The organism is Hymenobacter montanus (genome assembly GCF_014699115.1).
In the GTDB taxonomy this organism is placed as follows: Bacteria; Bacteroidota; Bacteroidia; order Cytophagales; family Hymenobacteraceae; genus Hymenobacter; species Hymenobacter montanus.
This window is the reverse complement of sequence record NZ_JACXAD010000001.1, coordinates 288,358-344,974: the sequence shown is the minus strand read 5'-3', so window position 1 is coordinate 344,974 and position 56,617 is coordinate 288,358. Positions and strand designations below refer to the sequence as shown.

Sequence of the window (56,617 nt, the reverse complement as noted above, 5' to 3'; positions counted from 1 at the left end):
TAAGCGCTACACAGTTACTGCCGCCTTGCCCTATGCTAATGGCCCGGTTCATATCGGACATCTGGCGGGCGTTTATTTACCCGCCGATATTTATGTACGTTACCTGCGTTCGGCGGGTCGTGACGTAAAATTCATCTGCGGGTCCGACGAACACGGCGTTCCGATTACCATTCGGGCCCAAAAAGAAGGCGTCAAGCCGCAGCAGGTAGTCGATAAATATCACGCCCTGATTCGCGATTCCTTCCGGGACTTCAACGTGTCGTTCGACGTGTATTCACGGACCTCTTCGGCCACCCACGCCGAGGTTTCCAGCGGTTTTTTCACCAAACTGAATAATGCCGGCCAGTTCGTCGAGCAAACCACCCAGCAGTACTTCGACGAGCAGGCCCAGCAGTTTCTGGCCGATCGGTACATTGTGGGCACTTGCCCGAATTGCGGCAACGAAAACGCGTATGGCGACCAGTGCGAGCGTTGCGGCACGTCTTTGAGCCCGACGGAGTTAATTAATCCGCGCAGCATGCTCAGCGGGGCCCACCCCGTGCTGCGCGACACCAAGCACTGGTTTCTGCCCCTCGACCAGTACGAGCCCTGGCTGCGCGAATGGATAGTGGAAGGCCATAAAAACGATTGGAAAACCAACGTGTACGGCCAGTGCAAATCCTGGATCGACCAGGGCCTGCACCCGCGGGCCGTGACGCGCGACCTCGATTGGGGAGTGCCCGTACCGGTGGCCGGCGCCGAGGGGAAAGTGTTGTACGTGTGGTTCGACGCGCCCATTGGCTACATCTCGGCCACCAAAGAAGCTTTTCCCGACGAGTGGGAACTGTATTGGAAAGATGCCGGCTCCAAGCTGGTGCATTTCATCGGCAAGGATAACATCGTTTTTCATTGCATTATCTTCCCGGTGATGCTGAAGGCGCACGGCGAATTTATTCTGCCGGATAACGTGCCCGCCAATGAGTTTCTTAACCTGGAAGGTGATAAAATCAGCACCTCGCGCAACTGGGCCGTGTGGCTGCACGAATACCTGGCCGATTTCCCCGGCCAGGCCGACGTCCTGCGCTACGTCTTGTGCGCCAATGCTCCCGAGACGAAGGATAACGACTTCACCTGGAAAGATTTTCAGGCCCGTAATAACAACGAGCTGGTAGCTACCCTCGGCAATTTCGTAAACCGGGCCGCGGTGCTCACGCATAAGTTCTTTGCGGGCAAGGTGCCGGCAGTGGGTGAATTAACTACGATTGACCGCGATGCCCTCGGGCAGTTGGCGGAGTTTCCCACCAAAATCGGGGAGTTAATCGAAAATTACCGCTTTCGCGATGCGCTGGCGGAAGTGTTAAATCTGGCGCGCCTGGGCAATAAATACCTGGCCGAAACCCAGCCCTGGCACCTCATCAAAACCGATGCGGCCCGTACCGGCACCGTGCTGCACGTGGCTTTGCAGATAGCCGCGGCCCTGGCCCCGCTCCTGGAGCCTTTCCTGCCCGAGTCGGCCCAGAAGCTGGCGACAATGCTCAACCTGACGCTGGGCAACTGGGCGAGTGCCGGCCGCTCCGATGCCTTGCCCATCGGCCACGATCTGCGCGAGCCCGCCCTGCTATTCGCCAAAATTGAAGATGCCGTTGTGGAGGCGCAGGTGCAGAAGCTACTCGATACCAAAAAGGAAAATCAGCTGGCCAGCACGCCCGTAACACCGGCCAAAGCCAACGTCTCGTTCGATGACTTCGGGCAGATGGATTTGCGCGTGGGCACCATCGTGGCGGCCGAAAAAGTAGCGAAAACCAAAAAGCTCCTCAAGCTCACCGTCGATTTAGGGCTTGAGCAACGCACCATTGTCAGTGGCATTGCCGAATATTTTATTCCTGAAGCGTTAATTGGTCAGCAAGTGCAAGTACTACTGAACCTGGCTCCCCGGGAAATCAAGGGTATTCAAAGCCGAGGCATGCTGCTCATGGCTGAAAACGCCGACGGCAGCCTGGCTCTAATGCAGCCAAGCACCCCGGTCCGCAATGGCAGCAGCATCGCGTAACAGGCTTGCTTACAGCTTGCCGACATGGCAAGTTGACCTGTGCAGTCGGCCCTCGGCAGAGTACGGTGAAGAGTTGTTAGCGCACTTCTTCACTGTAATCTGCCCACGTCTCCGATGCAAAACCAGTCGGCTACGCGTCACCGACGCGCGCCGGTACTATTTCCATCACCACTTTCCCGACCTGCTTTAAAAGTAAAAAGCCCCGGTTCTGCTCAGAGCCGGGGCTTTCGATGGTTGCAGTAAAAACTGCCAAGCTGCTATCTCACATTTACTATGTTCATCGCGCGGGCCAACCCCAGCGCCCCGAACGCCAAAACAGCGTCGGCGGCTTTTTCGATGCGGGTAGGCAGCTCAATTAATTCATCCGCCGAAAACGGGTTGAGCACGTAATCTACCTGCCGCCCTTTCGGGAAATTCGCATCCACCCCAAACCGCAGCCGGGCGTAAACATCAGTGCCCAGGGTAGCCTGAATATCTTTCAGCCCGTTATGCCCCCCCGCCGAGCCCTTGCCTTTCAAACGCAATTTGCCGAAGGGAAGCGCCAGGTCATCGGTTACCACCACCATATTTTCCACGGGCACTTTGAGCGTCGCCAGCCAGTGCGCCGCCGCTTTGCCACTCAGGTTCATGTAGGTGGTGGGCTTCACCAGGGTGTAGGAGTGGCCTTTATGCTTGATTTCGGTCGTGAAGGCGTGGCGACCAATTTCGAAGCGGGGCGCGTCGAATTTAGCCGCCAGGTAATCGCCCACCATAAAGCCGATGTTGTGGCGGGTGTCGGCGTATTCGGGGCCGATATTGCCCAAGCAAAGAACCAGAAACTTCATATCACGGATTTAATTCGGATTAGCCGGATTGCACGAACTATTTTGGGCGGCGTGCCTTCGTGGCAGCAATCCTTAGAAAAACTTTTCATTCATTAAAAAAGCCGCCCCAAAATTGGAGCGGCTTTTCTTAATATGCCGGGTCCTAACCAGAAAAAATCCGTGAAATCCGAATAATCCGGCTAAATCCGTGCTATTACTTGCCAGCGGCCATTTCGCCCTTCAGCGCCCGTGGGATGGTGATGGTCGCAATCGGTGCGTCGGCGTTGGTCAGGATGGTGTAGTTGGTCGTCTGCACACTGCCTACTTTAATAGACTTACCGAGCTCCATGCTGCTGATGTTTACTTCCACGTAGTCGGGGAGGTTTTCCATGGTGGCGCGCACGCGCACTTTACGCAGCTTGCTTACCAATTTACCACCCGCCAACACGCCGGGCGATACGCCCACGTACTTCACAGGGATATCCATTTTCACCTCTTTGCCTTCTTCCAACTCCAGGAAGTCCACGTGGAGGAGCATTTCATTCACGGGGTGGAACTGGGCGTCCTGCACAATGGCGCGGTACAGGGTGCCTTCCACGTTCAGGTCCACGATGTGAGCCTCCGGCGTGTACAACAATTCGCGGAACAGGATCGCGGGCACCGAGAAGTGCACAGTGTCCTTGCCGCCATATAACACGCACGGTACTTGAGCGTCGAGGCGCAATGCCTTGGCGTCCGTTTTACCGAGATTCGCTCTTTTAAACCCTACAATCTCGAGGCTTTTCATAAAAGTGGTTTTTGGAATGAAAAATAACCCAATTACCACTGGTTTCGAGGCAATCGGGCCGCAAAGGTACGGCCCAAGGCTGCTAAAACCAACCGTTTACCAAACCATCCAATCAATTATTGATTGGCAAGCTCTTCAGCTGCTCGCGAATCAGCTCCTGCTCCCGCATTCGGTTATTCAGCACCATTAGGTACCCCCGGGCCTGGCGGTTGTTGCAGGTGTAAGCTGATTTCTTGGCCCATTCCACCGCGCTGGGCAAGTCGCCGCGTACTTCGCTGGCCACGGCCAGGTTATAGAAGGCCCGGCCCGCGATGGTGGGGTTCAGGTTGCGAGCGGCCTGCTTCCAGAGGTCTTCGGCCCCCTTCCAATCCCGGGTATCAGCCCGCAGGGCAGCCTGCTTCATCAGCGGATCGCCCTTAGCCGAGGAGAAGTAAGTACGGGCTATGTTGACGTAAGACGGCGCGATGCGGCGGGCGTATCGGTCGCCGGCCACCTGGGCCACGCGCCGAATGCATTCCTCGGGAGGGGGCAGGCGGCGCAGCGCGTCCTGATAGGTGTCGCCTTCGGCTGAGAAAGCTAGGCGGTCTTCCAGCTTGGCTTGGTCGAGGATGAAGCCCTCGGCGCCGCCGTAGGTGCGGAAGCCGGTGACCACTTTCATAATCATCTCGACGTACACCGTCGGTATCTGGCGCTCCCGGCCTTCTTTGTCCTTGACGGTGCGTGAGCCGTTGGTGTGGCTCAGGGCCATGTCCGAGTCGAACGCTTCGAGCACCACGAGGCCATCCACGTTGTTCTGGCGGCAGAGGTTTTTGATGTAGCGGGGCTCCAGGGGCGGCAGGAAGAACTCGCGGGAGCGGCCCAGCAATTGGAGTTGCGCCTGCTTTACTTTAAAGCGGTAGCTGTTGTTGGCTAGCGCCTGGCCCACCACGTTCACGCACTCGTCGGCCCCCGCCCGGTCTACGCCGATACCTTCGCCGGTGAACACGCCCTCCAGCACATCGAAGAACTTGTTGCGGCTCGAAGTGGGAATAATGCGGTTGGCCGTGGCCACGCTTTGCAGGTTGTCGGGCATTTGCACCGCTGCCGGAGCCAGGGCCTGAATTTGAATAGTGGAGGCGCAGGCGCTCAGAAGCAGGGCCACCAGGGCACTTAGGGATATGTAAAGGATTTTAATCATGACTTTTGCAGGTATAAGGTAGCCAGGTATTCTGAAAAACCGTGCCAAACCAACTCTGCCAAGGCTGTCTGGAGGCATCTGCTCTTCAATCCGCCGCTCAGGAGTGGTAAAGCAACCGTTGGTGCCGGGCGCCCGCATCCGGCAGCGGGCAAAAAAGCAAGCTGCCAACCGAGGTCGACAGCTTGTTAATAGGGTAGGCGTCGCCGCGAATGCTTACACGAACAGCGAGCTGATGCTCTCGTGCGTGACCACGTTGCGAATGGCCGCGGCAAATAGCGGGGCCAGCGAAATTACGCGGATTTTGTCGTTTTCCTGTTGCAGCGGTATGGTATCAGTCGTAATTATTTCGGTGAGGGCCGAAGCCCGGATGCGGTCGTGGGCCGGGCCGCTGAGCAGGGGGTGGGTAACCACGGCGCGCACCGATTTAGCTCCGCGCTCCATGACCAGCTCGGCAGCTTTGCAAATGGTGCCGGCCGTGTCCACCATATCGTCCACGAACACCACATCCATGCCTTTCACGTCGCCAATGACCTGCATGGAGGCAATTTCATTGGCCCGCACGCGCATCTTGTCGCACACCACAATCTCGGCCCCAAACTTCTTGGCGAAGGCGCGGGTGCGCACCACGCCGCCCACGTCCGGGGAGGCGAAAATCAGGTTTTCGAGGTTGAGCGACCGAATGTAGGGGGCCAGCACGGTAGCGCCGTCGAGGTGGTCGACGGGAATGTCGAAGAAGCCCTGAATCTGGCCGGCGTGCAGGTCGCAGGTCATCAGCCGGTCAGTGCCCACGCTCTGGATGATGTTGGCTACCACCTTGGCCCCGATGCTCACCCGGGGCTTGTCCTTACGGTCTTGCCGGGCGTAGCCCATGTAGGGCATCACGATAACCACTTTGTGGGCCGAGGCGCGCTTGGCGGCGTCTACCATCAGCATCAGCTCCATGAGGTGCTCGGCGGGGGGGCAGGTACTCTGCACCAGAAATACCTCGCAGCCCCGTACGCTCTCGTCGAAGCTCGGGCCCATTTCGGTGTCGGCGAAGCGCTGCAGGGTAAGCTCGCCGAGCGTGGTGCCGTAGGCGGCGGCAATACTTTCGGCGAGGGCTCGGGAAGCGCTCCCAGCGAATATTTTGACCTGTTTCATTGGGGAAGGTGCTGAATAATTAGTTGATGCGCGGGCGGCTGAATGGTTGAGGTTACCGGGAGGCTAAATGGAAAAAGCGGAAGGCGCTGACCTCTCCGAAACTTGGAGAAGCCAGCGCCTTGCGTTTACTCGAGCTTTGTCGTTGTCCGACCAGGGCTCGAACCTGGACTTTCTTGAATCAAAATCAAGCGTGTTGCCAGTTACACCATCGGACAGTTTCCCAGCGGGCGACGTGCCGTTTGGGAGTGCAAATGTACTACCGGAAAAATTCGAGGCAAGGTTTTGCCGAAAAAAATCTGAAGAAAATGTGAAGAAAATTGCAGCGGCCGCAACAGCGAAAGCGCTCAACCCCGCCTTCAGCTTGGTTTTCAGCCCCTGAAGCGGCCCACGGCCCGCAACCGCCCCGCGCCGGCTCTTATGCTCCGTGGGGTTGGAAAAGCGGTGCTTCTGCCGTAATTTTGCGGCCTGAAAACGCATCATCTTCATCATAAATACAACGCAATGGCGAATACCGGCAAAATCACCCAGGTCATCGGGCCCGTCGTGGACGTGAGCTTCACGGGTGAAAACATGAAGCTGCCCAACATCCTCGACGCCCTCGAAGTCACGAAAGACAATGGCCAGGTGGTGGTGTTGGAATGCCAGCAGCACTTGGGCGAGGACCGGGTTCGGACCATTGCCATGGACTCGACCGAAGGCCTGACCCGGGGGGCCGAAGTACGCGACCTGGGCTCGCCCATGTCGATGCCAACCGGCGACGCCATCAAAGGCCGTCTGTTTAACGTAATTGGTGAGGCCATTGACGGCATTCCCCAGCCCAAGAGCGACGGCCCACTGCCTATTCACCGCCTGGCGCCGCCCTTCGAGGACTTGGCTACCTCGTCGGAGATTCTCTACACTGGCATCAAAGTAATCGACTTGCTCGCTCCTTATGTAAAGGGGGGTAAGATTGGCTTGTTCGGTGGCGCCGGCGTCGGCAAAACCGTACTCATCATGGAGCTGGTAAACAACATCGCCAAGGCCTACGCGGGTCTGTCGGTGTTTGCCGGCGTGGGCGAGCGGACCCGCGAGGGCAACGACCTGCTGCGCGAATTCATTGAGTCGGACATCATCAAGTACGGCGAGGCCTTCAAGCACTCGATGGAAGAGGGCGGCTGGGACTTGTCGAAAGTCGACGAGTCGGAGCTACTCAAGTCGCAGGCTACCCTGGTGTTCGGCCAAATGAACGAGCCCCCCGGAGCCCGGGCCCGCGTAGCCCTCTCGGGCCTCACGGTGGCCGAGAACTTCCGCGACGGCGACGGCACCGGTGCTGGCCGCGACATCCTGTTCTTCATCGACAACATCTTCCGCTTCACGCAGGCGGGTTCGGAAGTATCGGCACTCTTGGGCCGGATGCCCTCGGCCGTGGGTTACCAGCCCACGCTGGCTACCGAGATGGGCGCCATGCAGGAGCGCATCACCTCGACCAAGCGCGGCTCTATCACGTCGGTGCAGGCCGTGTACGTGCCGGCCGATGACTTGACCGACCCGGCCCCGTCGACCACCTTCGCGCACTTGGACGCCACTACGGTACTGAGCCGCAAAATCTCCGAGCTGGGCATTTACCCCGCCGTGGACCCGCTGGACTCGACCTCGCGCATCTTGTCGGCCGACGTAATCGGCACCGAGCACTACAACACGGCCCAGCGCGTGAAAGAAATTCTTCAGCGCTACAAGGAATTGCAGGACATCATCGCCATCCTGGGCATGGACGAGCTCTCCGAGGAAGACAAGCAGGTCGTGAACCGCGCCCGTCGTGTGCAGCGCTTCCTGTCGCAGCCCTTCTTCGTGGCTGAGCAGTTCACCGGCCTGCAAGGCGTGCTCGTCGACATCAAGGACACCATCCGGGGCTTCAACGAAATCATCGACGGCAAGCACGACCACCTGCCCGAAGCGGCCTTCAACCTGGTGGGCACCATCGACGATGCCGTAGCCAAAGGCGAGAAGCTGATTGCCGAAGCCAAATAGATTCTTAAATGTGGAAAATGTGCTGATGTGGGAGATTAGGGAACAACCAACCCACAGCAACTCATCGGCACATTTTCACATCATCCACATTTCCACATTTAAAGAACATGCATTTAGAAATCATCACCCCCGACCGCAAGGTATTCGAAGGCGAAGTGACGTCGGCCCAGTTTCCGGGGGCCGATGGCTCGTTTGAAGTGCTGAACAACCACGCCCCGCTGATTGCCGCCCTGCGCGCCGGCGAGGTCATGCTGACCAGCGCCACTGGCCGCGAAGCCGTCCGCATCGAAGGCGGCGTGGTGGAAGTGCTGCGCAACAACGTGATTGTGCTGGCCGAAGGGGCCATGGCCTAAGCCGCCGCTCACTGCCGCGTTAGGCGGTTAAGAAGCCGCTCCTGTTAGGCAGGAGCGGCTTTTTTGTGCTTTCGTCGGCAAAACGGCGGCACCAACGTATAGGAGAGCAGCTCTCCTTACTTGCTTACGATTGCTCTATGTCCGACGACCTCAAACCCATCGAATCTATTGAAAACATCTACACGCCCCAGCAGCGGCACGTGCTGCTGATTGCCGCGCTCCTTGGGTTGGCGGGGCTGATTGTGGTGGGGCTGGCGCAGTACCTGACCGCTTTTTTGGCGGCGGGAATTCTGTTTGTGGTGTTTCGGCCGTGGTGGGTGGCGCTGGTGCACAAAAGGCAGTGGAACCGGCGGCTGGTAACCATTATGCTGCTGCTGGTAACGCTGGTAACGCTCGTTATCCCATTCTATGCGCTGAGCTCGCTGCTCATTGATCGGTTGGTGGCCTTCGCGCGCCATCCCGAGCAGATTCTGAATGTATTGCACCGTCTGGAGCGGGCCACCGGCTTCCAGATTACCCAGCAGCAGAACGTGCGGCAACTGCTGCAGCAAGGAGCCGTGCAGGTGAGCCGCTGGCTGCCCACGCTGGCGGGGAGCGCCCTCAACTTCCTGGTGATTGTGGGCCTGATGCTGTTCACGATGTACTACATGTTCATGCAGGAAGACGGCTTTCTGCGGGGCCTGCACCGGTACCTGCCGTTCCGCAACCAAACCCTGGAAGAGCTGGGTGACTCCTTGAAAAACAACGTGAACGCCAACGTGCTGGGCCAGGTACTAGTCGCCCTGGTACAGGCCTTGCTCACGGGCGTGACGCTGTGGATTTTTGGCGTGCCCGATGCCTTGTTCTGGACCGTCGTGGCCTTCTTTATGGCATTTCTGCCGGTGCTCGGCACGCCCTTAGTCTGGGGGCCGGCGGCGCTGTACCAGTTCTCGCAGGGAGCCAACACGCAGGGTATAGGTATTCTGCTGGTGGGGTTTATCGTGATTATCAACGTTGATAACCTGCTGCGCATCGTGCTGGCCAAGCGCATGGGCGACATTCACCCGTTGGTGACGCTGGTGGGGCTGGTGCTGGGGGTAGAGATTTTTGGCATTATCGGGCTGGTGGTGGGGCCGCTGCTAGTATCGTATCTGCTGGTGCTGATGCAGGTATTTCGCCGGGAAAACCGGCTCGGCCGCCCCGGCTCGGTGTAGGGAAGAAGCCCGGCAATGCCGACCTTTGCCGGACTTTGCCCACTTGTTGCCCGTATGAACCCACCGGCCATCCACCCCAAAATCACGCCCATCTATCAAACGTCGGTCTTCAAGTTCGAGGACCTCGACGCGGTGCAGCAGTACTTCGACGAGCCCGGTAGCCGCTACCTGTACTCGCGCAACGGCAATCCCAACTCCGATGAGCTGGCCGAAGCCGTGAGCCGTTGGGAGGGCGGGGCCGGGGCCGTGGCCACGGGCTCGGGCATGGCTGCCATTTTTGCCGCCCTGCTAACCTACTGCCAGGCCGGCGACCACGTGCTGTGCGCGGCCGATATCTACGGGGGCTCGGCGGCCCTGCTGAACCTGGAGCTGTCGCGGCTGGGCATCGCGGTGAGCTACGTGCCGTTTGAGGAGCTGTACGACCTCGCGCCCTACGTGCAAGCCAGCACCCGGCTGCTGCTTTGCGAAACGATGAGCAACCCGTTGCTGCGCGTGGTTGACCTGCGCCGTCTGGCCGACGAGTGTCGGCAGCGAGGCTTGAAACTGGTGGTAGACAATACATTTGCCACTCCAGTACTCACCCGGCCGCTGGCCCTGGGGGCCGACCTGGTGCTGCACAGCGTAACCAAGTACCTCGCCGGTCACTCCGATGTTACGGCCGGGGCCGTGGTGGCCCGCACCGCCGAAGATGCCGGCCGCCTGCGGCAAATTGGTACCGTGTTCGGCCTTACGCTCAGCCCGATGGAAAGCTGGCTGAGCGTGCGCGGCCTGAAAACCCTGCGGCTGCGCGTGGCCGCGCACAGCGAAAATGCCGGGCTCGTGGCGGAATTTCTGGAAGCGCATCCCGCCGTGCGGGCAGTGTATTACCCCGGCCGGCCGACGCACCCGCAGCACGCACTGGCGGCCGCGCAGGGCGGGGGCCGCTTCGGCGGGATGCTCTCGTTCCGGCTGCCCGATGAGGTGGCGGTGGTAAACGCTTTCATGCAGCGCAGCCGCCGCTTCCCGTTCGCGCCCTCGCTGGCCGGAGTGGATTCGTCGTGCTCACAGCCGCTCTCCACCTCGCACCGGGCCCTGACTGATGCCCAGCGAGCCGAGCTAGGCATTACCGTAGGCCTGATTCGGCTGAGCGTGGGCATCGAGCCCGTGGAAGAATTGCTGTCGGACCTGGCGCAGGCTTTGAAATAGGATATAACCCGGACGTAAAAGTAGGTATCAGTGATAGTTAGCGGAGCATGCCGTATTTTGCGGTGGTTCCGACTGATTGCCGGTTGGCTTTACGACGGACTTCTTCTTTTTCCTTCCCAGCCCGTACCCGCATGGCCCCTGCTGCTCCGTCCCGCTTACCACTTGCCCTCAAATCGCTCGTTACGGCCTTTCTGGCTGTGATGGTGCCGGTGTATTACGTTAACTACGGGCCCACCAACTTCCTGTACTTCTGCGATATTTCGCTGTTGCTGTGCTTTATCGCGCTGTGGACCGAGCGAGCTCTGCCCGCCTCGATGGCGGCGGTAGGCATTTTGCTGCCCCAGGCGCTGTGGTGCCTCGACTTTCTGGGCGAGCTGTTCGGGGTGCATTTGGTGGGGCTGACGGCGTATATGTTCGACCCCAACCGCTCGCTGTTTCTGCGGGGGCTGTCGTTCTTCCACGGCTGGCTGCCGTTTCTGCTGGTGTTTCTGGTGAAGCGGCTGGGCTACGACCGTCGGGCCTTGTTGGCCTGGACGGCCGTGGGCTGGAGCCTGTGCCTGATCGCCTACTTTCTATTGCCACCCGCCGGCGCGGTGATGGCCGACCCCAAAATTCCCGTGAACATCAACTACGTGTTTGGCTTCGACGACGCCAAGGCCCAAACGTGGCTACCCGGCCCGGTGTACCTGCTGGCCTGGATGGCGGTGCTGTTCATTGTGTGCTACCTGCCTACCCACTTGCTGCTGCGCAAGCTGTTTCGCCGTCCGGCCGCCGCGTCGCCGGCTCATGGCATCGACTCCGGCCCCGTTGCGGGGCTGGGCCCGGCCTAGGGTGTTAGCTCACTGGCGCGGCAGCCAGAAGCATCGAAGGGGGCTGATGCCCCAGCTTGCTCAGAGCTTGTCCGATACTTGGTCCGACAGTTGGCGAGCCGTGCGAAGGGTCTGGAATTCAGCCTGTTGGGAGCGAATGCTCAGCTTGTCGTCGAAGCTGAGGTTAGCGCGCAACTGGTCGTAACGGCTGTTGAGGCTGCTGAGCACGGCCGCCGCCGCAGTCCAGTCGCTGCTTTTCCAGTTGTGGCGGTCGGCCCGCACTCGCTCAATGAAGCGGGTGTAGGCATCGACCAGACTGGCGGCGGTAAGGGTGGCCACGCTCGTTTTTTTCCGCAGGAATGCCGTTATCTGGGCGTCGGTGGCAGCACTGGGAGCAAGTTCGGCCGTGGCGGCACTGGCCGTGGCGTTGGCACTGGCCGTAGTGGTGCTGGGAGTTGTTGCACTGGCACTGGCTGTGCCGGCGGGCACCGTAAAGGTGCGGGTGGTGCGCCGAATGACTTTGCCCGTAGCCGGATCCAGGTCTTCGGTTACTTCGGTTACCTGTTGGGTGCCGGGTGCCGCGGCCGTGGTAGCCGTCGATGTTTTAGAAGGTGCGGAGGCTGGAGTCGTCTTGGTTTGAGCAGTAGCAGCCAAGGGCACTACCAGCAGTAAGGCGGCGAGGAAAGGGGAGTTGGTCATGATTAAAAGAGATGAATGTGCCTTTAACGGCAAACTCCGTGCTACAGTGTCAACCAGCCCGATTCAGGCAAAGTGTGCGCCTACGGTGTGGCCCCTTATGGCCCAAGGCCACGTAGTCCCGGCGGGGCTTCCGAGGCGTAACGCGGACTCTGCGAGTCCGTGCGTTTTCCGGTCAGGCACATGTGCCGCGCCGTGATCTCTAAGCAGGGCTCTCTATCAGGCAGTTGAATTTCTGCCCCCGCCATATAGCTGGGACACGCGCGGACTCGCAGAGTCCGCGTTACGCCTTTCTGTTCTGTCGACCGAAATGCTCCCTTTTAGGCGAAGGAATAGATTAATCACTCAACGAGGCAAGCAACTTGGCTCAGTCGACCGCCGATACCTGGCTTGCTGGTGCGCATATTACAGCGCCTCCCGTACGGCCTCGGCTACGCGGTGCAGGTCAGCCTCCGTCAGAGCAGTGCCGCTGGGCAGGCAGAGGCCGCGGGCGAATAAGTCAGCGCATATTTCGCCGCCGTACATCGGCGCCGTGGCGAATAGCGGCTGCAAGTGCAGCGGTTTCCAGAGCGGGCGGCTCTCAATGTTGCGCGTTTCGAGGTGTTGGCGCAAGGTTTCGGGTGTGGCGGCCGTCGCGGCGGGGTCGAGCAGGAGGGTAGTGAGCCAGCGGTTGGCGCGGCTGCCGAGGAGCTCGGGGTCCAAGGCGACGGTGAGGCCGGGCAGGTTGGCGAGGTGTTCCTGGTACCAGGCAAAGATTTCGCGGCGGCGCTTCACGCGCTCGTCGAGCAGCTCCATCTGACCGCGACCAATGCCGGCCAGGATATTGCTCAGGCGGTAGTTGTAGCCTACTTCAGAGTGTTGGTAGTGGGGGGCCTCGTCTTTCGCCTGGGTGGCCAGGAAGCGGGCCCGCTGGGCCAGCGCGGCATCGTTGGTAACCAACGCGCCGCCGCCGCTGGTGGTCAGGATCTTGTTGCCATTAAAGGAAAACACCCCCACCGTGCCGAAGCTGCCCAACGGCTGCCCGTTAAAGCGCGAGCCCAGGGCCTCAGCCGCATCTTCGAGAACGGGTAGGTTGTACTCGGCCGCGATGGCTAGCAGCTCTGGCAGCCGGGCGGGCATGCCGTAGAGGTGTACCAGCAGCAGGGCCTTGGGCTTTTTGCCTCGGCTAATGCGGTCAGTAATGGCTTCGCGCAGGCGATGGGGGCACATATTCCAGGTGTCGGCTTCGCTGTCGACGAACACGGGCGTAGCCCCCAGATACCGAATCGGATTAGCCGTGGCCACGAAGGTGAACGAAGGGCACAGCACCTCATCGCCGGGCTCCACGCCCAGTAAAATCAGCCCCAGGTGAATAGCCGCCGTGCCCGAGGTCAGGGCCACGCAGTGCGCTACGCCCGTCGCCTGGCAGATATCGGCCTCGAAGCCCGCGATGTTCGGCCCCGCCGGTGCTACCCAATTGTCCTCAATGGCCTTATGCACGTAGTTTAACTCGTGCCGGCCGAGGTGAGGAGGAGAGAGGAACAAACGGTCGTGGTCTTGGCTACGCATCTAGTAAATTCAAAAAATAAGCATCAAAACAGGCGGTAGACTAAGAAGAGAAAGGATGCAGAAAAGTTGAGGCAGAAGCCAGGTGTGGTGCCACGAATTGCCCAAAGAGCTTCGTGGTACCACTACACCACTAACCACAGAACAAGGCCGCCGGTAACGGGTAGCGTCCAATAAACACAGCTCCTACGAAGCCCCGCAGGCCACATTAGCTCCGCCAACCTCCAGTTTATGGCCCCACCAGAATTCACCAGTAATCCTGGGTCGTCGTCATTTGTTATATTTTATGACCCTTGCCGGCACCCCAACGGCGGTGACATTGGCCGGTAGGTCGCGCACAGCCACCGCCCCGGCCCCCAGCAGCGCGTTTTCGCCGATGCACACGCCCTGAATAACGGTGGCATTGGTGCCCAGGTACACCCCCGTTCCCAGCTGCGCTGCCCCGCCCACGTTGGCGTGCGGCATCAGCGAACAGAATTCGCCCAAGGTAGCATCGTGCCCCACGGTGCAGCCCAGGTTGAGGAAAACAAAGCTGCCCAGCACGATGTCGCAAGTCAGGATGCAGCCTTGCTGAATGATGCAGCCTTCGCCCAGCTCAACGCGCTGGTGCGCGGCCAGTGCTACGCCGGGGTGCACCAGCACGGGAAAAGAAAGCTGCGGCGCGGTAAGCCGGCGCACCACCCCCGCGCGGCCACTCGGGCTGCCCACCGCCACAACCACGGCCAGGGGCTCAGTAGTGGCATTGAGGTCGGCACTGGTACCCAGGTAGGGGAGGCCCGCTACGGTGGGCGACGACGGCGGCTGGTCGTCGTAGAACCCCCCAATGGTCCAGGTAGGCTGGGCTTCGTTGAGCTGCTGCAATAGTAGCAGCACCTCGCGGCCCAGGCCGCCCGCCCCGAAAATAACCAGCGGGGGGGCCGCCTCCATTATGCTGTGGTCGGAAAAGAAGAGCTGAGTCATGCAAGAATGGTAATAGTAGGAGCGGCCGACCCCGTGAAGCGCGGGGCGGGGGCATCAGCTCCCGGCGGGCGGCGGCCCAACAGCTGGGCCAGCGTGAGAAGGAGAATGCGTAGGTCCAGCGCCCAGCCCCGGTGCGCGACGTACCAGGTGTCGAGCGCGAATTTCTCGTCCCAGCTGCGGGCGTTGCCGCCGTGCACCTGGGCCCATCCGGTGATGCCTGGCCGGACCCGAAACCGCTGCTTCTGGGCCGCCGAGTACAGCGGCAAATACTCGTGCAGGAACGGCCGCGGGCCCACCAGGCTCAGCTCACCGCGCAGCACGTTCCACAGCTGGGGCAGCTCGTCGAGACCACGGCGGCGCAGCCAGCGGCCGAGGCCAGTCAGACGCTCGGCATCCGGCAATAGCTGGCCGGTGGCGTCGGTGCGCTGGGTCATGGTCCGGAACTTCAGCACGGAAAAGGGCTGCTCGCCGTAGCCGGTGCGCTGCTGCCGAAACAGCACCGGGCGCAGCCCCCCCAGCCAGGCCAGCCCCGCCACCGCGGCCAGCAGCGGCGCCAGCAGCACCAGCCCCAGGGACGCCGCCGTTAGGTCGAACAGGCGCTTGCTGGCCTCATACATCGGCCGTCAGCCGGAAGCCGCTTTTGAGGAGGAACCGGTCATTAGTAGCCGTGGCACGGAAGGCCCGGCGGCCGTGCAGCACCTGGTCGTCCCACCAGGCCACGGCTTCGCCGGGAGCTAGCAGGATGGCCGTTTCGGCGGGCGTATTCGTGATGTGGTCGAGCAGAAACTGGCGAAACTCCTGGGCTAAGGCCTGGTTTTCGGCGCTTTCGTTGGGGTCCACGCAGTGGTAATTCCAGTTCAGGCGCCAGCCGGCCGGAGTTTGGGCGATGATGGGCTGGTGGCGTGAGTCGCCGGCCTTGGCAAAGCGTACGGGGTGGTCGAGCAGGCGAGTTGCCAGGGCCGGGTTGCGAGCTTGCAACTCCTGCCACAGCTTATCGGCGTCGACAAACGTAGTTTCGCCGCCGTTCGGGGCCTGCACCAGGCAGTGCATGAACATTACCTCCGCGGGCTCGCTCAAGTACGACTCGTCGGTATGCAGCGGTTGGGCGTTTTTGCTGAAGCGGTAGGCCGCATCATCGGGGATGTCGGCATCGTAGCGCACCTCTATCCACTTGTGGCCGGTGCGGGCGCTGCCCTGGGCAAAATCCTCGTCGAGGTGTAGGCAGTGCCCGGTAGCTTCGGTTAGCGCCTCATAGAACGGGGGCCATTCCGGAGCCGGCAGCCACTCGGCCAGCCCCCGCAGGTGCACTACTTTTGCCGAGCCCAGCGCCGCCCGCAGCTCCCCGGCCAGCTGGCTGGGAGAGCGGTGGGGTGGTACAACGAGGGTAGTTAAAAAAGACATAACAGGGGCTAAGGGCTCAACAGCAATAGGTGAAAGCAACACAGAAATTTAGTAAATGCTATAATATGCGGGCCAGGACGCGCTTTTAAACTCCCGGAACCCGTCGCGGCCGGAACCTGGGTCGCGGCCGCCCTCAAATTTACGCCCCGTTATGCTCGTTTTCCCCAACGCCAAGCTCAATCTTGGTCTTTACGTCACCGAACGCCGCCCCGATGGGTTCCACTGGCTCGAGTCGGTGTTCTTGCCTTTGCCCTGGACGGATGCCCTGGAAATAGTGCCCGCCCCGGCGGGCCAGGCTACCAGCATCACCCTCAGCGGGCGCCCCATTCCCGGTGACCCGGCTACCAACCTGTGCCTGAAAGCCTACGAGCTGCTGCGGGCCGACTACCCGTCGTTGCCAGATGCCCAGCTTTACCTACACAAGATGGTGCCCATCGGGGCGGGCCTGGGCGGGGGCTCGGCCGATGCGGCCTTTGCGCTGAAGGCCGTCAACGACTTGTTTAGCCTGGGGCTTTCGCTTGAAAAGCTGGAAAGCTACGCCCGCCGCCTGGGCTCCGATTGCGCATTTTTCATCCGCAACCAGCCCGTCCTGGCGGTGGAAAGGGGCGACGTGTTCGAGGAAATCGAGCTACTGGTAGCCGGGATTCCCTGCGTGGTGGTTTATCCTAACTTGCACATTAGCACGGCCGAAGCGTACGGGCGCATCGTGCCCGGGCCGCCCACGCACCCCTTGCGCGAAGCCCTGGCCCAGCCCCTGGAAACCTGGCGCGACACCGTCAGCAACGACTTTGAGCAGGCCCTGACGCCGGCCTTTCCGGTGCTGGCCGACATCAAGCGGCAGCTTTACACCGCGGGGGCGGCTTACGCCAGTCTGTCGGGCTCGGGCTCGGCGGTGTACGGCCTGTGGCCTCCTGGGTCAGAGCCGGCGCCCCTACAGTGGCCGGTTGAGTTCACGGTGTGGCAGGGGCGGCTTTAAATCGGTGTGGGCGTGGGCGGCCGGTCCTTCAGCCGCCGTGCTACCAGGGGGTGAATCAGCACGCTGAATACGATGAGCAGCGTGCCCAGGTAGAAGCCCGTGGCCATGCGCTCCTCACGGCCAAATACGAGCACCGCCAGCCCAATGCCGTACACCGGCTCCAGGTTAATGGTCAGGTTCACGGCGAAGGGCGAAATACGCTTCATCAATTCAACCGAGGTCGAAAACGCGTACACCGTGCACGCCCCAGCCAACAAGCTCAGCCACAGCCAGTCGTAGCCATGCCAGCCCAGCTGCAGCCCCTGGCCCCGGGTAAAGTAGTGGCTATAGAGCGGGAAAAACAGCGCAATGCTCATGCAGGCCCCGCCCATCTCATAAAACGTAAGCCGTAGTGGCGGGTGCTGCTTCACCAGCTGAGCATTCAGCACGCTGAACAGCGCCGAGATACCGGCCGACACTACCGCCACGCCCAGGCCCAGGAGCTGGTCGAATTCGGCCTGGCTTACCAGGTACAGCCCCACCATGGTAATCAGGCCCAGGCCCACTTCGTAGCCCCGTACCCGCCGCCGTAGTAGCAGGGGCTCCAGCAGCGACGTCCACAATGCCAGCGTGGCCAGCCCCGCCAGGCACACGCTCACCGACGACAGGCGGGCGGCCAGAAAAAAGGTAATCCAATGCGCCGCCACCAGCGTGCCCACCGCCAGCAATTGAACGGCCTGCCTGGCCGGAATCCGCCACGGCTGCCTGCGTGCCAATAGCAGCACGGCCAGGCCAACCGCGGCCAGCAGCGTACGCCAAAACACCAGCTCTACCGGCGGCACCGTCAGCAGCTTGCCCAGAATAGCCGTGAAGCCCCACAGGAGCACGATGAAATGAAGCTTGAGGTAGTCGCGAAGCATGGTAGCGCCGCGAGGCGGCAAATAGAAATTAAAGAAAAGATAGCGCTGGCGGTGCGGTCCGGGGCAGCAGTTGCCCTTGCTTAACGGTGTGCCCGGCCAAAGGGGCGGGCTACTTTGGCACGAAGCGATACAGCGCCAGCCCGATCACCGAGAATACGATGCTTGGCACCCACGCCGCCAGCAGTGGCTGCAGGCTGCCGACCTGCGCCAGGTTGCGACTCAGCATCACGAAAATGATAAATACAAAGGCCAGCACAAAGCCCAGCGCGATTTGACCGCCCACCCCGGCCCGCGATTTCCGGGCACTGAGAATCACGCCAATCAGCGTAAGAATAACGATGGCAAACGGATAGGAATACCGTTCGTATTTCTCACTTAAATAAATCTGCGTGTCGTCCGCGCCGCGTTCAATCTTCTTCTTGATGTAGGCGTTCAACTGCGGCATGGTAAGGGTTTCGGCCAGCCGATAATTGCTGGCGAAGTCCTCGGTGCGTAGGTTCAGGACGGTGTCGCGGGCCGGTACGGTCTCGAGCTTCTCGTCCTGCGAACCGATGAAGGTGCGGATGAGCTGCGGCGACAAATGCCACATGTGCTTGGTCGAATCCCAGTTGATGGCATCGGCCGTAAGCCGGCGGCGCAGCACGGTGCCGTCCACGGTTTCGAGGGCGAAATGAAAGCCGGTATTGTTGACGTTGTCGTAGCTCTCCATGTACACGTAGCTCCGCGGCCCGATCTTGATGTGTACGTTCCGCCCCTGAAACCGGTAAGGCAGTTTGATGTAGGCACGCTCAAAAGCCACCCGGGCCTTGTTGCCAATCGGCAGCACCCAGCCAATGAGCCCGAATATCAGCAGGCCCACTACCGTGCCCCCCATGGCGTAGGGCAGTAACAGGCGCCGGAAACTCACGCCACTGGCTAAAATCGCCACTATCTCGGTGCGGGCCGCCAACTGGGCCGTCACAAAAACGACGGCGATGAAAATAGTAATCGGCGAAAGCAGATTAGCGAAATAGGGAAACAAGTAAATGTAATAGCCGAAAAGAATTTTCGACATCGACAGCTTATGCTGAATAAAGTCATCGTTTTTCTCCGTGAAGTCGATGACGCAGATAACCGACACGAGAATAACCACCGAGAAGAAAAACGCGGCGAGAAATTTCTTGATGATGTACTTGTCGAGGATGTTCATTTTCAGTTAGTGGCAATGAATCGAGGCGGTTGTGGTATTTTAGCTATTGATTCATCCTTCTCGTAAATATCAAGCTTACGCACTTCTGTGCTTAACTTGGTTGAGAATACTTTCAGCAAACTGCCGAACCCCTTCGTCATGATCTTCCTGCACCACCTTCTCGAGCAGCTTGGTGCTTTCAGGCCACATTCGATAAGCAATTGCCTGAACAGTAGCCTTACGTAATAATGGAGTAGGGGCTGTCAAGTAGGCTTCAAACACGCGAAATGCTTTCGAATCGAAGTTGGGGAAACCCACACCAATTCGAAATAAAGCGCTGACCATTTCGTCATGTTCACTCGCTGCACTTGCCATCTCAATTAATTCTTCAGGTTCATAGGCTGGCAGCCGTCTAACAATCTCAAACAAAAGCTCATTTATTTTTGGGCCACGCACCCACAAAAAGCAAGTGCCGCTTATCGAATCGTCTATGTAGTGAATAGCGTTTGCTTTATCTTCTGTCGCCCATACTTCCTCGAAACGTCGACTATTCTCATCTGGAAAGTATGTTTTGTGCTTGATCCAGCCTTGGCCCTGTGCTACCTTAATGAAGTCTTCATAGCCAATGTCTTCCTCCAAGACAAGGATTTCTCCGCTAGCTTTACTAGTTTTTGGATTTGGCTGGAAATGAGCAGTATTGACGCCCCAGTCCTTGAATACTTGCAAGGCATTTTGGAGCTTCTCCTGCACGGCAAGTGCGTCTGAGCCAAGGAGAGAAGCTTGCTCTGAAGGATTATCTTGGTCGGGAGTCATAATAATTATGGTATTGGTGTTAATGAGCTAACATGTTTGATTTTAATATCAATTTGAGAATTATATAATTTTATGAAAAACTCAGATAAAATTGAAACAGTTTGTCTTGTCGGGAATAGTTTAAAAGTTAGGAAAATAAATGTAATCCAGTAGATAGCTCCGCTAGCCTATGGTTCAACGAGGCGAGCGAGCTGCCCCGGCTGCGCTCGGCAGAACGGTCTCTGGACTCATTACTTCTACTTTACATCGGCATCGGCTCTGGTCTACAACGCTACAACCGGGTCATCACCTGTTTCACCATTCGGGTTTTCCAGGGGGCAAACGTGCCGGCCACGATTTGCTTGCGGGCTTCTGTCACCAGCCACAGGTAAAAGGCCAGGTTGTGGGCCGAAGCAATTTGCGGGCCGAGCATTTCCTGGCACTGAAACAGATGGCGCAGGTAGGCCCGGGTGTAAAACGTGCTAGCGTGCCCGCCTAGTTCAGGGTCGAGGGGCGTGAAATCGGTCGCCCACTTCTTGTTCGTCACGTTGATAATGCCCTGCGTGGTGAACAGCATGCCGTTACGCGCATTCCGGGTCGGCATCACGCAGTCGAACATGTCCACGCCCAGGGCAATGTTCTCCAGGATGTTGGCGGGGGTGCCCACACCCATCAGGTAGCGGGGCTTGTCCGGGGGCAGAATGTCGCAAACCAGCTCGGTCATTTCGTACATCAGCTCGGCCGGCTCGCCCACGCTCAGGCCCCCGATGGCGTTGCCCGCGCGGCCCTGCGCCGCCACGAACTCGGCCGACTTAACGCGCAGATCCCGGAACGTGCTGCCCTGCACGATGGGGAAAAGGGCCTGCTCATACCCATAATGCCCTTCCGTACGGTCGAATTGCTGAATGCAGCGCCGCAGCCAGCGGTGCGTCATGTCGAGCGAGCGGGCCGCGTAGTCGTACTCGCAGGGCCAGGGCGTGCACTCGTCAAACGCCATGATGATGTCGGCCCCGATAACCCGCTGAATGTCCATCACCCCCTCGGGCGAGAACAAGTGCGCGCTGCCATCGATGTGGGACCGGAATTTAACGCCTTCCTCCTTGATTTTGCGGGTGTTGCTTAAGGAGTACACCTGGTAGCCGCCGCTGTCCGTGAGAATGGGCCGGTCCCAGCCATTGAATTGGTGCAGGCCCCCGGCGGCGCGCAGCACCTCGAGGCCGGGCCGCAAGTAGAGGTGGTAGGTGTTGCCGAGGATAATCTGCGCTTTGACATCCTCCTTGAGGGTACTTTGCGGCACCGCTTTCACGGTGCCGGCCGTGCCCACGGGCATGAAGATGGGCGTCTCAATGGCCCCGTGGGCCGTTTGGAGGCGACCAGCGCGGGCTTTACTCGCGGGGTCGTGGGCAAGAAGGTCGAAGGTCATAGGTACAAAAGGGCCGGCCGCTCCACCTGGCAGCAGGATGTTATCCGGACTGCCCGGGAGCGTTTACCCACTCCCCAAACCAGAGGCGAAGCGGAAGCTGGCAGCCGCAAAGATACCGGCCGGCCCCGGCCCCCGTACTTTTGCCCGTTCATTCGCCCCGCCGTCTTGCTGCTTTCCCCCGTCATTTCTTCCCCGTTCTTCTGGCTGCTGCTGGCGTGCGTACTGGTCCAGGGATTTTACGCGGCGTATTTTTTCTGGTCCTTTGCCCGGCGGGCACCCGAGCCTCTGGCGAGTGCGCCCGGCCCCGACACCGAGCCGGTTTCCATTGTCGTCTGCGCCCGCAACGAGCTCGAGAACCTACGCCGTTTGCTGCCGCTGCTGCTCGAGCAAGACTACCCCCCCGGCTTTGAAATCATACTCATCGACGACCGCAGCGCCGACGATACCTACCTCTACGCCCAGCAGCTCGTGCAGTATTACGCCCCTCGGTTGCGCCTGGTCACCATCAGCAGCACCCCGGAGGGCTTCGCGCCCAAGAAATACGCCCTCACGCTGGGCATCAAAGCCACCCGTTACCAGCGGCTGCTGTTTACCGATGCCGACTGCATCCCCGCCACCAACCAGTGGCTGCGCCTGATGCAGCGGGGCTTCGCCAACTACGGCCGCCAACCGGCCGATTTGGTGGTGGGCTACTCGGCTTACACCGAAGCCCCCGGCTTTCTGAACCAGCTAATTCGCTACGAAACTCTGGTCACGGCCGCTCAGTATCTGAGCTTTGCCTGGCGGGGCTGGCCCTACATGGGCGTGGGCCGCAACCTGGCCTACACCCGCGGTTGCTTTACGGCCACCAAGGGGTTTGCCTCGCACATCCGCCAGCTTAGCGGCGACGACGACCTGCTGGTGCAGGATGCAGTGCGCCAGGGCCAGCGCGTGGCGGTGGTGGCTGACCCCTCGGCCCATACGCTCAGCGAACCCGCCCCCACGTGGGGCGGATGGTGGCACCAGAAAAGGCGGCATTTATCGGCGGGGCGAGCGTACCGCCTGGCCGACCGTCTGCGAATTGGTATTTTTATGACAGCCAATGGGTTGTTCTACGGTAGTGCGATTGCGCTAGTATTTTCCCCAAACAATTGGGTACCTTTGGCAGTGGTATGTACGCTGCGAACTTTGTTTGTCGGCGGCGTGTATGCTCGTCTTAGCCGCCGCCTGCACCAGCCCGTAACCGTCGGACTACTGCCCGTACTCGACGCAGTTTATTTTTTTCAGTATCTGGCGCTGGGCGTTTCGCTATTCCTTAATCGCACTCTTCGATGGAAGTAAATAACCAAGATATTCAAAAGCAGTTTTCGGCGAAAGCCAAGCACGACTTCAAGCTGATTCGCGCGGCCGTCGATAATGGCGACGAGAAAGCTTATGCCGAGCTGATGCACATCTATAAAAAGCCGGTGTACCACGTGGTGCTCAAAATGGTGCGCAATCAGGACGACGCTGAGGACCTGACCATTGAGGCGTTCGCGAAGGCTTTTCGGAACCTGCACAAATTCAACCCTGAGTACGCTTTCAGCACCTGGCTATTTCGCATCGCAACGAACAACTGCATCGATTTTATTCGCAAGAATAAAATCAAAACCATGTCGATAGATTCCGCTATTAAGGTGGACAATGGCGACGAAATCACCATCGATTTCCGCGACAACGACCTGAACCCGGCCGAGCACGCCGTACGCAATCAGAAAATCGAGATTATGCGCCACGTGGTGTCGCGCCTGCCCGAAAAATACCAGCGCCTGGTGTCGCTGCGCTATTTCGACGAGCTCAGCTACGAAGAAATTGCCACCGAGCTCAAGGCCCCGCTTGGCACCGTGAAAGCCCAGCTTCACCGCGCCCGCGAATTGCTCTACGACATGGTAAAGAACACCAAGCAAATTATTTAGAGCGGTTCTCAGTTCAGTGTCCGGGGCGCAGCCGGTGCAACCTCACGTGACCCCTACGGGGCAAGCCTCTCTCCACAGGAAAGGGGAGCCAGGCGAAATAATGGTGCTGCCGTAAGCGTTGAATAGCTGTAAGTTACTAAAAGAGCCTCGGCCCGTACCGGGGCTTTTTTATGCCGGGGGCTAGGGCGCTAAAAAGAGTTCCGTTCTGCTGGCATTCGCATGCCAGAGCCGTTTCCTCGTCCGTGTACACGAGGTCTGGCTCCCCTCTTCTGGGGCTTCGCGCCTCCCGCGAACCGGGGTCGTACCCGGGAGGGTTAGCCCCGTAGGGGTCCCGTGAGGTTTTCCCGCCTGCGCTCGATACACTGAGCTGGCATCCGCATGCTAATAACCCGCACCTTTGCACCCATGAACCTTTTGCAGCACTATTTCCCCGAGCTCACGCCCGAGCAGCTCCGGCTGTTTCAGCACCTGGAAACCGAGTTTCGGGCTACCAACGAAGCCATCAACCTAGTGTCCCGGACCGACATGGATAACTTCGTCGAGCGCCATCTGTTGCACTCGCTGGGCATTGCTAAAGTCGTTCGGTTCCCTCAGGGCAGCACCGTGCTCGACGTGGGCACCGGTGGTGGCCTGCCGGGGCTGCCCCTGGCCATTCTGTTTCCCGAAGTGCGGTTTCACCTAGTCGACAGCATTGGCAAGAAAATCCGGGCTGTGCAGTTCATGGCCGGTGCCCTGGGCCTGGAGAACGTCACGGCCGAGCAAACCCGGGCCGAGCAGGTACGCAGCAAGTACGATTTCGTGGTGAGCCGCGCCGTGGCGCGCCTCGCCACCTTCCACCCGTGGATAGCAAATCGGTTCAAGCCCGCCGGGGTTGCCGGAGCCGGGCTTTACTATCTGAAGGGGGGCAACTTAACCGAAGAAATTGCCGAATCCGGCCTGAAGGCGAAGGTGACGAATTTGCGCGATTATTTCAGCGAGGAGTTTTACGAGACCAAGAAGGTTGTTTTTGTGGCCGCGAAGTAGCGTCCCGCCCTACGCGGGCACTTCGGCGGTGAGGAACTCCACGGCGCGGCGCTCCGAATAATACTCGCCATCGGGCGGGCCTTCGGCAAAGCCCACGTGCCCACCCGCCGGCGGAATTTCCAGAAAGACGAACGGAGAGTTGGCGGCCACGTCGCGGGGGAAGCAGGATGCCGGCAGGAAAGGGTCATTTTCCGCGTTCACCAACAGCGTGGGCACCTGGATAGCGCTCAGGTAGCGCCCGGAGCTGGCGTATTCGTAGTAGGCATCGGCCGAGTCGAAGCCGTGCATGGGTGCGGTGTAGCGCTCGTCGAACTCCTGGAAGTTGCGTAAGTCTTCGATGCCGGATAAGTCTATCTGGCCCGGCAGCAGCTCGGCCTTGGCGCGCACTTTCAGGCGCAGCGACTTCAGAAAACGCCGCAGGTACACCTGGTTCTGAATCCGCGCGATGTGAACCGAACTGGCCTGCAAGTCGGTGGGCACTGAAAACACGGCCGCCCGCCGCACCTCCGTTGGCACGCGGCCGGGGTCCTCGCCCAGGTATTTCAGCGTTACATTGCCTCCCGCGCTGAAACCGACCAGGTACACGCGCTGGTAGCGGCCGGTGGCGAGCGCGTGGCGCAGCACCGCATCCAGGTCGTCGGTGTCGCCGAGGTGATAGGAGCGGAGCAGGCGGTTCATTTCGCCGCAACTACGGTAGTTCCAAGCCAGGGCGTCGAGGCCGGCGCGGTTGAGGGCCCGCACCATGCCCCGCACGTACGGACGCGAGGCGTCGCCCTCAAGGCCATGCGACACAATGGCGAGGCCATCCGTGGGCTGCATGGCGGGCCGGCGGCTCCAGTCCAGGTTCAGAAAGTCGCCATCGGGCAGCTCCAGCCGCTCGCGCTGGTAGGCCACCCCGGGCACGGTGCGCCACAGGCTGGGGACAATGGTTTGCAAATGGCCGTTAAACAAGTAGAACGGCGGCTGATAACGGGATTCGGCTACTAAAGGCATGACGCAGGGATAACGGATATAATGAACGAAGGATAGCAATAACGAGTGCCGGGCGCGCCGGACGGAAATTGGGTTGTAGTAAAGTTCGTAAATAACCGGCATGCATACTACTGTTTTGCCTGAAGGAGTGGAATTCGAAGCATAATCAGCGTGAATTGACCTTCCAAAAGGCTTGGCCCACTATATTTTGCCGAAGGGGTTTGAAAATACCGCGCGGGTTTGTACCTTTGCCCTCCCAAACTCAGAACTCAAGCATAACGCTCCTCTATATTCCTACTCATGGCAAACCATAAGTCGGCCCTCAAACGCATCCGCAGCAACGAAGCCAAGCGCGTGTTGAACCGTTACCAGCACAAATCCACTCGCACCGCCATTAAGCGCCTGCGCGCCGCCACCGACAAAACGGCCGCTCAGGAGTTGTTGAAGAAAGTGTCGTCGATGTTGGACCGGTTGGCCAAGAAGAACATCATCCACAAAAACAAAGCTGCTAACAACAAAAGCAAGCTGACAAAACTCGTCAATGCGCTTTAGCGCGTAGCGAGTTTAGTAGGGCCAGACTGCGCCGCCCCAAGGTCTGGTTCTACGCTCTACACAGAAGCCCTGCTTGGCAACAAGCAGGGCTTCTTGCGTTTGGCTCGTCTGATTCGTGATAAACTATGATTTGTGATAAATTATTCCAATAACGTACCTTGCGGGCATCATTCGCACTTTACTATTGCCGAGCATGAGACATACTTACCGTTGGGTGCGGCCGCTCCTGGCAGCTCTGTTAATTTTTATGGGCTTTACCGTCCAGGCGCAGCAGGTATGGCGTCCGTTTCGGTTGGGGCTGATTTATGCTTACAAAGAGGCTTCGGGCTCCAATACCAACCTCATTCATACGCTCCGGGCCGACTCGGCCTATGCCACGCCAACTGGCGATTCGGTTTATGCGTTCAACCGAAGGCTGCGCAGCTCCGCGGGCACTACTTTTCCCCAGGGCTCAGTGAAAAGCCGCAACAACCTGTTTGGCGCGCTGCTGCGCTGGCGGCCGGGCCAAAAGAGCTACACGCTGGAGGCCCTGGCGCAAGCTGACGTGCAAGCGCCCGTCAGCCTGGAGCTGTTTCCACAGGCGCCCGTGGGCAGCACCTGGAACGCCAGCACCCAGCCGTTGCGAACCGCCACCTTGCTAAGCCGGAATTGGGAAACCATCAGCCCCGGCGTGGAGGATAGCGTAGCCGTCATCAATGTTACCGCCTCCGGAACCACCACCGCGATTCGCCTCAGCCGGCGCTACGGCTTGCTGGCTGGCCCGCAGTGGCTGGGTGGCGCTACCGGCCTCCCGTTGGTGCAGGCGGCGCTGCCGGCCACCTTCGAGCAGTCGCTGTATAATCCGCTCCGGCTGTTTGACGTGCGGCCCGGCGACGAGTTTGGCTACCAGGAAGTTGATGTTGTGAGTCCAGTCCAGTGCTCCGATAAGAAGAAGCTGCGTCGTATCGTTTCGCGGCGCCTGACGGCTGATAGTTTAGTTATCACCTACCAGGAGCAGCTGCGGGACGAAGAATTCGGTTACGCCGGAGTCTGCTCTTTACCCGCCCGAGTAACTTATGGTCCGATTACCATAAAGCGGTGGGCTATGGCGCGCGTGGGCAACCAGTGGGAGGCGTCGGGCGCGACGCTCCAGCTAGGGGCACTGCGCCTGCTAACGGGTGAGTACGTTCCCGGACCCGCCAATTCTTATTTGTTAGTGGGGCTGCCCATTGGCAGTGGCGGCGCTGCTGGCTGTGCCCCAGCGGCGGGCCGTATTAGCTATACCCCCTACTACTGGCGGAACCGCCCGCAGAGTGGGGCCACACCCATTTACGGCGCGGGGCTTGATTATGATGCGTGGCAGTACAGTTTCGCCCCCGGCTTCACAACCAGCTTTGAAGGCTGGGATAACTTAATCTACTCCCGTAAGTCAGTGAACGGGGTTACTCAAGTCTGCGGCAGTCCCCAGGGTTTTGTCAACCTCTTACCCACCCGCGCCGCTCAAGCCGCGGCTCTGGCCACGCTGCACCCCAACCCGGCCACCGAAAGTGCCACCCTCACCCTGGCCCAACCCGCCCGCGTGGGCCAGGTACTAACCCTGACTGATGTGCTGGGCCGCAACGTGTGGAGCGCGCCCGTGCCGGCGGGCCAGACAACCGTAGCCGTACCGCTGGCCGGGCAGCCAGCGGGCCTCTACCTGCTCACGCTCAGCGGGCCCGCTGGCCACACGGGTACCTGGAAGCTGCACCACGAATAAAAGAAGCGTCTTCCGCAAAAAAAAGAGCCTGTTACTCACGTAGCAGGCTCTTTTCTGTTTTAGCGGCGGTTTACGTTACCTGCTTCGACGGTTACTGCGTTAGAACTTAGAACCTAGAGCTCAGAACTTAGAAGCAAGAACATCGCCTTTTTGTAGCTCCAAGCTGGCTCTTTACTGCGGTCTAAGCTCTAGGTTCTAAGTTCTAAAAGCGAACGCAAACTGCTTCTTAGTGTTGAGCAGGCCCGTTTACGCCACGCTCACTTTCACCATGTTAGCTTTGCCACGTTCCTGAATAGGCATCGAGCCGGTGTTGATGAATACGTCGCCGGCTTCAAGGTGGCCGGTGGTAGTGAGGACGTAGCGAAGGTCGGTAATGGTGCTGTCGGTGCTGATGAGGCGGTCGTAGTAGAAGCTGCGCACGCCCCACACCAGGCTCAGGGCCGTGAGCAGGTTGCGGTTATCGGTAAAGATGAAGATGTCGGCCTTGGGGCGGTACTTGGCCAACTGAAATGCCGTATAGCCATGGTGGGTCATGCCGGTCAGCGCTTTGGCACCCGTGTTTTTGGCCAGGTGGCAGGCCGCCGAGAGCACGCTATCGGCCATGAAGTTCCGCCCGGCCGGGTCGATGGGCCACCACCGGTGAAAGAGCTGGGGGCTCCGGGTTTCCACGCTCAGGATGGTGTTGACCATGGAGCGAATAACCTCGGCGGGGTAGGCTCCCACGGCCGTTTCGGCCGAGAGCATCACGGCATCAGCTCCGTCGAGCACGGCATTGGCTACGTCGCTGGTTTCGGCGCGGGTGGGGCGGGGGGCCGTAATCATGCTCTCCATCATCTGGGTGGCCACGATGACGGGCTTGGCGGCCGCGTTGCACTTGGCGATAATCATCTTCTGGGCCATGGGCACCTCTTCCATCTTCACTTCCACGCCCAGGTCGCCGCGGGCTACCATCACCGCGTCGGCAATGGCAATGATTTCGTCGATGTTGCGCAGGCCGTCGGGGGTTTCGATTTTAGCTACCACGCGGGTAGTTTTACCGGCGTCGGCAATGAGCTTTTTGATGAAGCGAATGTCTTCGGCCTTGCGGGCAAAGCTCAGGGCCACCCAGTCGATGTCGTGCTCCAGGCCAAACTGCAGGTCTTCGATGTCCTTTTCGGTCATGGACGGGGCCGAAACTTCGGAATCGGGCAGGTTGATGCCCTTGCGGGGCTTCACCAGGCCGCCGTACACCACTTCCACCTCTACTTCCTGGTCGCGGTCGGTGGCCAGCACCTTGAGTTCGATTTTGCCATCATCAATCAGAATCATATCCCCGGGCTTCACGTCGCGGGCCAGGCCCAGGTAGATGGTGCTCAGCCGCGTGGCCGTGCTGATTTCCTTCTCGCCGCACACCATCTTGAGTTTGTCGCCCGCCTTGATCTCGACGCCGCCGCCTTCTACTTCACCCAGGCGAATTTTGGGGCCCTGCAAATCCTGGAGCAAGCCCACGGAGGTGCGCATGTCCTTGTTCAGCCGGCGCACGGTGCTGATAACCGCCAGGTGGTCGTCGTAGGAGCCGTGCGAGAAGTTAAGTCGAAACACGTCGACGCCCTCCCGGATGAGGACTCCCAGACGCTCGTACGTATTAGAGGCGGGGCCAACGGTGGCTACAATTTTGGTTTTGTTGAACGCAGGACGTTTTTCCATGTAGAGTTGGGATATAAGCGCAAAAAACTCCCCTCTTAATAAGGAGGAGGGATTTCAGCGCAGCTGAAATGGGGTAATTCATTTGTTGAACGGGACTCGCCCGAAGTGGGTGGGAGTGGTTCACCGGCCGCCACTTCCACACGAGCCATTGGCCGGGGCCTTCGGCACCGAGAAGGTTATTAGATCAGGCTAGAGAATAAGATTTTCCTTGTACTTCAGGGTGTTGGGGTCGAACTGACATACGTATTGCACGGCATCAAGGGCGGCGAGCTGCTCCACCAGCTCTTCGTCGGCCAGCACTCCGGTGCCGTTCGTTACGGCCAGCAGGTAGTCGTATTCTTTGATATCAGGGGCTAAGAACGGCTTTTTTAAGTTGGAGGGTACCACGGAACGGTTGCGCAGCAGCCGAAAAGTGACGGTTTCGGTGGCGTGCAAGTAGTGCGTGAACACCAGCCGGCCGCGGCTGAGCAGGTTCAGCAGCAGCTCGGGCTGCTTGATCAGGCGCAGGCGCAAAGCCCGGTTTAAGGTCCAGGCCAGGGTGTAGTCGCGGGTACTGCTCACCAGCCCGAACAGGGAGAAGTCGCACTCATAGTCAACGTCTAACGTGAAATTCTTCATAACGACCGCCTGGGGGCACCCGGCGAGCGGGCGGAGGCAAAGCTACGGCCTGCGGCGGGCCACTGCCAGGGCTGCCGCCATAATCTTGTACCGGCAATTGAAAACCGCGGCGGTGGGTTAGTTGGAAAATCTCTCGTTACTTTGTGCCGTAGTTTTCCTTTAAACCCCACGGAAATGTCTGAAATCGCAGAAAAAGTAAAGGCCATTATTATTGATAAACTGGGCGTCGAAGCCTCCGAAGTTACCCCCGAAGCCAGCTTCACCAATGATTTGGGTGCCGACTCACTGGATACTGTCGAGCTGATTATGGAGTTCGAAAAGGAGTTCAACGTGAGCATTCCCGACGACCAGGCCGAAAACATCGGCACCGTGGGCCAAGCCATCAGCTACCTCGAAGAACACGCGAAATAATTACTCGTCATTCTGGGCAAAACGCACCCATTGAGCCCCGCCAGGGGCGCTGTTGTTTGGCCTTGTCCGGAGGAACCACCCCTGTTCTGCGCATACCGGCCGGCCCGCCGCCGGCCGGTTTTGCCGTTTTATCCTGCTTCATCTTTCGCGCCATTGGCGTTTGCTTATGTCGTCCATCCGACGGGTTGTCGTTACCGGCCTCGGGGCCATTACACCGCTGGGCAACACTGCCCCGGCTTATTGGGAAGGTTTGCGAGCGGGCATTAGCGGTGCCGCCACCATCACCCGCTTCGACGCCACCAAGTTCAAAACTCGCTTCGCCTGCGAAGTGAAAGGGTACCAGCCTGATGATTTTTTCGATCGCAAAGAGGGTCGTAAAATGGACCTGTTCACGCAGTTCGGGGTGATAGCGGCCGACGAGGCCATTGCCGACTCGGGCCTGCTGCAGAGCAGCGTGAACAAGGACCGGGTGGGCGTGATCTGGGGCTCGGGCATCGGCGGCCTGAAGTCGCTGCAGGAAGAGTGCTTTCAGTTCGAGCGCGGCGACGGCACCCCCCGCTACTCGCCCTTCTTCATCCCGCGCATGATTGCCGACTCGGCATCGGGCAACATCTCCATTAAGAACGGGTTCCGCGGCCCCAATTTCGTCACGACCTCGGCCTGCGCCTCGTCGAACGACTCCATCATCGCCGCTTTCAACAACATTCGCCTCGGCCTGGCCGACGTGATGATAACGGGCGGCTCCGAAGCAGCCATCACCGAGTCAGGCGTGGGGGGCTTCAACGCCCTCAAGGCCATGAGCGAGCGTAACGACGACCCGGCCTCGGCGTCGCGGCCGTACGACAAGGACCGCGACGGCTTCGTGCTGGGCGAAGGTGCCGGCGCGCTGGTGCTGGAAGAATACGAGCACGCCAAGGCCCGGGGCGCCAAGATATACGCCGAACTGATTGGCGGCGGCATGTCGTCGGACGCCTACCACATCACGGCCCCCGACCCGAGCGGCAGCGGCGTGGTGCTCGTGATGCAAAATGCCCTGCGCGACGCCGGCATTGCCGTAACCGAGGTAGACTACATCAATACCCACGGCACCAGCACGCCCCTGGGCGACGGAGCCGAAATCAAAGCCATTGAGCAGGTATTCGGCGAGCACACGCCCACGCTCAACATCTCTTCGACCAAGAGCATGACCGGGCACCTGCTCGGCGGCGCCGGGGGCGTGGAGGCCGTGGCCTGCCTGATGGCCATGCAGCACGGCCAGGTGCCGCCCACCATCAACCTGCACACCCCCGACCCGGAAATCAACCAGAACCTGAACTTCACGCCCAACGTGGCCCAGGTCCGCGACGTGCGGGTGGCCATGAGCAATACCTTCGGGTTCGGCGGCCATAACACGTCGGTGATATTTCGCAAGCTGTAGAATTAAAAATTAAAAATGAAGAATTAAAAAAAGGACCAGATGATTTTTAATTCTTCATTTTTAATTTTTAATTCCTAGAAAACGGTACTCTTACGGGAGAACCGCTCTATTTTATATCTACCCCTGCTTTGTTCGGTTTCGTTTCCCGGTTTTTTGGCGCTGATAAGGCTTTCCGACAGGCCGTGGCCACGGTTACGGGCCTCACGCCAGTGAACGCGAAGCTTTATCGGCTGGCGTTTACCCACTCCTCGGTGGTGCGGCAGCAGCCGGGCCTGAGCCGGCACCAAAGCAACGAGCGGCTGGAGTTTCTGGGCGATGCCGTGCTGGGTACGGTGGTGGCCGAGTATCTCTTCCGAAAGTACCCGTACGAGCAGGAGGGCTTCCTGACCGAAGTGCGCTCGCGCATCGTGAACCGGGAAAGCCTGAACACCATTGCCCTGAAGCTGGGGCTCGATAAGCTCGTGCAGCTGGATGTGGCCCACGGCCGGGCGGCCCGCTCGCGCTCAGTAAATGGCAACGCCCTGGAGGCCCTCGTGGGCGCCGTGTACCTGGACCTGGGCTACCAGGCGGCCCGCAAGTTTGTATTGAGCCGCTTGGTGAAGGGTTTTGTCGACGTGCACACGTTGACTACCACCACGGCCAATTTCAAGAGCAAGCTGGTGGAGTGGGCTCAACGCCAGGGTAAAGTTCTTCGCTACGACATCACCGGCGAGGCCCGGCCGGGCGGCATGATGGAGTTTACGGCCACGGTGCTGTTGGATGAGGAAGTAGTAGCCACCGGCATGGGCCTGAGCAAGAAGCAGGCCGAGCAGCTAGCCGCCGACCGGGCGCTGACGGCCCTAGGAGTGGCTTGAGAAGCATGTCTCCCTCGCTACCTGCCCGTAGTAGGCTATTGAAAACAGATTCCTGATGAAACTATGACAGAAATACGTACTTGGCGGCGTGCGGGATGCGATATAAGTTGGATGTATCATCTATGGAAATCCAGCGAGGAGGAGCGGATGAAAAAGCTGCTGGCGGATGCTGGGTATCGCAGGAACTGGATTGCCGAGAGAATAGAACGTCTGCTGGATGCGCTTGGGAACTTTGCCGCAGTTCAGAGTCTGTCTATTAATGCCTGCCGAGGTGGGGAAAATACCTTTGTGATAGATGATTGGCAGGGAGCAGCGTCGCGGGCAGAGCTTTTGGGCTTTTTGCAAAAAACCGATGACGTGTACCTCATCTACATCCATCTGATCCTTCATTGTGAGGAATTGGGCCCTGATGGGGAGCGAAAAAAGCTGGAGATTAAATGTGGTGGAAGCATTCAATTCGGAATTGATTTAGATAATAATGGCAGCCTTAATACTGATGATGAGACTCCAATGTATTTTGCTCTTGGTCTTGAGGTGGATATATATGCTCCCCTTTCTTGGGCGGAATGTCGAGATAACACGGAGCTTGCTACCTTGAATGGTCCACGCTTATCAGCATTTCTCCAACGTCTCGAACACCAAATACCAGTAGAGTTTATAGAGGTTGAAGCCTCTGGTTATACGGCAGGGCGTTATGGATTTCTAGCAGTCGATGAGTCTGAGAGAAGTTAAAGGACGATGGGCTAATCAGGTAATTTCTGTGCAAAGTCTGCTGCAAGTCAAGTAGGTTCCGACATGGCAATAGCAAGTGTTTTAATCTGTAGCCCGTAAGTAAATGATAGAAAGCTTCAATGTTCCCAGATGAGTTGTAATACTCCCTAGCGCTATTGGTCGATTGTATCCTACTCGCTGGTCCTTACTTACTCTATGCCTTCAGCTTAGAGAAGCCAAAGCTGCTGGGACAGTGGGCTCGTTCGCACACGTTCGAGGTTTTAATAAAAGGTTGCCAACAACATCTAATTATTTCAGGTATCAACTAAATGATTGGGAGAGGGCGAATACAGGTCAGGCTATCCGAATTCAAAAACAATTTCCCAGCCTTGAGGCGCTCTCGGGGCTACACCCTACCTATACGCTTATGCTGACCCTGCCTCAAGACCCATTCCATCCTTATCTCAACCGCGATTTGGCCGACCTTCCGGGGGAAGAATGGCGGGGTATTGCCGGCTTTGAGCCCAACTACGAAGTATCGAACCTGGGCCGGGTGCGCTCGGTGGGGCGGTTTTATCCGCATCGGCAAGGCAAGCCGGTTTGGCTGGAAAGCCGCATCTTGTCGCAAACGTACCGCCTGGATAAGAACGAGCGTACTGGTGAACCCACGGTAGCGCTGCGCGTGGCGCTGAGCCGCGACGGGACCCGGCACGACTTAACGGTACGCCGCCTGGTGTACGCGGCCTTCGTGAGCGCGGAGCTGGGCGCGGAAGTTGTAATCAATCGGGACGGCGACGGCTGGAACAACCGGGTTGAAAACCTCCAGCTCGTTACCAAGAGCGAGAAAGGCAAGCGGGTTATCGCTCGGGGGCGGGACACGAACACGCTGGCTACTATCGACCGCAGTAATTGGCCCAAAACGTACGGGGGGTACAGCCGGCGAAAGCCCATCGCCCGGTGCGACCTGAACAGCGGCGAGGTGCTGGAAGAATATCCGAGCATTGCCGAGGCAGTGCGCCGCACCGGCTGGGATGAGAAAAGCATCATTCTGGCGGCGAAAGGCCGCTGGCGACACTATCATGGCTTTGCGTGGAAATACCTGCAAGTGCCGGCTGCGGCCGGTTAGCAAGGATTTTTCCTTCACATATACTCCCGGTTGGCTATCTGTCCCGTTTAAGAAGCGAAGTGGCAGAAATTAGGGCAGCGCGAGCGTTGGAAGTAATCAGCAGCTCCTGCTCAGCCTACTTGTTGGCTTATTGAGAAAAACCAGCTGATTTTTGGTAGTAAAACGGGCTTAGTATCGTTTTCCGTTTCAACTTTAGGACTAGCTCAACTGCCCGCCCCAGTACGAATCCACCGGGAAACTAACCATTGTGCCGTACCACTTCGCTGGTACATAATAACCTAGAAACATGAAAATTGCCGGCGCTGCTCTGAATCAAATTCCTATTGATTGGGAGCACAACCTTCGTAACATCCGCACGGCCATTGAGATGGCGAAGGCCAGCGGCGTGGAACTGCTTTGCCTGCCCGAGCTCTGCCTCAGCGGGTACGGCTGCGAAGACCTGTTTTTGAGCGACTGGATGCCGCAGGCCGCGCTGGCCCACCTGCAGCAGGTGCGGCAATGGACGGACGGCATTTGCGTTGTGGTGGGCCTGCCCGTGCGGCTGAATAAGCGCACGTACAACACGGCGTCCGTGCTGCGCGACGGCCAGATAATTGGCTTCGCTGCCAAGCAGTTCCTGGCCAACGACGGCGTGCATTACGAAACCCGGTTTTTTACGCCCTGGCGGGCGGGCGAAACCACGACCGTAAGCTGGGAAGGGGAGAGCTGGCCGCTGGGTGACCTGGTTTTTGAGCACCGTGGCGTGCGCTTTGGCTTCGAGATTTGCGAAGACGCCTGGCGCCCGGACGACGTGCGGCCGGCCTGCCGGCTGATGGGCAAGGTCGACTTGATCGTGAACCCGTCGGCCAGCCATTTTGCCATGAGCAAGACCGACGTCCGCTACCAGTTGGTAATGAAGGCTTCGCGCACCTTCAACTGCACGTACCTGTATGCTAACCTGCTCGGCAATGAGGCCGGCCGGGTTATTTACGATGGCGAAATCCTGGTGGCGCGCAACGGCCACCTGCTCCTGCGCAACCAGCTGCTGAGCTTCAAGGAGGTGGATTTGGAGTGGCTGGACGTAGATTTTACGACTGAGCCGGCGCCCGCGGCCGAAATCGTGCCTTTGCCGGCGCCCGACGAATACCGCGAGCTCAACCAGGCCATGAGCCTGGGCTTGTTCGACTACCTGCGCAAGGCGCGCAGCCGCGGGTTTGTGCTGAGCCTGAGTGGCGGGGCCGATTCCTGCTTTTGCGCCGTGGGCGTGGCCGAAATGGTGCGGCTGGGGGTGGAGGAGCTAGGCGTTGAAGCGTTCAAGCAGCGGAGTGGCTGCTTCCCGACCGCAGCCGAAACGGTGCAGCAGGAAGGCGCGGGCGGCAAAGCACCCCAAACCGTGGAAAACGCCGCCCCCGCGGATCCGGCAGCCCTCAGCAGCAATCAGCAGCTGGTGCGCCACCTGCTGACTTGCGCTTACCAGGGCACGGTGAACTCTTCGGACGATACCTTCAACTCGGCCAAAGAGCTGGCCGATAGCATTGGGGCCCGCTTCTACCACTGGGGCATCGATGAGGAAGTAAGTGGTTACGTGGGCAAAGTTCAGCAGGTGCTGGAGCGGGAGCTCACCTGGCAAACCGACGACCTGGCCCTGCAGAACATCCAGGCCCGGGTGCGGGCTCCCGCCATCTGGCTGCTGGCCAACGTGCAGAATTGCCTGCTCATCACCACTTCCAACCGCTCGGAGGCCAGCGTGGGCTATTGCACGATGGATGGCGACACGGCTGGCAGTATTTCGCCCATCGCGGGCGTCGACAAAGACTTCGTGAAGCAGTGGCTGCGCTGGGCCGAAACCGAGCTGGGCTACTCGGCCCTGCGCCACGTGAACGCCCTGCAACCCACCGCCGAGCTGCGCCCCCTGGCCGACAAGCAAACCGACGAGCGCGACCTCATGCCCTACACCCTGCTCAACCGCATCGAGCGCCTGGCCTTTTACGACCGCCTTAGTCCGCGCCAGGTGCTGGCCACGCTGGCCGGGGAGGGCACGGGCTTCGAGGAAGAGCAACTCAAAACCTACGTGCGCCGCTTCTATACTCTCTGGAGCCGCAACCAGTGGAAGCGCGAGCGGTACGCCCCGAGCTTCCACCTCGACGACTACAACGTCGACCCGCGCTCCTGGCTGCGCTTTCCCATCCTCAGCGGCGGCTTTGCCGAGGAGCTGGCGGGGTTGTAAAGGGCTTCTGGCACGACTTCAGGTTGACGAGTTAGGGTATTGCTGGATAGGCGCTAAAGCATAGGCTATTCAGGGACTCAAGCAATACATTCGAGCACCTCCGACCGGGCGCCGCCAAGGCGGCTCGCTTCGGCAATGATGGAATTGCGCTGCTGAATCTGGCGCCTCAGCCGCGCTCGGTAGGGCAGTGAAAACTGATTTTTGGAACAACTTCAACAATAGTCGAAAGTCCGCGCAAGTTTTTAGCGCAGATAGTACCTAACTCCCAGAAGCCCGGATATTGACAGCCCCAAGTCAATGCCGGATGAACATTCTATCTGAGTTCAGATTGTTTTCTGTGGATTACACCCTCCCGCTGGTTTTTGCTGATGACTCGCCCACCTGCGGCCGAGAGCTTACTCCTACTGCCGATGCCGACCTGGTAGCGCAACTGCAACAGGGCAGCGAAGCCGCCTTTCGCACGTTGGTAGCGCGTTACCAGGACCGGATTTACCGCACGGTGTTTTCGCTGTTACGCACGCCCGAAGAAGCCGAAGATGTTGCTCAAGAGGTTTTTGTAGAAGTTTATCAGACCATTGCCCGGTTTAGGGGTGAAGCCAGCTTGACAACCTGGCTCTACCGGCTCGCCACCTCGCGCGCCCTGAGAGCCCGCCAGAAGGCTCGTGCCCAAAAGCGCTTCGCCTATTTCACCAGCTTGCTGGGCTTCGACAATGACGTGCTTCACGAACCGCCCGATCATGCGCACCCCCTCGCGCTGCTCGAAGGCCAGCAGCAGCTACAGTTACTGCTAGACCACATTGCCCGGCTGCCCGATCAGCAACAGGTGGCCTTTACCCTGCACCACGAGCAAGGGCTGCGCTATGAGGAGATAGCGGCAGTACTGAATACCAGCGTGTCCGCCGTAGAATCTCTGCTGTTTCGGGCTCGCCAAACCCTCCGCAAACACGTTCAACGTCACCGCCATGCCTGATTCCGTCTTTCGACCCGACCCCGATGAGGAATGGGAAGCTCTGATTCGCCAGCTGCAGGCCCAGCCGAAAGCGGGCCCCCAGCCCTTCTTCTACGGGCGGGTGCGTGCCCGGCTCTCCGCTCAAGCAGCAGCAAAGCAGGCTTTGCCCGGGTGGCTGCTGCGGCCCGCCTACGCGATGCTGCTCGGCTCGGTGGTGCTGACGCTCAGCGGCGACGGCCGGGCGCTGCGCCCGGACCCGGAACCGACCCGTCACGTTCGCACCAGCGCTCAGCCGCCGCGGCCACTGCCGCGCTAAGCCAGCCGGTGCTTTTAAAGGAAGCACGAGTAGGCCTCAGCAGAAGAGCGTTGGGTCGCGAAGCGTCGTGTTGGGAGATCAAGGCTGATGAGCTCTTCACCTGATGGGCTCGGTAGCGCTTCGGGCCCGTTCCCAGGTCCGACTCCAGCCGACGAGTAAGCGTCCCGTTATCTTGTTAAACTCATCAAGCCGAAGGTAGGAGTACCTTTGAGCACTATTCCATTTTCGAGTCGTATGCAGCCTTTCCTCGCCGCCATTTACTGGAACGTTAACCCCATCATCGCGCACATTGGGCCCCTTACGTTGCGCTGGTACGGCCTGTTCTTCATGCTGCCCTTCATCCTGGGGACTTTCATCCTGACCCACATTTACCGCTCGGAGCGGGTGTCGCCGCAGTGGGTTGACGTGATTACGATTTACATGCTGATTGGCACCATCGTGGGCGCCCGGCTGGGCCACATGCTATTCTACGACCTCGACGCACTGATAGCCGACCCGATGGTGGTGTTCCGCATCTGGCAAGGGGGCTTGGCCAGCCACGGCGCGACCATCGGCATTTTGTTCGCCTGCTGGCTGTTCGCGCGCAATAATAAGTTCGATTACCTGTGGGTGCTCGACCGCATCGTTATCGTCGTGGCCTTGGGCGGGGCCTGCATCCGGACGGGTAACCTGATGAACTCCGAAATCGTGGGTAAGCCCACGGATGTACCCTGGGCTTTCATTTTCCCACGCGATACCGAGCACCTCATTCAGGGCGTGGCCGTGCCGCGACATCCCACTCAGATTTACGAGGCCCTGTTCTGCATTTTTCTGCTCGTCCTGCTCTACTCGATGTGGAACCGTACCAAGGAGCGTACGCCGCGTGGGCAACTGTTCGGACTGTTCGTCGTGCTGCTCTTCACGCAGCGTTTCCTGGGCGAATACCTGAAGGAAAACCAGGTAGCCTTCGAAAACGGCCACTTGTTCAACCAAGGACAGCTGCTGAGCATCCCGTTGGTCTTCATCGGGCTATGGGTGCTGTGGCGGGCCGGCAAGGACCCTCAAAACCCGCACGGCTATGCCCCGCGCGATTTGGGTAAGAAAGGCGACCAGCAGCCCGCCATTGGTACCGCCACAAGCTAGCTCTCTTAACTCCGCGAAACTTTGCGCGCCTACGGTAGCGTAAACTCATACAGCCCCCCTTGCTCGGTGCTGATGAGCAGGGTGCTATCATCTTTGAAGACGGCACCTTCGGTTTGGCCGGCACCGCTGAGGTCGACGCGCCGGGGCGGGGCCTTCAGGAGGTCGTCCCAAGAATTGCCGTCGAGGATGAACAGCTCGCCGCGGCCCAGCAGCACGAGACGGTGGCCATCGGCGCGCAGGGCGGCGTCGGTCACCTGGCCGGGAATGGCGAGCTTTGTCACGAGCTGGGCGGTGTATTCGCCGGGCTGGTCGGGCACGGTGTAGACCTTGCTGGTACAGCTCTGGCCCCGGTCTTTGGTGAACAGCCAAACCTTGCCCTCGTGCCACAGGCTGGCTTCGCAGTCGAAGTTGCGCTGCTTTTTGCTGGGCGGAAACTCGCTCTGGTCGGGGTAGGAGAAGCTGATCTTGCTTACTCCGCTGGGAGCATCGGGCCGCACGCGGTAGATGGTCAGATTGCGGCGCATACTTTCGTTGTTGCCGCAGTCGCCGATGTAATAGTTGCCCTGGGGGTCGCGGCTCAGGCTTTCCCAATCCGAGTTGGTCGCGTTGATGGAGATAGTGTTTACCAGCTTGCCGGTGCCAGTGATTTCGTAGAGGGTGGGGTAGTTGCCGTCGTCGCCGAAGCTGTAGTAGTGCTGGCTGTCGGCCGCCGGGGCCAGGCCCGAGCTCTCCGGCACCACTCCTTTGAGCGAGCCTACTTCGTGTAGGCCGGGGATTGCGGCGGCGGCGTCTTTGTTCTTGCGGCGGTCGCCGCCTTTCGCCTTGCCGGGGGCGCTGCTTTTATCGGTTTGGGCCTCGGAGCAGGAAGAAATGAGCAGTAAGGCCAACGCGGCCGGCAACAGAGGAATAAAGCGCATTGAGCAAATACACGAATGAATGAACGTGCTTATACGGAAAAGGCCGACTATGGTACGGGGTCGAAGCCCTGGCCGCCCCAAGGGTGGCAGCTGGCCAGGCGCCGCAATGCCAGGCGCCCACCCCGCCAGGGACCGTGTTTGGTAATGGCCTCGGCCGCGTAGGCCGAACACGTGGGCGTGTAGCGGCAGCTAGGTGGCGTTAGCGGCGAGATGCAATGCCGGTAAAACCAGACCAGGGCCAGAAAAAGCGCACGAAACAGCCGAGACATGGGGGCAAGATAAGCAGCCCGGTGGGTAACGCCGAGGTGATTAGCCTGTACGAGCGTGACCTGGGCGGGGGCTCCCGGCTACTTCGGCAGCGCGTTCAGCTCCGCTTTCCACCGTTCCCAGTCGGGCATAAGCTGCGTTTGCAGGTCGTAGAAAGCTTTGGAATGGTCGCCAACCACTAAGTGGCAACACTCGTGCAGCAGTACGTAGTCGAGGCATTCGGGGCGGGCGCGAATAAGCTCCGGGCTGAGGCGGATGCGCCCGGTGCGCGGCGTGCAGCTGCCCCAGCGGGTGCGCATGTTGCGCACGAACAAGGTAGGGCGGACGAGGTTGAAGGCGGCGAAGCGCGGCCATACCCGCGCCAGGGACTCGGCAAACTGCGGGCCCGCCTGGTGGGCGTACCAGCGGTGTAGCAGGGCGCTGGTTTGTGCGGGTTCGAGGGGGGCCGCGGCCGATACGATCAGCTCGTCGCCGACCAGCGCCACCGCGGGCCGGCGGGCTTCGGTAAAACGCAGGCGGTAGGGTCGGCCCTGGTAGTAATGGAGGCTGCCAGCTTCGTAGCGACGGCTCGGGGCAGGTGCCGGGCGGTTAGCAAAAGAGGCTTGGTGCTTGAGAATCCAGTCAGCTTTTTTTAGCACTTGCTGAGCCACCCATTCGCGCGAAGTACCGGCGGGGGCGCTGACGTGCACGCTGCCGTCGGGCTTCACCGCGAAGCCAATCGTACGTCGGGATCGAAACACGAGGGTATAGCTAAGGAGCTGGTTATTATAGGAAAGACTTTCGTGGTAGGGAGCAGCAGCGAAGGGTCGGGGCATGGGGCAGCAAGTTCGACAGTAGGGTCGGAATATGTAAGCAAACGGCGAAGCCCGGCAAAATAATTTCGAGGCCGAGTGCAAATAATTACTGGTGCTGTCTTACCTTCAAATTATGAGAAAGTATGTACTTGAATATTATAGTGCTTTGGGAGGTGTATTGACGTTGATTGGCGTGTTGCTGGGTTCCCCGGCCCGGGCCCAGGGCAACGGCCCGGGCGTACGGGGCGCCCGGGCCGCCGCACTCAGCAACGCCTCGGTCGCGCTAGCCGGCGAGGTGTGGAGCATGGGTAACAACGTAGCCGGCCTGGGCGAGATTCAGCAGCCCACCGTTGGCTTTTATGCGGAGAACCGCTACTTCAGCCCGGCCCTGAACGTGGGGGCGCTGGCGGTAGCCTTGCCGCTGGGCCGGGCCAGCGCGCCCTCGGCCCCCGACCAAAGCCCCTCGGCCCCCACCCGGACCTGGGCCCGCCACGGCGTGGTGGCCTTTGAGGCCCAGCGCTTCGGGGGCACGCTCTACAACGAAACCCGCGTGGGGGCCGGGTACGGCTACCGTTTTGGGCAAATCAGCCTGGGCGGGCGCGTCGATCTGCTGCAAGTAAGCATCGAAGGCCTGGGCAGCCGGCGCGTGGTGCTGGGCACGCTGGGCGGGCAAATCGAGATAGTGCCCCAACGGCTCAGCTTTGGCGCTTCGCTCTATAACCTCACCCAAGCTAAGCTGGCCAGCTACCAGGCCGAGCGAGTGCCCACCGTGCTGCGGGCCGGCCTGGCTTACCGCCCCAGCGCACAGGTGCTCTTGCTGGCCGAAACCGAGAAAGACGTGGAGCGCGACGCCAATTTCAAGGCCGGCCTGGAATACCGGCCGGTGCCCACGTTGGCGGCCCGGCTCGGAATCGCCTCACTCACCGGGCAGGCCAGCGCGGGCATTGGCGTGCTGGCGGGGAAATTTCAGGTCGACTACGCGGCGGCGTTTCAGCAGGCGCTGGGCTTCAGCCAGCATCTGAGCGTGAGCAAGTCGTGGGGGGATTTTTAATTAAAAATGAAGAATTAAAAATTAAAAATTTCCGAATTTCTGATGAAAAATTTCTGCTCATTGGTATGTAATAGGGTGCAGCAAAATTGCTTGTTCATAATCTGCCCGCGCAAAGCACGTGGTATAGGTGGCCTCCTACTGTTCTCATTTTTAATTTTTAATTCTTTATTTTTAATTAACCCTAACCTCGCGCAGGCGCAGGATTACGTCCGCCGTGCGCCTGACCTTGACCGTCTTACCCAGGAGCTATTTGCCGAGATAGAATCGGATGAGGTTCCGTACGAGGACCTTTACGAGACGCTGCTCCAGTACTACCAGACGCCCATTAACCTCAACACCGCCACCCGCGAAGAGCTGCGGGCCCTGCTGCTGCTGACCGAAAACCAGGTAAGTAACTTATTGCACCACCGGGAGCTCAACGGGGAGTTGCTGAGCGTGTACGAGTTGCAAAGTATTGAGGGCTACGAGCTGCGGACGATAAACCGGATTCTGCCGTTCGTGAGCGTGCTGAGTAGCAATCAGAATGCCGCGCGGGGCTCGTTTTGGCAGCGCCTGGCCCACGAGGACAACAACGCCCTTTACCTGCGCTACGAGCGGGTACTGCAGCAGCGCCGGGGCTATACAGCGCCCACCCTCTACCAGGGCCAGCCCACTACGCGTTACCTTGGCACGCCCGATAAGATGGTGATGCGCTACCGCGTAAGCCACTCCAAGGATTTCAGCTTGGGCTTCGCATTGGAAAAAGACGCAGGCGAAGCCCTGACCTGGAACCCCAAAAACGGGCAGTTCGGGGCCGACTACTGGTCGGCGCACGTGCTGCTGCAAGAGCGGGGGCGGCTGAAAGCCTTAGCCCTGGGCGACTACCAACTGCAGTTCGGGCAGGGCCTGCTGCTCTCGTCGGGGCTGGGCGTGGGCAAGGGCGCGGAGACGATTACCACCCTGCGGCGCTCGTCGGTGGGCGTGCGGGCGTACTCCTCCTTGCTGGAGAACACGTTTTTTCGGGGCGGCGCGGCTACCTACCAGGTGGCGCCTACGGTGCAAGTCACGGGGTTTGCCTCGCACAAGAACGTGGATGCTAACCTGCAGCAAACCCTTGATTCGCTGGCGCAGTACAGCGAGTTCACCTCGGGCTTGCTGTACACGGGCTTTCACCGCACGGCGGCGGAGCTGGCCAGCCGTCACCGGCTCGCCGAAACCATCGGGGGTGGCAACGTGGGCTACACCAGCCGCGACGGCAACCTGGCCATCGGGGCCACGGGGGTGTACACGCGCTACAGCACCGCTATCCTCAAGCGGCCCGAACCGTACAACCGGTTCGAGTTCAGCGGCCGGGAAAACCTGGCGCTGGCGGTCCACTACAGCTACGTGTGGCGCAACCTGCTGCTCTTCGGCGAAACGGCCCGCAGCACGGGTGGGGGCCTGGGTACCGTGAACGGGCTGCTGGCCAGCCTCGGCCCCACCGTGGACGCGGCCCTACTGGTGCGGCACTACACCCCCACGTTTCATACCCTCTACGGCAATGCTTTCAGCGAAAACACCCGCAACATCAACGAAACGGGCGTGTACGTTGGCCTGAAGGTGCGGCCGGTGGCCCGCTGGGAAATCTCGGCCTACTACGACCAGTTTCGCTTCCCGTGGCTGCGGTACCGGGCCGGTGCTCCCACCGATGGCCACGATGCCCTCGTGCGGGTGGCTTACGCACCTACCAAAACCAGCCTGCTCTACGCCCAGTTGCGCCAGCGCCTCAAACCACAGGACCTGCCCGCAGCCGAACTGATCACTCTCGACCCTTACCGGGCCCTGCCGCTGCCCGGCGACCAGCTGCGGCAGAGCTTGCTGCTGTACTTCAACACCGCCGTCAGCCCGGCCCTGGAGCTGCGGACCCGCCTGCAGGCTTCGCGCCTGCGCTACGACCGCGAGCTGGCCTGGCATCGCGGCTACGTGCTGGCCCAGGATGTGAGCTATCAGCTTAACCGGGCCTTTAAGCTCACGGCTCGCTACTCGGTGTTTGATTCTGACGACTACGATAGCCGCCAGTACATCTACGAGCCGGACGTGCTGCTGGCCGTGTCGTTGCCGGCCCTCTACGGGCAGGGTACCCGGGTCTACGGTATGGCCGAAGTTCACCTCAACCGCTCGCTTACGCTTTGGCTGCGGTACGCCGAAACGCGCTATCGCCACCAGGATACGGTAGGAACCGGGCTGGAAGAAATCCAGGGTGACTTGCGCGGCGAGGTGAAGGCCCAGCTGCGAGTGAAGTTTTAATCTTGCGACGTTGAGCAAAAGGCAATGTTAGGCCATGCCCTTCGCAGAGCTGGCCACAGCGGGAAGTAGCTATCTCTGGCGAGGTCTGCTTAGCTCTCGGTCTTGAGCAGCACCACCTGGGCCTTGTCGGCAATGCTGATTTTACGCCGGAAATCCAGGTAGGCGGCGTAGGCTGTGCGGGGCATCCGGCCCCGCTTTAGCTCCAGGCGGCGGATGTATTGCACCGTCCCATCGGGCAGCGTGGCGTAGTGGCTAGCGTAGGTGCCGTAGGCGGTGCTGAGCTGCACGGCCGAGGGCAAAGTCTCGGCCCGGAAGCCCGCGGGCAGGTGCAGACGCACGGTGTCGGCGTGGAGGCTGGCCCGGGGCAGCCACAGGGCGGCCTGGCGCTCGCCCACCTGCGCGGGTAAGGCGGGCAGGCGGCTCAGTAGGTTGGGGGTAATGAAAACGCGCTTGCCGCTGGGCACGGCAAAGCCCGGCAGGGCCAGCCCCAGGGTTTCGACTACGCCCGGCAGCGGCCCGGCCGCCGTAGCGGCCAGGTTGAGCTTGGTCAGGGTGAAGGTGGGCAGTTGGAGGCGGTCGACGACGTACTTTTTTTGTTCCGTTGGGCTCAGGTCATGCAGCAGCTGGGCGTAGAGATCCTGCTCCTGGCCGGTGCGCAGGGTGCGGGCCGTTGCCGTGGCCCCGCCCGCGGCGTCCAGAAACAAGTCGATGCGGCGCTCCCGGCGGTTTTCGGTGCTGCCGTAGCTGGGGGTGGCTACCAGTTGCCCGCCCTGGGGCGTGAGCAGTAGGGCATGGCGGTTGCCCGTAAAGCTGCCCAGGTAGCCGAAGGCTTGCGTCTGGCTCGTGCACTCCAGCCACAGCGTATCGGGGCGGCTGCCGGTGGCCAGGGGCACGCACAAGATGGCGTGGTTGAACTGCGAGCTGGGGAAGTCGGCGCGCAGGTCGGCCTGGTCGCCGCCGGCCCCGACCAGGGCCACGTAGGCGGGCACGCCGGCGGCGGCCAGCAGGGCTTTGGTGTAGTTGCTCAGGGCTTTGCAGTCGCCGTAGCCGCTGCCGGCCACGGCGCTGGCCGGGAAGGTTTGCCAGCCGCCCAGGCCCAGCTGCACCGAAATGTAGCGGGTGCTGCCTTGCAGCAGGTCGTAGACGCGCCGGGCCTTGGTGCGAGCATCAGGGGCGTCTTTCACCAAGGCGGCTACTTTAGCCGCGGTGGCCGGCGGGAGCTGGTCACGGCCGGCGTTCAGGTCGTAGTTCCACTGCCCGAAGCTCTGCCAGGTGGCGCAACTGCCTTTATGCCCCTGCACCTCAAAGGCGCCGGGAGCTAGTGCCACCGCCGGCGTGATGTCGGCCAGCGGGGGGGCGGCTTCTTCCTCGTCCACGGCCGGCAAATCGGTCAACTGCCACTGGTAGGTTTCCTGGCTGCCAAGGGTAGTGCGGGCAACGACGCTGCCAGGGGGCAACTGCCGCTCCTGGTAGCGCAACGGCAGGGCAGCCGGCGTGGTTACGCGGAGCGTAGCGGCTTGTACCGCCAGGCCCTCCGCTTCCTGCGGCTGCCAGTCCGGGTAAAACAGCGTGTTGTCCGACACGATTTCGTAGTCGAATTCTACCGTGTAGGGCGTTTGGGGCTGGCGCAGGTCGGCGTAGCGTACGCGCACATCGGTCATAAAACTGCCCCCCGCGTCGCCCATGCCCCGGTCGTGAATTTCGGCTGGACGCAGCTGGTGCAGCAGGCGGCCGCTGCCATCGTACACGGCGCCGCGCAGGTAGCTCAGGGTGTTAAGCGCATCGTAGCTCACGGCGTGGCGCCCGAAGTCGTCGCCCGCCGGCTCGAGCACCGTGATGGCCCGGTGCACGGTATGCACCAGCCGGCCGGCCGATTTTACGGTTACTACTTCGTCGTCGGCCCGGAGCACGGCGTGCGCGCCCTCCCGCAAGGATGCCGGAATGTCGGTCACCGCGTATTTCGGGGCGGGCCCGGCGGGCCGCAGCAACAGAAAGCTGCTCAGCGGAAGGGCAGCCATCAAGGGAAGCAACGCTTTCACGAGATAAGGGATAAGACGATTAGGACCGATTCGAAAAGATTGTTAGAGAAGCTGCTAAGTCAGAACCAGCGCGGCCGGCTCCTTCCGTACCGCCCGGTTGCTGAATACCCAGGTTTCCGGCCCGACTACTCAATAATGAGCTACGCCTTCTTCTTAATCACCAGCTTCTCGCCTTGCTTGGCCAGCATGAGGCGGTAAAACTCGCGTAGATTGGCGTACTGCTCCGCCGCGTACATGGTCTGGCGTAGGCTCAGGCGGCTGGTAATCTGCACCGTGCCCGGGCCCGCGGGGCTCACGTTGTAAAAGAAGCGGCCACCTTCCTCGGGCAGCTCAACTACGGCCGGTTTGGGTATTTCGGCCAGCTCGTAGCCGGCCGGCAGCGTGAGGGTGACCATGGTCGTCTCGTCCTGGGCCGCGCCAAAGTCGACGGGAAACAGCCGGTCGTCGTGGCGGAACGGATTCTGCTCGCTGCTGAACTCCCGGAGCGGGTTCAGGTACAACAGACCGGCGGTGGCGGCATCGTCGGCCGGCTGGGTAAATTCGTAGTCCAGCGCGAGGGGCTTGGTTACGTTGTCGCGTTCAGCCACTGTGAACTTGGGGATGGTCCAGTTGCTGTGCTGGCCGGAGTGCTCGGCGAAAAACTTTTTCTCACCCAGCCGGGCCAGCTCTTTGCGCGTGTCGGCGGCAGCGTAGCCGCCGTGCTCCTCATGCACCTTGCCGGTGAGGCCGCCTTGGGCGTCCAGGGTCAGGGCCACCTGGTGGAAGCGCACGTGGTGCAGGGTGGGAGTCAGGTCGATCCAGCGGCTATCCGCGGTTTTAGGCATAATCAGCCGGCCCATCTGGTTGAGGCAGCGCTCGGGCAGCACGCCGCAGGGCAGCAGCGGCTCGGTGGCGTCCATCAGCAATTCCTTACCGTCGGGTAAGGCCACCAGGCCCACCACGTAGTTGAATTTGTTAAGCAGCGTCAGGGTCTGATTCACCCGCCCGTGGTCGCGGGTGCTGAGCAGCACGGGCTGGGCGGGCAGGCCCGCGTCGCGCAGGGCGGCGATGAGCAGCAGGTTTACATCGGCCGCCGAGCCGCGGTGGGCGTCGTACGCCTTGCGCAGCGAACCGTCGGTGTGATAGCGGTTGGTACCGTCGTAGCGAATGCCGCTCATCACTACTTCCCGTACGGCCGCCGCCCGGGCCACCGGATCAGGGTATTGTCCGGCCAGGGCTTTCATCTGGTCTTTGAGAAAGTTACCCCGGTCGAGCTGTTGGCCGAAGTTATCATCGCCCAGCAGCTCCATGTCGATCTTAGCCCAGTTTGCGGCCACGTTGACGTAGCCCTGACCCGGAAACTTTTCGCCGGCCAGCTGGAAGTTAAGGCGGTCTACGTAGTCCTCCGCAGTTGTCATAAAGGGTTCTTCGCGGAAGGCCGGCACGTTTTTCATCGCCCAGCGGTAGTTAGTGACCCGGGCCGTTACGGTCTCGCTGCTGCCGCCTTGACGGGTGGTGGCAAAGCCGCCGCCGACAAAGCCACCCGCCGTGTGAACCATGAACTGAATGCTGCTTTCGCTCTGGGACTTCACCGCCAGGGGGTGGTAGCCCTGCAACAGCATCCGGTAGTCGTAGTATTCGGGGATAGCCGCGTGAAACTCACTCCAGCGCGTGGGTATTTCGCGCTGAAACGTCCAGTCCTGAAAATTGAACAGGAAGTCCGAGGTGACCGTGTAAGCGTACTCAATTACGGAGCCCTCCCGTACGTCGGGCAGCGTGAACTTGCGTACCCGCTGGTTTTTGCTGCGCTCCTCGAGAAAGGAACTGCTGCTTTCCAGCTTGGTTTTGACCACCTGCCCGTTCACCAGGTTGTAGGTGAAGCCGCGCAGGGAAGAAATCTTTTCGTCCTGGGTGTTGCGATGGTAGAGAGGCACTTCCACCGTGGCCACGTCGTAGCCGGCTTTCTTCAGAATTTTGATGCGCGTTATCCTTTCGGAAACCAACTGAAAGTTATCATCCCGGTACAAAAAAGAGGTTGTGCCGTAGTCGCACAGTACTACGGCGGCCGCGGCGCTATCGCCCACAAAAGGGGCGGCAGTTAAGTCTTTCGGGTCGAGCTTACCGAATTTGATGGGTTCTTGGGCCTGCGCAGTGAGGGAACTCAGCAGGGCTGCTACCAGGACTGCGGGGAAGAGTAAGAATTGCTTCATGCGAAGAATAAATGGTAAGCAAATTTTTTCACAAATTAAAGATAAAAATGCAAGCAACATAGTAGCTGTTTGCTTGTGAAAAGATAATTATCTTATTAAGAGGTAGATAAAATTAATTAGCGTTTTCTCTGAATAATGAGCTTCTCGGCTGGCTTAGCCAGCATGAGGCGTTAGAGCTCCTGCAGGTTGGCGTACTGCCAGCTTCGTACACGGCATTGCGCAGGCTCCGACGACTGGTAATCTGCACCACGCCAGCAGGGGCTGCCGTCAAGCTATAGAGGAAGCGGCCACCATCGGGTAGGTCGATTACGGCCGGTTTAGGGAGTGCAGCCAGTTAGTAGCCAGCGGGCAGCGGGAGGGTAACCATGATGGTTTCATCCTGGGCGGCGCCAAAATCAATGTTGCAAAGTCGGGCCTCGTGCCGGAACGGGTTCTCCTCAGCTCCCAATCCCCCTAGTGGGCTCGAAGCGGGCCGCAGGGCAGGATAATAGCGGGAAAGAAACAGGGCTGGCAAGTATTAAGGAAGAAACACGCGAAAATCAGCTGCCCTTAAGTTGACCAACGGCCCCTTCCCCAGCAATACCTGCTGCCCGCCGCCCGCGCTATCAGCCGCAAAATCATCAGCCGCATTCCGTTGGCATTACTCACTCCTTCCAGATAGGGGCTTTTAGTCGGCTCCCAGGTTACTTTCGCGGCCGGGTCCCGGCCTTACACTACCTCTTCGGGGGAAGGCTCCGGAGCGGGCGCGGAGTCTGCTGCTGCCACGGGACCAGTGGCGGTCAGGGTGAGCAGGTAGGCGATGGCCAGCAGCACGCACAGCAGGCTCACGCCGTGCACGTAGGGCAGGCGGGCAGGCTGGTTGGCGAATATCCAGCCGGCGAGCAGGGCACCCAGGCCGATGCCGATTTCCAGGGCGATGTACATGGTGGCCACGGCCCGGCCCCGGTACTCGGGGTGGCTCAAGTCGATGGTCCAGGCGTAGAGCGTGGGCGAGTTCAGCCCGGTGCCAATGCCGAACACCACGGCTCCCACCAGAAACCAGGGCACCGACGGCGACCACACCAGCAACCCCAGCCCCAGGGCCAGAATGGCCGCCGATACCCGCAGCACCGGAATGCGTCCGTGAATATCGGAGGCCCGGCCCGACAGCAGGCGCACGCTCAGCGAGGCCCCGGTGTAGCACACGTAAAACAAGCCCTTAGTGGGGCCCGCCAGGCCCAGCAGCCGGCTCTGGTCGGGGATGACCGTGAGCACCGCGCCGAAGGGAAACAGGCACAGCAGCGTAACCAGAGCCGGCGCCAGCACCCGCGGTTCCAGCACCTCGTGCCAGCTTAGCTTCAGCAGCGACCAGCTGAAGCGCCGCCGCTGGGCCCGGGGCAGCGTCTCGGTGAGGGTGCCTTGGACTACCAGGGAGAGCAGGGCCATCCCGCTCGAACAGTAAAACATGGTATTCAGCGAGAAGTGCTGGGCCAGCCAGGAGCCGAAGGCCGGCCCAAACGCCATGCCCAGCGCCCCCGTTACGCCCAGCAGGCCCATGGCTTCGCCGCGCCGCTCCATGGGCACGATGTCGGCGATGAAGGCAGCGGTGCCCGTGGGCTTAAAGCCGGTGCTGAAGCCGTGCAGCAGCCGCAGCGTCAGAAAGCTGGTTACGGTGAGGGCCCAAGGGTAGAAAAAACCGCATACAAAGCAGACCAGCGAACCGAAGACCATGACGGGGATGCGGCCCACGGTATCGGCCAGCTTGCCCGAAAAAGGCCGCGAGAAAGCCGCCGTGAGGGTGAATAAGGCAATGATGTACCCTTTGTACTCGCCCCCGCCCAGCCGGGTCAGGTGTTCGGGCAACTCGGGCAGCAGCAGGTTGAAGCTGAGAAAGAACAGAAACGACGACCAGCACATCAGCCAGAAGCCCAGACTATACGTCTGGCGCGTGGTAGCTGGTGAAAAAGGGGCTTTCGGGATATTCAAGGAGCTTCAGTACTATTCAGAGTGGGCCAGCCGCGACCAGGTTTTACCCCCATCTGCTACCCTTTCGGACGGCTTGGCGGCTGGTCCTCCGGGCCTGCTCAGCAGCGCGGCCTCCGCAATGCCGAGGTACTGCTGGAAGCGGGACTTGCCCTGGTGTAGGCTCATCATGACCTAGGCATGGGGCACGCCCTGAGCCGTTTTGAGCGTGGCGAAGGTTTTACGGCCGCGGTGAAACAGCGCCAACTGACGGAAGGCGCCGGCCAGGTGCTGCGCGTAAAGGTACGGAAAGGTGAGGCGGGCCAGCTGTATTTGGCCTGCGGAAGGGCGAGGAGGCGGCTGGTATTTAGCTTTAACGACCATTTAAGCAGCCTCTCATTCCTTGTCCAATGCAGTCAGCCAGGCAGCAAGCAGCAAGTAGTGGGCCTGATTCACGAATACCAAGCCGCCGTCTATAGGGCCGTGGCCTTATTGAATAAGTCAAAGCAGGAAAAAGGCTTTCAACGGCCGCAGGAAAGCCCAGGAGTTTGGGCCGGGTATCCAGACGACTTAAAGCAAGTGCGATCCAGTTTCCACGGCAGTGGCTGTATCATTACCAGGTCCGCGTTTCAAGTAGACTTCGATTACGGCGGAGAAGGCGGCTGTACCGGCATTGACACCTGGTTCATGGTTGATTCTCTAAAAAGCAACCTAGTCATACAAGCAAAATATCCTTTGCTGACCAACGGCGAAATAAGCGGAACAGCTTCTACAGGAATTAGCGGAAGAGGGCTTGCTAACCAGGTACCGGTATTCTGCGGATGATAGGCGCTATTATGTAACGGCTGACATCGGCAAGCCCAATCCGCTGACAGTAAGGTTGTACATGCCCGGTGAGGACGTTTCTTTGTGATGCCTACCCGCCTACTCCCATACCGGGGGTAAAGGGCCGGTGGCTCGTTTGGGTTCGTAGGCGTGCCAAGCGGGCGCAGGGCCTGGGTTTTATCGCTGAACACGGGGCATTGTAGTGTTGAGGCACCACACCGGGTAGGTCATTAGTGCCGATGTAAACTCAGGCAACATTTCCCATACCCGGCTACTGAGGCCGAGCGGAGGACCGCACCAGGGTGAAGACAAGGCATTCAGGAAAGACTCGGCGCTAGTCTCAGCTGCCCCCGGCTAGCCCGGAATTAAACTTTGCGTCGGTCGGCAAACGGCATATAAATCATCGGCGAGCGCCTTATGACCCTCTTTATTCAAGTGAATGCCATCGGGAAGGAAGGCATAGTCACGCCGCAGGATGTCGTGCGAGTCCACCCACCGCAGGTTGGGGGTGGCGTCGAAGCGGTGCTTCAAAATCAAGCCGCCGAGCCGGCGCAGCAGGTTGTGAGTCGACGCGACGGCGGGGAAAGGAGATATGCACACAAACGTGGTTTGTGGATTCTCCTGAATCAATTGGTTTATCAGGTTGAACTGCTGACGGTATTTGCGCAGCACCACCCACGTCAGTACGTACAGGGTGCTGCCCACCAGTACTTTAATCAGATCCATCGCAGAAAGTCCGGTTCCGACTGAAGGGGTGGGAGCTTCCGCTCCCACCGTTACGCGCCGAGGGGAAACTGCCGCTGAGATGGCTTCCGCAGTCGAGGCGGGCTTTTGCTTCTGGGAGCTGTAGCTGTACAGGGAGCTAAGAGAGGACAACTCGGCTTTAATCCCGACCGTAGTCGCTAACATATGCTTCCAGCTGGCCGAAAATTCAAAGTTGCCCAACTGTAAAAAAACGTGCTTGGATCGGAACTGGCGCGTTAGTGGCGCATGCTTGGCAATTTTGCCAATGGTGGCATAAGGGCTTTTTATTACTTCGGTCGAGTGAAAAACTCTTGCCAAATGGTCCACGAAAGAGCAGCCCTCTTCTACCAGGTAGCCCGCAACATGACACCCGCCTATAAATTCTAAGATAGGGGCATTAAAATGAGACATAATTTTATTATAAAAAATCTTAGGGCTCGTAAAGATAAGCAGGCCTATGGATTTTATAAAAAAGCCTGGCTTTCCAAGGTGTGTATTTTTGTCACTATTACAATTAAAACTAACAGTTCTTTATAAAGTGTATTGATTATGAATAGGTTGTTTTATGTTAAATAGCACTGGAAATTCCATGTTTATTTGCCCTCCCAGCAACTGATAGAGCTTCAGGTGTTTGCTGCTGCTACCATAAACCAAACTCTCGAATTTGCAAGGCAAAAACCGGTATGTTCTCTAGATAACCTGGTATTTATGAAATTATTTTGGCTGCTTGAAGCCGTGCGGCGCTGCAGTTAGGAATTGACCTAAAATAAGAATGATGAGGATTTACTTATTATTAATAAAGTACTAAATAAAGGCCTGACTTAAGGGGTTAGGTCAAGTCATCAGCCAGCGGAATTTGGCGCTATCCTTTCAACTATGAGCAAGCCCGGGCCGGGCGTCCGCAGTTTTAGAGCAGAGGTTAAAGATAACGAACAATAAAGTCGGAAACCAGCCCAGCAACCCGAAGCTGATGGAGTAGGGGTGGGGCGGCCCGCTAGTCAGCGTGAACCCTTGCCTTCCCGGTTGAGCTTATCGATGGAAGCGGCCAAGAAGTTTCGGCAACTGGTAGCCGGCCCCGGCTGGGAATGTTGGCCCGGAGTGAAAGTTTTGGATATCGCCAGGGGCCAAGGGCTCGTACAGGGCCTGCATCTCCTTCCGAATATATCCTCTATGACGCAAGAACAACTACGCTTGGCCGAAGACCACGCCCAAACGGCAGCCTGGAAGAAATTTGGACCTTACTTAACAGAACGCCAGTGGGGCACGGTGCGCGAAGACTACAGCGCCGACGGCAACGCCTGGGAATACATTACCCACGACCTGGCCCGCTCCTACGCCTACCGTTGGGGCGAAGAGGGCATCGGCGGCATCAGCGACGCCCGGCAGCAGCTCTGCTTCGCCCTGGCCCTCTGGAATGGCCGTGATGCCCAACTGAAAGAGCGCCTGTTTGGCCTTACCAACGGTGAGGGCAACCACGGCGAAGACGTGAAAGAGCAGTACTACTACCTCGACAGCACGCCCACGCACTCCTACATGAAGCTGCTCTATAAGTATCCCCAGCAGGATTTTCCGTACGAGCAGCTGCGCGCCGAGAATGCCCGGCGCACCCGGCAGGAACCCGAATATGAGTTGCTCGACACCGGCATATTTGACGAGAACCGCTACTTCGACGTTTTCGTGGAGTACGCCAAAGCCGGCCCCGAAGACCTGCTGATTCAAATAACCGTGCACAACCGGGGCCCGGAGGCGGCCACCGTGCACGTGCTGCCCCAGGCCTGGTACCGCAACACCTGGGCCTGGGGCTACGAAAACTACCGCGACCGGCCCGAAATGCACCTGGTGCATCCCGGTGCGGTGGAAATGGCGCACCAGGAGCTGGGCGTGTACCGGCTCTACTGCGACCAGGCGCCCGACCTGCTTTTTTGCGACAACGACACCAACGGCGTACGGCTCTACGATTTACCCAACGAAGGCCGCTACTTCAAAGATGGCATCAACGACTACCTTGTCGAGGGCCAGGCCGCCGCCATTAACCCGGCGCAGCGGGGCACGAAGGTGGCCGCGCACTACCCGCTCACCGTGGCGGCCGGCGCCTCCCAAACCGTGCGGGTGCGGCTGCGGCAGGCCGGCAGCGCGGCGCCCTTTGCTGATTTCGACCAGGTAGTGGCCCGGCGTCGGCACGAAGCCGACGAATTCTACGACTGCCTGCAGGAGCACCTACCGGACCCCGATGCCCGCAATGTGCAGCGCCAGGCCTTCGCGGGCCTGCTCTGGAGCAAGCAGTACTATTATTACGACATGGCGCAGTGGCTCGACGGCGACCCCAATTTTGTGGTGCCGCCGGGCCAGCGGCGCCAGGGCCGCAACAGCGAGTGGCGCCATCTCTACAATGCCGACATCATTTCGATGCCCGACAAGTGGGAGTACCCCTGGTACGCGGCCTGGGACCTGGCGTTTCACTGCCTGCCGCTGGCCATGGTCGACGCCGAGTTTGCTAAAAGCCAGTTGCGGCTGCTGTGCCAGGACTGGTACATGCACCCCAACGGCCAGCTGCCGGCCTACGAGTGGAACCTGAGCGACGCCAACCCGCCCGTGCACGCCTGGGCCACCTGGCGGGTGTACCAGATGGACCAGAAGCGGCGCGGCGGCCAGGGCGACACCCACTTCCTGGAGGCCGTCTTCCACAAGCTCACCCTCAACTTTGCCTGGTGGGTGAACCGCAAGGACCGTAACGGCCACAACATCTTCGAGGGCGGCTTTTTGGGGCTCGACAACATCGGCGTGTTCGACCGCAGCGCCCCGCTGCCCACCGGCGGGCACATCGAACAGTCGGACGGCACCAGCTGGATGGCCATGTACGCCCTCAACCTCATGCGCATGGCCCTCGAGCTGGCCCGCACCAACCCCGTGTACCAGGAAATTGCCAGCAAGTTCTTCGAGCACTTCCTCTACATCGTGGAGGCCATGACCAAGGGGGGCGACGGCGAATTCAACCTCTGGGACGAGGAAGACAGCTTTTACTACGACGTGCTGCACACCCCCGACAGTACGCGCACCAAGCTCAAGGTGCGCTCCATCGTGGGGCTCATCCCGCTGTTCGCGGTGGAGGTGCTCGACGAAGAGATTCTCGACGCCCTGCCCGAGTTTACCCAGCGCCTGCGCTGGCTACTCCGCCACCGGCCGCAGCTGGCGGCCCTGGTGTCGCAGTGGCAAGACCCGGGCAAGGGCGAGCGGCACCGTCTCTCGCTGCTGCGTCGGCACCGCCTGAAGTGCCTGCTGGCCCGCATGCTCGACGAACAGGAGTTCCTATCCGACTACGGCATCCGGGCCTTGTCGCGCTACCACCTTGAACACCCGTACCGGTTTCCCGGGGCCGAGGCCGACTTCTCGGTGGCGTACGTGCCCGGCGAGTCGGATTCGGCCATGTTCGGGGGCAACTCCAACTGGCGCGGCCCCATCTGGTTTCCGATCAACTACCTCATCATTGAGTCGTTACAGCGCTTTTATGCCTACTACGGCGACTCTTTTCGGGTGGAATACCCAACCGGCTCCGGCCAGCTGTGCACCCTGCGGGAAATTGCCACGGCCCTGGCCGCGCGCTTAAGCAAGCTGTTTCTGCGAAATGAGCAAGGACGCCGCCCTGCTTTTGGCTCCGACGAGCGCTTGCAGCACGACCCCCATTTTCGCGATTACCTCCTGTTTTACGAGTACTTCCACGGCGAGGACGGCCGCGGCCTGGGCGCCAGCCACCAAACCGGGTGGACGGGACTGCTGGTCCGCCTCCTTCCGAGCGAGGTCGCGGAACGAACTCTTTAGGCATGAGTCTGCGCCCCCCGGGCGGCCACTGCTCAACCCAAATATAACTGGCCCACCGGGGCGTATAGGCGCTGTTCCCCGGAGCAGCAGGTGAGTTGACAGCCGCCCCAGCTTCTCGTAGGGCGGACTCTGCGAGTACGCCCTAAAACGACACCGTGGCGAGCAATCGAAGCGCGGGGCTATGCTCCTTTTTTCGGGAAACCCAAGTCCGCGTAACAGGCGCTCTGCGGTCGGTATGCTCTTGGACGGTGCGCGTGCTAAAGCCCTCGTAATACAGCTCCGGAACCATTGAGAGGCGGGGGAGCAGGTGAATGGTCGCTCCCAGTCCCGCCATGGCGCCCCAGCCCCGGCCCGTCTGGGTCTCCGTGTAATCCAGGCAGCCACACAAGCCACCCGTGTACGCCCCGGAGGCGCTGGTGTGCCGGTAGGCCCCGTCGGCAAACGCATAAAGCCACGGCAACTGCCGAACGAGCGCGTACTGCCCGCCTACCCGCAGGGTAAGCGCCCGGGTCGTGGTTTCGCCGCTGGGGCAATCGTTACAGTCACTGGGCGGCCCAGCCTGCCGCTGGGTAAGGCCCGCGCCGCCCCGCAAGCCTGCCTGCTGGGGCACGTAGCGAAAAAAGACCCCCGAGGGCCCCTGGAACTTGGTGCGGGCCTCGGACACTAGCGGAACGTAGCTCATCCCTTCCAGGCCCGCTTCGTAGAGCCGCGGCCGAGGTGCTTGCGCACGAGCCGAAAACGCACAGCCCAGGAGGACGGTGCAGAATAACCAGGTCTTTATCTTTCTCATACTA

The 56,617-nt window shown here is 60.0% G+C and carries 51 protein-coding genes and 1 tRNA gene (1 of these 52 cut by a window edge); 25 read left to right on the top strand and 27 right to left on the bottom strand.

Features of this window, described 5'->3' with window-relative positions:
• Positions 1–2,029, top strand: partial view of a methionine--tRNA ligase gene (gene metG, locus IC235_RS01350; RefSeq protein ID WP_191003353.1) — the 3' portion only. 14 nt of this gene lie to the left of the window's left edge; only the last 2,029 of its 2,043 coding nucleotides appear in the window; its start codon lies beyond the left edge, outside the window; its stop codon occupies positions 2,027–2,029.
• Positions 2,030–2,286: 257 nt separating this feature from the next.
• Here metG and pth read toward each other — a convergent pair whose 3' ends face one another.
• The 5 genes from pth to IC235_RS01325 all read right to left on the bottom strand — a co-directional run bounded on the left by pth (position 2,287) and on the right by IC235_RS01325 (position 6,151).
• Positions 2,287–2,853 carry an aminoacyl-tRNA hydrolase gene (gene pth, locus IC235_RS01345; RefSeq protein ID WP_191003352.1) on the bottom strand — a complete coding sequence of 189 codons (567 nt, stop codon included), beginning with the start codon at positions 2,851–2,853 and terminating at the stop codon, positions 2,287–2,289.
• A gap of 193 nt (positions 2,854–3,046) precedes the next feature.
• Positions 3,047–3,619 (bottom strand): 50S ribosomal protein L25/general stress protein Ctc, encoded by a 573-nt coding sequence (locus IC235_RS01340; RefSeq protein ID WP_191003351.1) that lies wholly within the window; start codon positions 3,617–3,619, stop codon positions 3,047–3,049.
• Between the two features lie 112 nt (positions 3,620–3,731).
• Positions 3,732–4,796, bottom strand: a complete 1,065-nt coding sequence (locus IC235_RS01335) for a DUF6340 family protein (RefSeq protein ID WP_191003350.1) — start codon at positions 4,794–4,796, stop codon at positions 3,732–3,734.
• Positions 4,797–5,009: 213 nt separating this feature from the next.
• A complete protein-coding gene (locus IC235_RS01330) occupies positions 5,010–5,936 on the bottom strand; it encodes a ribose-phosphate pyrophosphokinase (RefSeq protein ID WP_191003349.1) in 927 nt (308 codons plus the stop codon).
• Between the two features lie 142 nt (positions 5,937–6,078).
• A tRNA-Gln gene (locus IC235_RS01325) sits at positions 6,079–6,151 on the bottom strand.
• 286 nt (positions 6,152–6,437) lie between these two features.
• On the opposite strand from IC235_RS01325, the gene atpD reads away from it, so the two are divergent.
• The 5 genes from atpD to IC235_RS01300 all read left to right on the top strand — a co-directional run bounded on the left by atpD (position 6,438) and on the right by IC235_RS01300 (position 11,504).
• On the top strand, positions 6,438–7,943 hold the full coding sequence (atpD, locus tag IC235_RS01320; protein WP_191003348.1) for a F0F1 ATP synthase subunit beta: 1,506 nt from the start codon (positions 6,438–6,440) through the stop codon (positions 7,941–7,943).
• A 107-nt stretch (positions 7,944–8,050) separates the two neighbouring features.
• Entirely contained in the window at positions 8,051–8,296 is a 246-nt protein-coding gene (atpC, locus tag IC235_RS01315) for an ATP synthase F1 subunit epsilon (RefSeq protein WP_191003347.1), read from the top strand.
• A 137-nt stretch (positions 8,297–8,433) separates the two neighbouring features.
• Entirely contained in the window at positions 8,434–9,489 is a 1,056-nt protein-coding gene (locus IC235_RS01310) for an AI-2E family transporter (RefSeq protein WP_223847009.1), read from the top strand.
• 54 nt (positions 9,490–9,543) lie between these two features.
• Complete coding sequence (locus tag IC235_RS01305; protein WP_191003346.1) at positions 9,544–10,674, top strand: trans-sulfuration enzyme family protein; 1,131 nt, start codon at positions 9,544–9,546, stop codon at positions 10,672–10,674.
• A 131-nt stretch (positions 10,675–10,805) separates the two neighbouring features.
• Positions 10,806–11,504, top strand: a complete 699-nt coding sequence (locus IC235_RS01300) for a hypothetical protein (RefSeq protein ID WP_191003345.1) — start codon at positions 10,806–10,808, stop codon at positions 11,502–11,504.
• A gap of 60 nt (positions 11,505–11,564) precedes the next feature.
• Here the strand turns inward: IC235_RS01300 and IC235_RS01295 are convergent, their stop codons facing one another.
• The 5 genes from IC235_RS01295 to IC235_RS01275 all read right to left on the bottom strand — a co-directional run bounded on the left by IC235_RS01295 (position 11,565) and on the right by IC235_RS01275 (position 16,085).
• Positions 11,565–12,182: a hypothetical protein gene (locus IC235_RS01295; RefSeq protein ID WP_191003344.1), complete on the bottom strand. Its 618-nt coding sequence runs from the start codon at positions 12,180–12,182 to the stop codon at positions 11,565–11,567.
• 402 nt (positions 12,183–12,584) lie between these two features.
• The gene (locus tag IC235_RS01290; protein ID WP_191003343.1) at positions 12,585–13,727 is read right to left on the bottom strand and encodes a DegT/DnrJ/EryC1/StrS family aminotransferase; all 1,143 of its coding nucleotides are present in this window, start codon (positions 13,725–13,727) and stop codon (positions 12,585–12,587) included.
• A 267-nt stretch (positions 13,728–13,994) separates the two neighbouring features.
• Complete coding sequence (locus tag IC235_RS01285; RefSeq protein ID WP_191003342.1) at positions 13,995–14,684, bottom strand: acetyltransferase; 690 nt, start codon at positions 14,682–14,684, stop codon at positions 13,995–13,997.
• Positions 14,681–15,301: a sugar transferase gene (locus tag IC235_RS01280; RefSeq protein ID WP_191003341.1), complete on the bottom strand. Its 621-nt coding sequence runs from the start codon at positions 15,299–15,301 to the stop codon at positions 14,681–14,683. Before IC235_RS01280 ends, IC235_RS01285 begins: the two co-directional genes overlap by 4 nt.
• Positions 15,294–16,085 carry a TauD/TfdA family dioxygenase gene (locus IC235_RS01275; RefSeq protein WP_191003340.1) on the bottom strand — a complete coding sequence of 264 codons (792 nt, stop codon included), beginning with the start codon at positions 16,083–16,085 and terminating at the stop codon, positions 15,294–15,296. The genes IC235_RS01280 and IC235_RS01275 overlap by 8 nt, the downstream gene beginning before the upstream one ends.
• A 151-nt stretch (positions 16,086–16,236) precedes the next feature.
• On the opposite strand from IC235_RS01275, the gene ispE reads away from it, so the two are divergent.
• Positions 16,237–17,061 carry a 4-(cytidine 5'-diphospho)-2-C-methyl-D-erythritol kinase gene (gene ispE, locus IC235_RS01270; RefSeq protein WP_191003339.1) on the top strand — a complete coding sequence of 275 codons (825 nt, stop codon included), beginning with the start codon at positions 16,237–16,239 and terminating at the stop codon, positions 17,059–17,061.
• Here the strand turns inward: ispE and IC235_RS01265 are convergent.
• The 4 genes from IC235_RS01265 to tgt all read right to left on the bottom strand — a co-directional run bounded on the left by IC235_RS01265 (position 17,058) and on the right by tgt (position 21,343).
• Positions 17,058–17,981, bottom strand: coding sequence for a DMT family transporter (locus IC235_RS01265; protein WP_223847008.1), 924 nt, complete (start codon positions 17,979–17,981; stop codon positions 17,058–17,060). The two genes, ispE and IC235_RS01265, sit on opposite strands and share 4 nt — an antisense overlap.
• A gap of 88 nt (positions 17,982–18,069) precedes the next feature.
• Positions 18,070–19,149, bottom strand: coding sequence for an LptF/LptG family permease (locus tag IC235_RS01260; RefSeq protein WP_191003338.1), 1,080 nt, complete (start codon positions 19,147–19,149; stop codon positions 18,070–18,072).
• A 75-nt stretch (positions 19,150–19,224) separates the two neighbouring features.
• The gene (locus IC235_RS01255) at positions 19,225–19,941 is read right to left on the bottom strand and encodes a HEAT repeat domain-containing protein (RefSeq protein ID WP_191003337.1); all 717 of its coding nucleotides are present in this window, start codon (positions 19,939–19,941) and stop codon (positions 19,225–19,227) included.
• 271 nt (positions 19,942–20,212) lie between these two features.
• Entirely contained in the window at positions 20,213–21,343 is a 1,131-nt protein-coding gene (tgt, locus tag IC235_RS01250) for a tRNA guanosine(34) transglycosylase Tgt (protein WP_191003336.1), read from the bottom strand.
• 165 nt (positions 21,344–21,508) lie between these two features.
• Between tgt and IC235_RS01245 the strand changes: the two genes are divergently transcribed.
• The 3 genes from IC235_RS01245 (at position 21,509) to rsmG (ending at position 24,300) form a co-directional block, all read left to right on the top strand.
• Entirely contained in the window at positions 21,509–22,663 is a 1,155-nt protein-coding gene (locus IC235_RS01245; protein WP_191003335.1) for a glycosyltransferase, read from the top strand.
• Positions 22,654–23,277, top strand: coding sequence for an RNA polymerase sigma factor (locus IC235_RS01240; RefSeq protein WP_191003334.1), 624 nt, complete (start codon positions 22,654–22,656; stop codon positions 23,275–23,277). The genes IC235_RS01245 and IC235_RS01240 overlap by 10 nt, the downstream gene beginning before the upstream one ends.
• Before the next feature lie 405 nt (positions 23,278–23,682).
• Positions 23,683–24,300 carry a 16S rRNA (guanine(527)-N(7))-methyltransferase RsmG gene (gene rsmG / locus IC235_RS01235; protein ID WP_191003333.1) on the top strand — a complete coding sequence of 206 codons (618 nt, stop codon included), beginning with the start codon at positions 23,683–23,685 and terminating at the stop codon, positions 24,298–24,300.
• A 9-nt stretch (positions 24,301–24,309) separates the two neighbouring features.
• Here rsmG and IC235_RS01230 read toward each other — a convergent pair whose 3' ends face one another.
• On the bottom strand, positions 24,310–25,293 hold the full coding sequence (locus IC235_RS01230; protein WP_191003332.1) for a YheT family hydrolase: 984 nt from the start codon (positions 25,291–25,293) through the stop codon (positions 24,310–24,312).
• Between the two features lie 279 nt (positions 25,294–25,572).
• Between IC235_RS01230 and rpsT the strand changes: the two genes are divergently transcribed.
• Positions 25,573–25,824, top strand: a complete 252-nt coding sequence (gene rpsT / locus IC235_RS01225; RefSeq protein WP_191003331.1) for a 30S ribosomal protein S20 — start codon at positions 25,573–25,575, stop codon at positions 25,822–25,824.
• 193 nt (positions 25,825–26,017) lie between these two features.
• On the top strand, positions 26,018–27,559 hold the full coding sequence (locus tag IC235_RS01220) for a T9SS type A sorting domain-containing protein (protein ID WP_191003330.1): 1,542 nt from the start codon (positions 26,018–26,020) through the stop codon (positions 27,557–27,559).
• 246 nt (positions 27,560–27,805) lie between these two features.
• Here IC235_RS01220 and pyk read toward each other — a convergent pair whose 3' ends face one another.
• Positions 27,806–29,245, bottom strand: coding sequence for a pyruvate kinase (pyk, locus tag IC235_RS01215; RefSeq protein WP_191003329.1), 1,440 nt, complete (start codon positions 29,243–29,245; stop codon positions 27,806–27,808).
• 189 nt (positions 29,246–29,434) lie between these two features.
• A complete protein-coding gene (locus IC235_RS01210; RefSeq protein WP_191003328.1) occupies positions 29,435–29,863 on the bottom strand; it encodes an IPExxxVDY family protein in 429 nt (142 codons plus the stop codon).
• A 174-nt stretch (positions 29,864–30,037) separates the two neighbouring features.
• On the opposite strand from IC235_RS01210, the gene IC235_RS01205 reads away from it, so the two are divergent.
• The 9 genes from IC235_RS01205 to lgt all read left to right on the top strand — a co-directional run bounded on the left by IC235_RS01205 (position 30,038) and on the right by lgt (position 38,975).
• A complete protein-coding gene (locus IC235_RS01205) occupies positions 30,038–30,274 on the top strand; it encodes an acyl carrier protein (protein ID WP_019948606.1) in 237 nt (78 codons plus the stop codon).
• A gap of 166 nt (positions 30,275–30,440) precedes the next feature.
• Positions 30,441–31,691: a beta-ketoacyl-ACP synthase II gene (gene fabF, locus IC235_RS01200; RefSeq protein WP_191003327.1), complete on the top strand. Its 1,251-nt coding sequence runs from the start codon at positions 30,441–30,443 to the stop codon at positions 31,689–31,691.
• A gap of 128 nt (positions 31,692–31,819) precedes the next feature.
• Positions 31,820–32,545: a ribonuclease III gene (rnc, locus tag IC235_RS01195; RefSeq protein WP_223847007.1), complete on the top strand. Its 726-nt coding sequence runs from the start codon at positions 31,820–31,822 to the stop codon at positions 32,543–32,545.
• A 147-nt stretch (positions 32,546–32,692) separates the two neighbouring features.
• Positions 32,693–33,277, top strand: a complete 585-nt coding sequence (locus IC235_RS01190) for a hypothetical protein (RefSeq protein WP_191003326.1) — start codon at positions 32,693–32,695, stop codon at positions 33,275–33,277.
• Between the two features lie 406 nt (positions 33,278–33,683).
• The gene (locus tag IC235_RS01185) at positions 33,684–34,382 is read left to right on the top strand and encodes an NUMOD4 domain-containing protein (protein WP_191003325.1); all 699 of its coding nucleotides are present in this window, start codon (positions 33,684–33,686) and stop codon (positions 34,380–34,382) included.
• A 286-nt stretch (positions 34,383–34,668) separates the two neighbouring features.
• Positions 34,669–36,588: an NAD(+) synthase gene (nadE, locus tag IC235_RS01180; protein WP_191003324.1), complete on the top strand. Its 1,920-nt coding sequence runs from the start codon at positions 34,669–34,671 to the stop codon at positions 36,586–36,588.
• 337 nt (positions 36,589–36,925) lie between these two features.
• Positions 36,926–37,558, top strand: a complete 633-nt coding sequence (locus IC235_RS01175) for an RNA polymerase sigma factor (protein ID WP_317173510.1) — start codon at positions 36,926–36,928, stop codon at positions 37,556–37,558.
• A complete protein-coding gene (locus IC235_RS01170) occupies positions 37,551–37,853 on the top strand; it encodes a hypothetical protein (RefSeq protein WP_191003322.1) in 303 nt (100 codons plus the stop codon). The genes IC235_RS01175 and IC235_RS01170 overlap by 8 nt, the downstream gene beginning before the upstream one ends.
• A gap of 234 nt (positions 37,854–38,087) precedes the next feature.
• Positions 38,088–38,975 carry a prolipoprotein diacylglyceryl transferase gene (gene lgt, locus IC235_RS01165; RefSeq protein ID WP_191003321.1) on the top strand — a complete coding sequence of 296 codons (888 nt, stop codon included), beginning with the start codon at positions 38,088–38,090 and terminating at the stop codon, positions 38,973–38,975.
• Between the two features lie 29 nt (positions 38,976–39,004).
• On the opposite strand, the gene IC235_RS01160 is transcribed toward lgt, so the two are convergent.
• The 3 genes from IC235_RS01160 to IC235_RS01150 form a co-directional block, all read right to left on the bottom strand.
• Entirely contained in the window at positions 39,005–39,892 is an 888-nt protein-coding gene (locus IC235_RS01160) for a hypothetical protein (protein ID WP_191003320.1), read from the bottom strand.
• A 47-nt stretch (positions 39,893–39,939) separates the two neighbouring features.
• On the bottom strand, positions 39,940–40,161 hold the full coding sequence (yidD, locus tag IC235_RS01155) for a membrane protein insertion efficiency factor YidD (protein WP_191003319.1): 222 nt from the start codon (positions 40,159–40,161) through the stop codon (positions 39,940–39,942).
• 78 nt (positions 40,162–40,239) lie between these two features.
• Positions 40,240–40,974 (bottom strand): M48 family metallopeptidase, encoded by a 735-nt coding sequence (locus IC235_RS01150; RefSeq protein WP_191003318.1) that lies wholly within the window; start codon positions 40,972–40,974, stop codon positions 40,240–40,242.
• A gap of 112 nt (positions 40,975–41,086) precedes the next feature.
• Here IC235_RS01150 and IC235_RS01145 point away from each other — a divergent pair, with 112 nt between their 5' ends.
• Both IC235_RS01145 and IC235_RS01140 read left to right on the top strand, forming a co-directional pair.
• Positions 41,087–42,004: a hypothetical protein gene (locus IC235_RS01145; RefSeq protein ID WP_191003317.1), complete on the top strand. Its 918-nt coding sequence runs from the start codon at positions 41,087–41,089 to the stop codon at positions 42,002–42,004.
• Positions 42,005–42,094: 90 nt separating this feature from the next.
• Positions 42,095–44,269: a helix-hairpin-helix domain-containing protein gene (locus IC235_RS01140; protein ID WP_223847006.1), complete on the top strand. Its 2,175-nt coding sequence runs from the start codon at positions 42,095–42,097 to the stop codon at positions 44,267–44,269.
• Positions 44,270–44,358: 89 nt separating this feature from the next.
• On the opposite strand, the gene IC235_RS01135 is transcribed toward IC235_RS01140, so the two are convergent.
• From IC235_RS01135 to IC235_RS01115, 5 genes are all read right to left on the bottom strand, one after another.
• Positions 44,359–46,287: a DUF3857 domain-containing protein gene (locus tag IC235_RS01135; protein WP_191003315.1), complete on the bottom strand. Its 1,929-nt coding sequence runs from the start codon at positions 46,285–46,287 to the stop codon at positions 44,359–44,361.
• A gap of 161 nt (positions 46,288–46,448) precedes the next feature.
• Positions 46,449–48,497 carry a DUF3857 domain-containing protein gene (locus tag IC235_RS01130; protein WP_191003314.1) on the bottom strand — a complete coding sequence of 683 codons (2,049 nt, stop codon included), beginning with the start codon at positions 48,495–48,497 and terminating at the stop codon, positions 46,449–46,451.
• Positions 48,498–48,831: 334 nt separating this feature from the next.
• Positions 48,832–49,011, bottom strand: a complete 180-nt coding sequence (locus IC235_RS01125) for a hypothetical protein (RefSeq protein ID WP_191003313.1) — start codon at positions 49,009–49,011, stop codon at positions 48,832–48,834.
• A 194-nt stretch (positions 49,012–49,205) separates the two neighbouring features.
• Positions 49,206–50,462 (bottom strand): MFS transporter, encoded by a 1,257-nt coding sequence (locus IC235_RS01120; RefSeq protein ID WP_223847005.1) that lies wholly within the window; start codon positions 50,460–50,462, stop codon positions 49,206–49,208.
• Between the two features lie 12 nt (positions 50,463–50,474).
• Positions 50,475–50,630 carry a hypothetical protein gene (locus tag IC235_RS01115; protein ID WP_191003312.1) on the bottom strand — a complete coding sequence of 52 codons (156 nt, stop codon included), beginning with the start codon at positions 50,628–50,630 and terminating at the stop codon, positions 50,475–50,477.
• A gap of 9 nt (positions 50,631–50,639) precedes the next feature.
• On the opposite strand from IC235_RS01115, the gene IC235_RS01110 reads away from it, so the two are divergent.
• Positions 50,640–51,263: a DUF6896 domain-containing protein gene (locus IC235_RS01110; protein WP_191003311.1), complete on the top strand. Its 624-nt coding sequence runs from the start codon at positions 50,640–50,642 to the stop codon at positions 51,261–51,263.
• Positions 51,264–51,617: 354 nt separating this feature from the next.
• Here the strand turns inward: IC235_RS01110 and IC235_RS01105 are convergent, their stop codons facing one another.
• Positions 51,618–51,989 carry an SGNH/GDSL hydrolase family protein gene (locus tag IC235_RS01105; protein WP_191003310.1) on the bottom strand — a complete coding sequence of 124 codons (372 nt, stop codon included), beginning with the start codon at positions 51,987–51,989 and terminating at the stop codon, positions 51,618–51,620.
• A 1,188-nt stretch (positions 51,990–53,177) separates the two neighbouring features.
• Between IC235_RS01105 and IC235_RS01100 the strand changes: the two genes are divergently transcribed.
• Positions 53,178–55,823, top strand: coding sequence for an MGH1-like glycoside hydrolase domain-containing protein (locus IC235_RS01100; RefSeq protein ID WP_191003309.1), 2,646 nt, complete (start codon positions 53,178–53,180; stop codon positions 55,821–55,823).
• A 142-nt stretch (positions 55,824–55,965) separates the two neighbouring features.
• On the opposite strand, the gene IC235_RS01095 is transcribed toward IC235_RS01100, so the two are convergent.
• Positions 55,966–56,613, bottom strand: a complete 648-nt coding sequence (locus IC235_RS01095; RefSeq protein ID WP_191003308.1) for a hypothetical protein — start codon at positions 56,611–56,613, stop codon at positions 55,966–55,968.
• Positions 56,614–56,617: the final 4 nt, after the last annotated feature.

Bases quoted from the DNA above. Each gene is read 5' to 3' on its own strand.
- pth (WP_191003352.1), bottom strand. From the start codon at position 2,853: ATGAAGTTTCTGGTTCTTTGCTTGGGCAATATCGGCCCCGAATACGCC.
- IC235_RS01340 (WP_191003351.1), bottom strand. From the start codon at position 3,619: ATGAAAAGCCTCGAGATTGTAGGGTTTAAAAGAGCGAATCTCGGTAAA.
- IC235_RS01335 (WP_191003350.1), bottom strand. From the start codon at position 4,796: ATGATTAAAATCCTTTACATATCCCTAAGTGCCCTGGTGGCCCTGCTT.
- IC235_RS01330 (WP_191003349.1), bottom strand. From the start codon at position 5,936: ATGAAACAGGTCAAAATATTCGCTGGGAGCGCTTCCCGAGCCCTCGCC.
- atpD (WP_191003348.1), top strand. From the start codon at position 6,438: ATGGCGAATACCGGCAAAATCACCCAGGTCATCGGGCCCGTCGTGGAC.
- atpC (WP_191003347.1), top strand. From the start codon at position 8,051: ATGCATTTAGAAATCATCACCCCCGACCGCAAGGTATTCGAAGGCGAA.
- IC235_RS01310 (WP_223847009.1), top strand. From the start codon at position 8,434: ATGTCCGACGACCTCAAACCCATCGAATCTATTGAAAACATCTACACG.
- IC235_RS01305 (WP_191003346.1), top strand. From the start codon at position 9,544: ATGAACCCACCGGCCATCCACCCCAAAATCACGCCCATCTATCAAACG.
- IC235_RS01300 (WP_191003345.1), top strand. From the start codon at position 10,806: ATGGCCCCTGCTGCTCCGTCCCGCTTACCACTTGCCCTCAAATCGCTC.
- IC235_RS01295 (WP_191003344.1), bottom strand. From the start codon at position 12,182: ATGACCAACTCCCCTTTCCTCGCCGCCTTACTGCTGGTAGTGCCCTTG.
- IC235_RS01290 (WP_191003343.1), bottom strand. From the start codon at position 13,727: ATGCGTAGCCAAGACCACGACCGTTTGTTCCTCTCTCCTCCTCACCTC.
- IC235_RS01285 (WP_191003342.1), bottom strand. From the start codon at position 14,684: ATGACTCAGCTCTTCTTTTCCGACCACAGCATAATGGAGGCGGCCCCC.
- IC235_RS01280 (WP_191003341.1), bottom strand. From the start codon at position 15,301: ATGTATGAGGCCAGCAAGCGCCTGTTCGACCTAACGGCGGCGTCCCTG.
- IC235_RS01275 (WP_191003340.1), bottom strand. From the start codon at position 16,085: ATGTCTTTTTTAACTACCCTCGTTGTACCACCCCACCGCTCTCCCAGC.
- ispE (WP_191003339.1), top strand. From the start codon at position 16,237: ATGCTCGTTTTCCCCAACGCCAAGCTCAATCTTGGTCTTTACGTCACC.
- IC235_RS01260 (WP_191003338.1), bottom strand. From the start codon at position 19,149: ATGAACATCCTCGACAAGTACATCATCAAGAAATTTCTCGCCGCGTTT.
- IC235_RS01255 (WP_191003337.1), bottom strand. From the start codon at position 19,941: ATGACTCCCGACCAAGATAATCCTTCAGAGCAAGCTTCTCTCCTTGGC.
- tgt (WP_191003336.1), bottom strand. From the start codon at position 21,343: ATGACCTTCGACCTTCTTGCCCACGACCCCGCGAGTAAAGCCCGCGCT.
- IC235_RS01240 (WP_191003334.1), top strand. From the start codon at position 22,654: ATGGAAGTAAATAACCAAGATATTCAAAAGCAGTTTTCGGCGAAAGCC.
- rsmG (WP_191003333.1), top strand. From the start codon at position 23,683: ATGAACCTTTTGCAGCACTATTTCCCCGAGCTCACGCCCGAGCAGCTC.
- IC235_RS01230 (WP_191003332.1), bottom strand. From the start codon at position 25,293: ATGCCTTTAGTAGCCGAATCCCGTTATCAGCCGCCGTTCTACTTGTTT.
- rpsT (WP_191003331.1), top strand. From the start codon at position 25,573: ATGGCAAACCATAAGTCGGCCCTCAAACGCATCCGCAGCAACGAAGCC.
- IC235_RS01220 (WP_191003330.1), top strand. From the start codon at position 26,018: ATGAGACATACTTACCGTTGGGTGCGGCCGCTCCTGGCAGCTCTGTTA.
- pyk (WP_191003329.1), bottom strand. From the start codon at position 29,245: ATGGAAAAACGTCCTGCGTTCAACAAAACCAAAATTGTAGCCACCGTT.
- IC235_RS01210 (WP_191003328.1), bottom strand. From the start codon at position 29,863: ATGAAGAATTTCACGTTAGACGTTGACTATGAGTGCGACTTCTCCCTG.
- IC235_RS01205 (WP_019948606.1), top strand. From the start codon at position 30,038: ATGTCTGAAATCGCAGAAAAAGTAAAGGCCATTATTATTGATAAACTG.
- fabF (WP_191003327.1), top strand. From the start codon at position 30,441: ATGTCGTCCATCCGACGGGTTGTCGTTACCGGCCTCGGGGCCATTACA.
- IC235_RS01190 (WP_191003326.1), top strand. From the start codon at position 32,693: ATGAAAAAGCTGCTGGCGGATGCTGGGTATCGCAGGAACTGGATTGCC.
- IC235_RS01185 (WP_191003325.1), top strand. From the start codon at position 33,684: ATGCTGACCCTGCCTCAAGACCCATTCCATCCTTATCTCAACCGCGAT.
- nadE (WP_191003324.1), top strand. From the start codon at position 34,669: ATGAAAATTGCCGGCGCTGCTCTGAATCAAATTCCTATTGATTGGGAG.
- IC235_RS01170 (WP_191003322.1), top strand. From the start codon at position 37,551: ATGCCTGATTCCGTCTTTCGACCCGACCCCGATGAGGAATGGGAAGCT.
- lgt (WP_191003321.1), top strand. From the start codon at position 38,088: ATGCAGCCTTTCCTCGCCGCCATTTACTGGAACGTTAACCCCATCATC.
- IC235_RS01160 (WP_191003320.1), bottom strand. From the start codon at position 39,892: ATGCGCTTTATTCCTCTGTTGCCGGCCGCGTTGGCCTTACTGCTCATT.
- yidD (WP_191003319.1), bottom strand. From the start codon at position 40,161: ATGTCTCGGCTGTTTCGTGCGCTTTTTCTGGCCCTGGTCTGGTTTTAC.
- IC235_RS01150 (WP_191003318.1), bottom strand. From the start codon at position 40,974: ATGCCCCGACCCTTCGCTGCTGCTCCCTACCACGAAAGTCTTTCCTAT.
- IC235_RS01145 (WP_191003317.1), top strand. From the start codon at position 41,087: ATGAGAAAGTATGTACTTGAATATTATAGTGCTTTGGGAGGTGTATTG.
- IC235_RS01135 (WP_191003315.1), bottom strand. From the start codon at position 46,287: ATGGCTGCCCTTCCGCTGAGCAGCTTTCTGTTGCTGCGGCCCGCCGGG.
- IC235_RS01130 (WP_191003314.1), bottom strand. From the start codon at position 48,497: ATGAAGCAATTCTTACTCTTCCCCGCAGTCCTGGTAGCAGCCCTGCTG.
- IC235_RS01115 (WP_191003312.1), bottom strand. From the start codon at position 50,630: ATGATGAGCCTACACCAGGGCAAGTCCCGCTTCCAGCAGTACCTCGGC.
- IC235_RS01110 (WP_191003311.1), top strand. From the start codon at position 50,640: ATGGGGCACGCCCTGAGCCGTTTTGAGCGTGGCGAAGGTTTTACGGCC.
- IC235_RS01105 (WP_191003310.1), bottom strand. From the start codon at position 51,989: ATGGATCTGATTAAAGTACTGGTGGGCAGCACCCTGTACGTACTGACG.
- IC235_RS01100 (WP_191003309.1), top strand. From the start codon at position 53,178: ATGACGCAAGAACAACTACGCTTGGCCGAAGACCACGCCCAAACGGCA.
- IC235_RS01095 (WP_191003308.1), bottom strand. From the start codon at position 56,613: ATGAGAAAGATAAAGACCTGGTTATTCTGCACCGTCCTCCTGGGCTGT.